At 49.2% G+C, this 55,095-nt stretch carries 72 protein-coding genes and 1 other annotated feature (1 of these 73 cut by a window edge); of the genes, 5 read left to right on the top strand and 67 right to left on the bottom strand.

What is annotated here, in order from left to right; all coding sequences use genetic code 11:
• Positions 1-107: 107 nt before the first annotated feature.
• Complete coding sequence (locus NSU18_RS23295; protein WP_341150164.1) at positions 108-506, top strand: helix-turn-helix domain-containing protein; 399 nt, start codon at positions 108-110, stop codon at positions 504-506.
• An 87-nt stretch (positions 507-593) separates the two neighbouring features.
• Positions 594-1,487 carry an ImmA/IrrE family metallo-endopeptidase gene (locus tag NSU18_RS23290; protein WP_341150163.1) on the top strand — a complete coding sequence of 298 codons (894 nt, stop codon included), beginning with the start codon at positions 594-596 and terminating at the stop codon, positions 1,485-1,487.
• Between the two features lie 214 nt (positions 1,488-1,701).
• Here NSU18_RS23290 and rpsI read toward each other — a convergent pair whose 3' ends face one another.
• The 35 genes from rpsI to NSU18_RS23115 all read right to left on the bottom strand — a co-directional run bounded on the left by rpsI (position 1,702) and on the right by NSU18_RS23115 (position 19,854).
• Complete coding sequence (gene rpsI, locus NSU18_RS23285) at positions 1,702-2,094, bottom strand: 30S ribosomal protein S9 (RefSeq protein ID WP_036692433.1); 393 nt, start codon at positions 2,092-2,094, stop codon at positions 1,702-1,704.
• Between the two features lie 20 nt (positions 2,095-2,114).
• Positions 2,115-2,552, bottom strand: a complete 438-nt coding sequence (gene rplM / locus NSU18_RS23280; protein WP_036692430.1) for a 50S ribosomal protein L13 — start codon at positions 2,550-2,552, stop codon at positions 2,115-2,117.
• A 232-nt stretch (positions 2,553-2,784) separates the two neighbouring features.
• On the bottom strand, positions 2,785-3,564 hold the full coding sequence (gene truA, locus NSU18_RS23275; protein WP_341016398.1) for a tRNA pseudouridine(38-40) synthase TruA: 780 nt from the start codon (positions 3,562-3,564) through the stop codon (positions 2,785-2,787).
• Positions 3,565-3,721: 157 nt separating this feature from the next.
• A complete protein-coding gene (gene rplQ, locus NSU18_RS23270; protein ID WP_019908254.1) occupies positions 3,722-4,087 on the bottom strand; it encodes a 50S ribosomal protein L17 in 366 nt (121 codons plus the stop codon).
• Positions 4,088-4,129: 42 nt separating this feature from the next.
• Complete coding sequence (locus NSU18_RS23265; protein ID WP_036692422.1) at positions 4,130-5,074, bottom strand: DNA-directed RNA polymerase subunit alpha; 945 nt, start codon at positions 5,072-5,074, stop codon at positions 4,130-4,132.
• Positions 5,075-5,205: 131 nt separating this feature from the next.
• Positions 5,206-5,601, bottom strand: coding sequence for a 30S ribosomal protein S11 (rpsK, locus tag NSU18_RS23260; RefSeq protein WP_020427052.1), 396 nt, complete (start codon positions 5,599-5,601; stop codon positions 5,206-5,208).
• A gap of 19 nt (positions 5,602-5,620) precedes the next feature.
• Positions 5,621-5,989, bottom strand: a complete 369-nt coding sequence (rpsM, locus tag NSU18_RS23255) for a 30S ribosomal protein S13 (RefSeq protein ID WP_036721817.1) — start codon at positions 5,987-5,989, stop codon at positions 5,621-5,623.
• Positions 5,990-6,008: 19 nt separating this feature from the next.
• Complete coding sequence (gene rpmJ / locus NSU18_RS23250; RefSeq protein WP_003322638.1) at positions 6,009-6,122, bottom strand: 50S ribosomal protein L36; 114 nt, start codon at positions 6,120-6,122, stop codon at positions 6,009-6,011.
• A 53-nt stretch (positions 6,123-6,175) separates the two neighbouring features.
• Positions 6,176-6,391, bottom strand: a complete 216-nt coding sequence (gene infA, locus NSU18_RS23245) for a translation initiation factor IF-1 (RefSeq protein ID WP_018753971.1) — start codon at positions 6,389-6,391, stop codon at positions 6,176-6,178.
• 2 nt (positions 6,392-6,393) lie between these two features.
• Positions 6,394-6,702 (bottom strand): KOW domain-containing RNA-binding protein, encoded by a 309-nt coding sequence (locus NSU18_RS23240; protein ID WP_341150162.1) that lies wholly within the window; start codon positions 6,700-6,702, stop codon positions 6,394-6,396.
• 11 nt (positions 6,703-6,713) lie between these two features.
• Positions 6,714-7,466, bottom strand: coding sequence for a type I methionyl aminopeptidase (gene map, locus NSU18_RS23235; protein WP_340751509.1), 753 nt, complete (start codon positions 7,464-7,466; stop codon positions 6,714-6,716).
• A 4-nt stretch (positions 7,467-7,470) separates the two neighbouring features.
• Positions 7,471-8,115, bottom strand: coding sequence for an adenylate kinase (locus NSU18_RS23230; protein WP_341016393.1), 645 nt, complete (start codon positions 8,113-8,115; stop codon positions 7,471-7,473).
• 98 nt (positions 8,116-8,213) lie between these two features.
• Positions 8,214-9,512 carry a preprotein translocase subunit SecY gene (secY, locus tag NSU18_RS23225; RefSeq protein WP_036721825.1) on the bottom strand — a complete coding sequence of 433 codons (1,299 nt, stop codon included), beginning with the start codon at positions 9,510-9,512 and terminating at the stop codon, positions 8,214-8,216.
• Positions 9,512-9,952 carry a 50S ribosomal protein L15 gene (gene rplO / locus NSU18_RS23220; RefSeq protein WP_036692409.1) on the bottom strand — a complete coding sequence of 147 codons (441 nt, stop codon included), beginning with the start codon at positions 9,950-9,952 and terminating at the stop codon, positions 9,512-9,514. The genes secY and rplO overlap by 1 nt, the downstream gene beginning before the upstream one ends.
• Positions 9,953-9,992: 40 nt before the next feature.
• On the bottom strand, positions 9,993-10,178 hold the full coding sequence (gene rpmD / locus NSU18_RS23215; RefSeq protein WP_019908243.1) for a 50S ribosomal protein L30: 186 nt from the start codon (positions 10,176-10,178) through the stop codon (positions 9,993-9,995).
• A gap of 14 nt (positions 10,179-10,192) precedes the next feature.
• The gene (rpsE, locus tag NSU18_RS23210; RefSeq protein WP_036652980.1) at positions 10,193-10,690 is read right to left on the bottom strand and encodes a 30S ribosomal protein S5; all 498 of its coding nucleotides are present in this window, start codon (positions 10,688-10,690) and stop codon (positions 10,193-10,195) included.
• 26 nt (positions 10,691-10,716) lie between these two features.
• Positions 10,717-11,085, bottom strand: a complete 369-nt coding sequence (gene rplR / locus NSU18_RS23205; RefSeq protein WP_341016391.1) for a 50S ribosomal protein L18 — start codon at positions 11,083-11,085, stop codon at positions 10,717-10,719.
• Between the two features lie 84 nt (positions 11,086-11,169).
• The gene (rplF, locus tag NSU18_RS23200; RefSeq protein ID WP_341016390.1) at positions 11,170-11,712 is read right to left on the bottom strand and encodes a 50S ribosomal protein L6; all 543 of its coding nucleotides are present in this window, start codon (positions 11,710-11,712) and stop codon (positions 11,170-11,172) included.
• Between the two features lie 30 nt (positions 11,713-11,742).
• The gene (rpsH, locus tag NSU18_RS23195; protein ID WP_036692403.1) at positions 11,743-12,141 is read right to left on the bottom strand and encodes a 30S ribosomal protein S8; all 399 of its coding nucleotides are present in this window, start codon (positions 12,139-12,141) and stop codon (positions 11,743-11,745) included.
• A 32-nt stretch (positions 12,142-12,173) separates the two neighbouring features.
• Positions 12,174-12,359, bottom strand: a complete 186-nt coding sequence (locus NSU18_RS23190; protein WP_036589425.1) for a type Z 30S ribosomal protein S14 — start codon at positions 12,357-12,359, stop codon at positions 12,174-12,176.
• 44 nt (positions 12,360-12,403) lie between these two features.
• Entirely contained in the window at positions 12,404-12,946 is a 543-nt protein-coding gene (gene rplE, locus NSU18_RS23185) for a 50S ribosomal protein L5 (protein ID WP_209878863.1), read from the bottom strand.
• Between the two features lie 30 nt (positions 12,947-12,976).
• The gene (gene rplX, locus NSU18_RS23180) at positions 12,977-13,330 is read right to left on the bottom strand and encodes a 50S ribosomal protein L24 (protein WP_019908235.1); all 354 of its coding nucleotides are present in this window, start codon (positions 13,328-13,330) and stop codon (positions 12,977-12,979) included.
• Between the two features lie 55 nt (positions 13,331-13,385).
• Entirely contained in the window at positions 13,386-13,754 is a 369-nt protein-coding gene (gene rplN, locus NSU18_RS23175) for a 50S ribosomal protein L14 (protein ID WP_036680556.1), read from the bottom strand.
• Between the two features lie 40 nt (positions 13,755-13,794).
• On the bottom strand, positions 13,795-14,061 hold the full coding sequence (gene rpsQ, locus NSU18_RS23170; RefSeq protein WP_036692400.1) for a 30S ribosomal protein S17: 267 nt from the start codon (positions 14,059-14,061) through the stop codon (positions 13,795-13,797).
• A 43-nt stretch (positions 14,062-14,104) separates the two neighbouring features.
• Positions 14,105-14,302: a 50S ribosomal protein L29 gene (gene rpmC / locus NSU18_RS23165; RefSeq protein WP_019908232.1), complete on the bottom strand. Its 198-nt coding sequence runs from the start codon at positions 14,300-14,302 to the stop codon at positions 14,105-14,107.
• Entirely contained in the window at positions 14,292-14,726 is a 435-nt protein-coding gene (rplP, locus tag NSU18_RS23160) for a 50S ribosomal protein L16 (RefSeq protein ID WP_020427064.1), read from the bottom strand. The genes rpmC and rplP overlap by 11 nt, the downstream gene beginning before the upstream one ends.
• A gap of 2 nt (positions 14,727-14,728) precedes the next feature.
• Positions 14,729-15,394: a 30S ribosomal protein S3 gene (gene rpsC / locus NSU18_RS23155; RefSeq protein ID WP_341016387.1), complete on the bottom strand. Its 666-nt coding sequence runs from the start codon at positions 15,392-15,394 to the stop codon at positions 14,729-14,731.
• 13 nt (positions 15,395-15,407) lie between these two features.
• Positions 15,408-15,740, bottom strand: coding sequence for a 50S ribosomal protein L22 (gene rplV / locus NSU18_RS23150; RefSeq protein WP_019908228.1), 333 nt, complete (start codon positions 15,738-15,740; stop codon positions 15,408-15,410).
• A 31-nt stretch (positions 15,741-15,771) separates the two neighbouring features.
• Entirely contained in the window at positions 15,772-16,050 is a 279-nt protein-coding gene (rpsS, locus tag NSU18_RS23145; protein ID WP_036692395.1) for a 30S ribosomal protein S19, read from the bottom strand.
• A 77-nt stretch (positions 16,051-16,127) separates the two neighbouring features.
• Positions 16,128-16,958 (bottom strand): 50S ribosomal protein L2, encoded by an 831-nt coding sequence (rplB, locus tag NSU18_RS23140; protein WP_341016385.1) that lies wholly within the window; start codon positions 16,956-16,958, stop codon positions 16,128-16,130.
• 27 nt (positions 16,959-16,985) lie between these two features.
• Entirely contained in the window at positions 16,986-17,279 is a 294-nt protein-coding gene (rplW, locus tag NSU18_RS23135) for a 50S ribosomal protein L23 (protein ID WP_019908225.1), read from the bottom strand.
• Positions 17,279-17,902, bottom strand: coding sequence for a 50S ribosomal protein L4 (gene rplD, locus NSU18_RS23130; protein WP_036721837.1), 624 nt, complete (start codon positions 17,900-17,902; stop codon positions 17,279-17,281). The genes rplW and rplD overlap by 1 nt, the downstream gene beginning before the upstream one ends.
• 25 nt (positions 17,903-17,927) lie before the next feature.
• Positions 17,928-18,551, bottom strand: a complete 624-nt coding sequence (gene rplC / locus NSU18_RS23125; protein ID WP_341016383.1) for a 50S ribosomal protein L3 — start codon at positions 18,549-18,551, stop codon at positions 17,928-17,930.
• A gap of 38 nt (positions 18,552-18,589) precedes the next feature.
• Positions 18,590-18,898 (bottom strand): 30S ribosomal protein S10, encoded by a 309-nt coding sequence (rpsJ, locus tag NSU18_RS23120; RefSeq protein WP_017692074.1) that lies wholly within the window; start codon positions 18,896-18,898, stop codon positions 18,590-18,592.
• A 236-nt stretch (positions 18,899-19,134) separates the two neighbouring features.
• The gene (locus NSU18_RS23115) at positions 19,135-19,854 is read right to left on the bottom strand and encodes a Crp/Fnr family transcriptional regulator (RefSeq protein ID WP_341016382.1); all 720 of its coding nucleotides are present in this window, start codon (positions 19,852-19,854) and stop codon (positions 19,135-19,137) included.
• Between the two features lie 194 nt (positions 19,855-20,048).
• Between NSU18_RS23115 and NSU18_RS23110 the strand changes: the two genes are divergently transcribed.
• Both NSU18_RS23110 and NSU18_RS23105 read left to right on the top strand, forming a co-directional pair.
• Complete coding sequence (locus tag NSU18_RS23110) at positions 20,049-20,465, top strand: V4R domain-containing protein (protein WP_341150161.1); 417 nt, start codon at positions 20,049-20,051, stop codon at positions 20,463-20,465.
• A gap of 32 nt (positions 20,466-20,497) precedes the next feature.
• Positions 20,498-20,839 carry a cupin domain-containing protein gene (locus NSU18_RS23105; RefSeq protein WP_341016380.1) on the top strand — a complete coding sequence of 114 codons (342 nt, stop codon included), beginning with the start codon at positions 20,498-20,500 and terminating at the stop codon, positions 20,837-20,839.
• Positions 20,840-20,928: 89 nt separating this feature from the next.
• On the opposite strand, the gene tuf is transcribed toward NSU18_RS23105, so the two are convergent.
• The 25 genes from tuf to NSU18_RS22980 form a co-directional block, all read right to left on the bottom strand.
• Positions 20,929-22,119, bottom strand: coding sequence for an elongation factor Tu (gene tuf, locus NSU18_RS23100; protein ID WP_341016379.1), 1,191 nt, complete (start codon positions 22,117-22,119; stop codon positions 20,929-20,931).
• Between the two features lie 108 nt (positions 22,120-22,227).
• Positions 22,228-24,306, bottom strand: a complete 2,079-nt coding sequence (fusA, locus tag NSU18_RS23095) for an elongation factor G (RefSeq protein WP_341016378.1) — start codon at positions 24,304-24,306, stop codon at positions 22,228-22,230.
• A gap of 47 nt (positions 24,307-24,353) precedes the next feature.
• Complete coding sequence (gene rpsG, locus NSU18_RS23090) at positions 24,354-24,824, bottom strand: 30S ribosomal protein S7 (protein ID WP_020427074.1); 471 nt, start codon at positions 24,822-24,824, stop codon at positions 24,354-24,356.
• A gap of 45 nt (positions 24,825-24,869) precedes the next feature.
• Positions 24,870-25,289, bottom strand: coding sequence for a 30S ribosomal protein S12 (rpsL, locus tag NSU18_RS23085; RefSeq protein ID WP_036721853.1), 420 nt, complete (start codon positions 25,287-25,289; stop codon positions 24,870-24,872).
• Between the two features lie 134 nt (positions 25,290-25,423).
• Complete coding sequence (locus tag NSU18_RS23080) at positions 25,424-25,675, bottom strand: ribosomal L7Ae/L30e/S12e/Gadd45 family protein (RefSeq protein WP_036692367.1); 252 nt, start codon at positions 25,673-25,675, stop codon at positions 25,424-25,426.
• Between the two features lie 179 nt (positions 25,676-25,854).
• Entirely contained in the window at positions 25,855-29,466 is a 3,612-nt protein-coding gene (gene rpoC / locus NSU18_RS23075; protein WP_341016377.1) for a DNA-directed RNA polymerase subunit beta', read from the bottom strand.
• Between the two features lie 114 nt (positions 29,467-29,580).
• On the bottom strand, positions 29,581-33,126 hold the full coding sequence (gene rpoB, locus NSU18_RS23070) for a DNA-directed RNA polymerase subunit beta (protein ID WP_036721858.1): 3,546 nt from the start codon (positions 33,124-33,126) through the stop codon (positions 29,581-29,583).
• Between the two features lie 425 nt (positions 33,127-33,551).
• Positions 33,552-34,148 carry a class I SAM-dependent methyltransferase gene (locus NSU18_RS23065; protein WP_341016376.1) on the bottom strand — a complete coding sequence of 199 codons (597 nt, stop codon included), beginning with the start codon at positions 34,146-34,148 and terminating at the stop codon, positions 33,552-33,554.
• Between the two features lie 136 nt (positions 34,149-34,284).
• A complete protein-coding gene (gene rplL / locus NSU18_RS23060; protein ID WP_036721862.1) occupies positions 34,285-34,644 on the bottom strand; it encodes a 50S ribosomal protein L7/L12 in 360 nt (119 codons plus the stop codon).
• Positions 34,645-34,707: 63 nt separating this feature from the next.
• Positions 34,708-35,211: a 50S ribosomal protein L10 gene (gene rplJ, locus NSU18_RS23055; protein WP_341016375.1), complete on the bottom strand. Its 504-nt coding sequence runs from the start codon at positions 35,209-35,211 to the stop codon at positions 34,708-34,710.
• A 64-nt stretch (positions 35,212-35,275) separates the two neighbouring features.
• Positions 35,276-35,429: a sequence feature (ribosomal protein L10 leader region), on the bottom strand.
• 68 nt (positions 35,430-35,497) lie between these two features.
• A complete protein-coding gene (gene rplA, locus NSU18_RS23050; protein WP_036692357.1) occupies positions 35,498-36,190 on the bottom strand; it encodes a 50S ribosomal protein L1 in 693 nt (230 codons plus the stop codon).
• 80 nt (positions 36,191-36,270) lie between these two features.
• Positions 36,271-36,696 carry a 50S ribosomal protein L11 gene (gene rplK / locus NSU18_RS23045; protein WP_019908208.1) on the bottom strand — a complete coding sequence of 142 codons (426 nt, stop codon included), beginning with the start codon at positions 36,694-36,696 and terminating at the stop codon, positions 36,271-36,273.
• Positions 36,697-36,771: 75 nt separating this feature from the next.
• Positions 36,772-37,305 (bottom strand): transcription termination/antitermination protein NusG, encoded by a 534-nt coding sequence (nusG, locus tag NSU18_RS23040; RefSeq protein ID WP_020427084.1) that lies wholly within the window; start codon positions 37,303-37,305, stop codon positions 36,772-36,774.
• A gap of 21 nt (positions 37,306-37,326) precedes the next feature.
• Positions 37,327-37,518 (bottom strand): preprotein translocase subunit SecE, encoded by a 192-nt coding sequence (gene secE, locus NSU18_RS23035; protein WP_036692354.1) that lies wholly within the window; start codon positions 37,516-37,518, stop codon positions 37,327-37,329.
• A 21-nt stretch (positions 37,519-37,539) separates the two neighbouring features.
• Entirely contained in the window at positions 37,540-37,689 is a 150-nt protein-coding gene (gene rpmG, locus NSU18_RS23030) for a 50S ribosomal protein L33 (RefSeq protein ID WP_074086515.1), read from the bottom strand.
• Between the two features lie 362 nt (positions 37,690-38,051).
• Positions 38,052-38,696, bottom strand: coding sequence for an RNA polymerase sporulation sigma factor SigH (sigH, locus tag NSU18_RS23025; RefSeq protein WP_341016374.1), 645 nt, complete (start codon positions 38,694-38,696; stop codon positions 38,052-38,054).
• Between the two features lie 161 nt (positions 38,697-38,857).
• Positions 38,858-39,379, bottom strand: coding sequence for an NYN domain-containing protein (locus tag NSU18_RS23020; protein WP_341150160.1), 522 nt, complete (start codon positions 39,377-39,379; stop codon positions 38,858-38,860).
• Positions 39,380-39,381: 2 nt separating this feature from the next.
• Entirely contained in the window at positions 39,382-40,143 is a 762-nt protein-coding gene (gene rlmB / locus NSU18_RS23015; RefSeq protein ID WP_341150159.1) for a 23S rRNA (guanosine(2251)-2'-O)-methyltransferase RlmB, read from the bottom strand.
• Between the two features lie 24 nt (positions 40,144-40,167).
• A complete protein-coding gene (locus NSU18_RS23010) occupies positions 40,168-40,605 on the bottom strand; it encodes a Mini-ribonuclease 3 (protein WP_341150158.1) in 438 nt (145 codons plus the stop codon).
• Positions 40,602-42,008: a cysteine--tRNA ligase gene (gene cysS / locus NSU18_RS23005; protein ID WP_341150157.1), complete on the bottom strand. Its 1,407-nt coding sequence runs from the start codon at positions 42,006-42,008 to the stop codon at positions 40,602-40,604. The genes NSU18_RS23010 and cysS overlap by 4 nt, the downstream gene beginning before the upstream one ends.
• 51 nt (positions 42,009-42,059) lie before the next feature.
• Positions 42,060-42,752, bottom strand: coding sequence for a serine O-acetyltransferase (cysE, locus tag NSU18_RS23000; protein WP_341150156.1), 693 nt, complete (start codon positions 42,750-42,752; stop codon positions 42,060-42,062).
• 420 nt (positions 42,753-43,172) lie between these two features.
• A complete protein-coding gene (gltX, locus tag NSU18_RS22995; protein WP_341016366.1) occupies positions 43,173-44,636 on the bottom strand; it encodes a glutamate--tRNA ligase in 1,464 nt (487 codons plus the stop codon).
• 66 nt (positions 44,637-44,702) lie between these two features.
• The gene (gene ispF / locus NSU18_RS22990; RefSeq protein ID WP_341150155.1) at positions 44,703-45,179 is read right to left on the bottom strand and encodes a 2-C-methyl-D-erythritol 2,4-cyclodiphosphate synthase; all 477 of its coding nucleotides are present in this window, start codon (positions 45,177-45,179) and stop codon (positions 44,703-44,705) included.
• Positions 45,176-45,874, bottom strand: coding sequence for a 2-C-methyl-D-erythritol 4-phosphate cytidylyltransferase (gene ispD / locus NSU18_RS22985; RefSeq protein ID WP_341016363.1), 699 nt, complete (start codon positions 45,872-45,874; stop codon positions 45,176-45,178). The genes ispF and ispD overlap by 4 nt, the downstream gene beginning before the upstream one ends.
• 100 nt (positions 45,875-45,974) lie before the next feature.
• Complete coding sequence (locus NSU18_RS22980; protein WP_341150154.1) at positions 45,975-47,063, bottom strand: PIN/TRAM domain-containing protein; 1,089 nt, start codon at positions 47,061-47,063, stop codon at positions 45,975-45,977.
• A 210-nt stretch (positions 47,064-47,273) separates the two neighbouring features.
• Between NSU18_RS22980 and NSU18_RS22975 the strand changes: the two genes are divergently transcribed.
• On the top strand, positions 47,274-47,669 hold the full coding sequence (locus NSU18_RS22975) for a hypothetical protein (RefSeq protein ID WP_036692322.1): 396 nt from the start codon (positions 47,274-47,276) through the stop codon (positions 47,667-47,669).
• Here the strand turns inward: NSU18_RS22975 and NSU18_RS22970 are convergent.
• From NSU18_RS22970 to NSU18_RS22940, 7 genes are all read right to left on the bottom strand, one after another.
• Entirely contained in the window at positions 47,656-47,808 is a 153-nt protein-coding gene (locus tag NSU18_RS22970; RefSeq protein WP_341016361.1) for a hypothetical protein, read from the bottom strand. The genes NSU18_RS22975 and NSU18_RS22970 overlap by 14 nt on opposite strands.
• The gene (gene pssA, locus NSU18_RS22965; protein ID WP_076081725.1) at positions 47,801-48,538 is read right to left on the bottom strand and encodes a CDP-diacylglycerol--serine O-phosphatidyltransferase; all 738 of its coding nucleotides are present in this window, start codon (positions 48,536-48,538) and stop codon (positions 47,801-47,803) included. The genes NSU18_RS22970 and pssA overlap by 8 nt, the downstream gene beginning before the upstream one ends.
• 64 nt (positions 48,539-48,602) lie before the next feature.
• On the bottom strand, positions 48,603-49,679 hold the full coding sequence (disA, locus tag NSU18_RS22960; RefSeq protein ID WP_076161525.1) for a DNA integrity scanning diadenylate cyclase DisA: 1,077 nt from the start codon (positions 49,677-49,679) through the stop codon (positions 48,603-48,605).
• 13 nt (positions 49,680-49,692) lie between these two features.
• Positions 49,693-51,060: a DNA repair protein RadA gene (gene radA, locus NSU18_RS22955; protein ID WP_036692317.1), complete on the bottom strand. Its 1,368-nt coding sequence runs from the start codon at positions 51,058-51,060 to the stop codon at positions 49,693-49,695.
• A 217-nt stretch (positions 51,061-51,277) separates the two neighbouring features.
• Positions 51,278-53,746: an ATP-dependent protease ATP-binding subunit ClpC gene (clpC, locus tag NSU18_RS22950; RefSeq protein WP_341016360.1), complete on the bottom strand. Its 2,469-nt coding sequence runs from the start codon at positions 53,744-53,746 to the stop codon at positions 51,278-51,280.
• A 36-nt stretch (positions 53,747-53,782) separates the two neighbouring features.
• A complete protein-coding gene (locus NSU18_RS22945) occupies positions 53,783-54,847 on the bottom strand; it encodes a protein arginine kinase (protein ID WP_341016358.1) in 1,065 nt (354 codons plus the stop codon).
• A 34-nt stretch (positions 54,848-54,881) separates the two neighbouring features.
• Positions 54,882-55,095: the 3' end of a UvrB/UvrC motif-containing protein gene (locus NSU18_RS22940; RefSeq protein WP_341150153.1), read on the bottom strand. 305 nt of this gene lie beyond the right edge of the window; the window shows 214 of its 519 coding nt (coding positions 306-519); its start codon lies beyond the right edge, outside the window — the gene reads right to left on this strand; the stop codon is at positions 54,882-54,884.

The following is a 55,095-nucleotide window of genomic DNA, read 5'->3' as shown; positions in this document are numbered from 1 at the left end:
AACCGATAAAATACGATAATGCATATTTACTTTTTAATTTAATGTCTTTAAAATAGAAGCAGATAGTACGAATTATCGTATATCCATCATTATGAGGAGGACTGCGTGTGCAACGGGCTGAAGTCTTAAAGCGATTAATTGAGGAAACCGGCCTGAACACCAAGGCTTTTTCAGAGAAGGCAGGAATTCCTTATACTACGCTGAGGTCCATTCTAATGCGGGGTGTTGGAGGAGCTTCTGTTGATAATGTTCTTAAGGTTTGCCGTACTTTAGGGATCACTACCGAAGAAATGGACCGTCTGGCCTATGGAGGCACAGAAGACAGTTCGTCTTCATCACTATCGGAGCTGTCTGAGTTTGAAGCCTTTTTAAACAATCCGGAGCACGGACTGTTTTTCAAGGATTATCTGGATGCACCGGATGAGCGCAAGCGGGAAATGTTAACCTTCTGGCAATTTATCAAAGACCAAGAAAAGAAAAAGGCCGACTCTTCAGACACCAAATAAAAAGTAGAACAAATCGTGGTTTCAGCCAGCGGGCTGATTCCGCATACCCATATATACGAACATACATTCTACTCCGGAGGTTAATAAATGTTTAAACACTATAAAAAAACTCATTTGGAACATTTCGTCGAGGAAATTTACATCACCCATTCCATTTTACAGCCAGAGGACATTACGATTTCGAAGCTTTCAGAGGAGTTAAATGTGCTTGTTAACTATGCACCGATGACAAGCCGTGCTTACGAATCTGCATTAGGCATACGTTATGTAATGATAGATAACCGTATTTCTCCTATGAAACAGCGGTTTGACTTCCTGCATGAGCTTTGTCATATCCTGAGACATGCCGGCAATCAAACGGTACTACCTATTTCATTCATTAAAGCGCAGGAAGAAGATGCTGAGAAATTCGTCCTTTATGCCACTATGCCCTTTTTTATGCTTCAATCGTACAAGCTGTCCGATGATTATTACATAGCGGTTCAACAGATTTCAGAGCTCTTTGGAGTATCCGTCAATATGGCCAAAATGCGATTCGATCAGATTTTACGCCGGGAGTATGAAGGGGAACTGTGGCCTTCAAGGGGAGTGAAAAATTCGTATACCTTCTATCATGCGGGGGATTCTCGGGGCCATTCTTCAGAACATCCGGTAATCTTTGCGTATTATGATCCTCATAGTACACTGGATGGTCCAGACCAGCTGATTGTTTGTCTTGACCCGCATACATTGTCTACGCAGTCTGAATGGATGATTCCCCTGGAGGAGAGATTTCAGGAAATGGAGCTGGAGACAATTGGGAATCTGGAATATGCACCTGCTGAGAGAAGGGACCTGATCTGCTTCGATGGGGAGCTTACCTTGCAGCTTCACCAGCTTGTACTTCGGTATGGCTTATCTGTAAGAAATTTTGTACTCCAAATGAAAGATGTTGAAAAAATCCTTGAGGCAGATCAAGGCACTGTACGAAGATTTCTGTGAGCGGATCAGCGGTAAGCTATACCTCCCACACCCTAATCACCCCCTGGGCAGATGTGCATATACGATGTTTCGCTATCTGCTCCTTCAAAACCTGGCTGCCCTGTCAAATAAATAGTGAGTGTACGACACCCTGATGCGCCTTTTGTGATGCAGAACATAAACAAAGCTCCCGGCCATAGGCCAGGAGCTTCTTTTCCTTGATAACAAGGGAATATTAACGTTTCGAGAACTGTGGAGCGCGACGAGCAGCTTTGAGGCCGTATTTCTTACGTTCCTTCATACGTGGGTCACGTGTCAGGAAGCCGGCTTTCTTCAGCGTACCGCGATATTCAGGGTCAACTTTGAGCAATGCACGGGAGATCCCGTGGCGGATTGCGCCAGCTTGACCAGAAATGCCGCCACCATGTGCAAGCACGATTACATCGTAGCTGCCCAGAGTTTCAGTCAGGTTCAAAGGTTGTCTTACGATCATTTTCAGTGTTTCAACACCGAAATATTCGTCCATCTCACGTTTGTTAATGACAATGCGTCCTTCACCCGGTACAAGGCGAACACGTGCTACCGAATGTTTACGACGACCTGTCCCATAGTATTGTACTTGTGCCATGAAACTGTCCTCCTTTATTCTTATCCGCGAAGTTCGTAAACTTCAGGTTTTTGTGCTGCATGTGGATGTTCAGCGCCTGCATATACTTTGAGTCTCAGCTTCATGTGATTACCTTGACGAGTCTTAGGAATCATGCCATGAACTGCGAATTCAATCATACGCTCAGGTTTGGTCTTGATCAGGTCTTCTGCAACAGTAACCTTCAAGCCGCCTGGGTGCATCGAGTGACGGTAGTATTTCTTGTTTTGCATTTTCTTACCTGTGAGGTGAATCTTCTCAGCGTTGATAACAATTACGAAATCACCAGTATCAACGTGTGGAGTGAATTGCGGTTTGTGTTTGCCGCGGATTAGGGCAGCGGCTTCGCTTGCCAAACGGCCAAGTGTTTTGCCTTCGGCATCAATGATGTGCCAATTGCGTTCAACTTCGTTCGGCTTCGCCATGTAGGTGGTACGCATGAATGTTTCCTCCTTGTTCTCGTACGAAAATCATCTGTTTCGTATATCTTGTTTCGCGATTGAATTACAATTTAGTGAGTTGAAAAAACTTATTTGTTGGCATTTTCTTGATCGGGGCTGTGGGATAGCCATCAAGAAAACACAACTTTTATATTACAGTATAAACATGACAAGCGCAAGCGATTTTTAAACATTCAGTACTAATTTTTATAAAAAATATAGTACCGGCCATTTAATCCTCCATCTCGTCATATTCCACACTCCAGAGTGCCAGCCCCTTAGACACAGCCGTAGGTCCGGCCGCTGCACGATCACAAGCCGCAAGTATTAAAGGCATTCTATCTGCGCTGATTTTCCCTTGGCCCACCTGCATCAGCGTCCCCATAATAATGCGTACCATATGCTGCAAAAAGCCGCTGCCTGTAATATAGGTATGGATCACTCCCTGGTCAGAAGAGCCCGGGCGGCACATGCTGCGGTCTACTTCAAGATAAGCCTCATAAATGGTCCGCACATGTGAAGTCTTAGTGGACTTCCTGGAGGCAAACGAGGTGTAATCATGGGTACCCAGCAGCGCGCTTAGCCCCATCTCCATCGCAGGAACATTCAGCTTCATCGGATGATGATGCTGCCAGCGCCGCTGGAACGGGTCCGGGAACCGGTTGCCGTTAATCGTGTACCGGTAGGTTTTACGCTTCGCCCCTCTACGGGAGTGGAACGAGAGCGGAACCTCAGCGGCCTCTGTAACCACGATGTCCTGCGGCAGCCTGGCATTCAGAGCCAGACACCAGCGTTCCAGCGGAATCTGGGAGGAGGTTATGAAGTTAAAAGGTTGGCCATAAGCGTGCACCCCCGCATCAGTCCGTCCTGAGCCCGTGATTTTGAGCGTCTCACCGGTCAGATGCTGAATTGCATGCTCCAGCTTGTCCTGAATCGTATTGCCCTGAGGCTGGGTCTGAAAGCCATCATAGTGGGTGCCGTCATAATTGACTTTCATCAATAGATTGCGCATTTCATTCTCCTCTTTCAAAAAAAAGAGCCCCGGCGGGAGCTCCTTCTACTCTATACAAGGTGATTCCCGCGGTTATTTGCACGGCAGGGTAATATGCCCTGCAGTACAATAACGTTAAATACGTAAAGCGTACATCCGGAAATCATAGCTTGTGAAACTACGCGCGGTCTACCAGTTCAAGATAAACCATAGGCGCAGCATCGCCACGGCGAGGTCCCAGCTTCAGGATACGAGTGTATCCGCCTGGACGCTCTGTGTAACGTGGAGCAATGTCAGAGAACAATTTTTGGATTGCATCTTGTTCACCATCTACAGTCTCACGACGAACAAATGCAGCTACTTGACGGCGAGCATGAAGATCGCCCTTTTTCGCTTTAGTGATCAGTTTCTCAGCGATGGAACGAACTTCCTTCGCTTTGGCTTCTGTTGTCTGAATACGTTCGTATAGGAACAGATCCGTTACCATATCGCGGAACAAAGCTTTACGCGCGCTGGAATCACGGCCCAATTTTTGGTATGCCATTTGTTTTCCCTCCTTCACTCAAGTCTCAAGAACTCCTGAGTCCTATTCTTCTGTACGAAGTCCCAAACCAAGTTCCTCAAGCTTCTCTTGAACCTCTTCCAAAGATTTGCGGCCCAAGTTACGAACCTTCATCATATCTTCTTCAGTTTTCGTAGTCAGCTCTTGCACGGTATTAATACCGGCACGTTTGAGGCAGTTGTAGGAACGGACAGAAAGATCAAGCTCCTCGATCGTCATCTCAAGTACTTTTTCTTTTTTGTCTTCTTCTTTTTCAACCATAATTTCGGCGTCTTTCGCTTCATCCGTAAGACCTACGAACAGAACGAGGTGCTCGTTCAAAATTTTGGCTCCAAGGCTAACGGCTTCTTCCGGTCGGATACTGCCATCTGTCCAAATTTCCAGCGTCAACTTGTCGTAGTTAGTCACTTGACCAACACGGGTATTATCAATACCGTAATTCACACGTGAAATAGGAGTGTAGATAGAGTCAACTGGAATTACACCAATTGGCTGATCGTCGCGTTTGTTCCGGTCCGCTTGGACGTAGCCGCGACCACGGCCTGCAAAAATGCGCATGTGCAGTCTCGCGCCAGGTCCCAGCGTTGCAATATGAAGATCCGGGTTCAGGATCTCAACATCGCTGTCCGCACGGATATCACCCGCGGTAACGATGCCTTCTCCTTCAGCATCAATCTCGAACACTTTCTCTTCATCCGAATGAATCTTCAGAGAAAGAGCTTTAAGGTTCAGGATGATTTCCGTCACATCTTCCATTACGCCGGGAACGGTCGAGAACTCATGCAGAACGCCGTCAATTTGGACCGAAGTCACTGCGGCTCCCGGAAGGGAGGAAAGCAGGATCCGGCGAAGCGAGTTCCCCAGAGTCGTGCCATATCCACGTTCCAGCGGTTCAACTACGAATTTCCCATAGGTCCCATCATCATTGGCTTCTACGGTCTCAATCTTCGGCTTTTCGATTTCTATCACGAGTGTACCCCTCCTTCAAACGTCGCTCCTATATGAAACAGTCACCCCATCAGGTGTATCATGTAGTATGCCTAAACACCTATTATTAGCAGATGCGTCAGAATTATACCACAATCACAATTCTGATTATACTAAACGCGGCGACGCTTCGGCGGACGGCATCCATTGTGAGGAACTGGAGTAACGTCTTTAATGAGGTTTACTTCAAGACCAGCGGCCTGAAGGGAACGGATGGCTGCTTCGCGGCCCGCGCCCGGTCCTTTAACCATAACTTCAACGGACTTCATGCCGTGTTCCATAGCTGCCTTAGCAGCTGTTTCGGCTGCCATTTGCGCTGCAAATGGAGTCGATTTACGGGAACCTTTGAATCCTTGACCGCCGGAGCTTGCCCAGGAAATTGCATTTCCGTGGGGATCCGTGATCGTAACGATAGTGTTATTGAACGTGGAACGGATATGTGCCACGCCAGACTCGATATTTTTCCGGTCGCGACGTTTCGTACGTACGACTTTTTTCGGTTTAGCCATTGTCTCTTATCACCTCTTCTTATTTCTTTTTGTTTGCTACAGTACGACGCGGGCCTTTACGGGTACGAGCATTGGTTTTGGTACGTTGACCGCGAACAGGCAATCCACGACGGTGACGAACACCGCGGTAACAGCCGATCTCAGTAAGACGCTTAATATTCAAGGAAATTTCACGACGAAGGTCACCTTCAACCTTAACCTCTTTGTCGATCGTTTCACGCAGTTTGCTGACTTCATCTTCCGTCAAATCACGGACACGTGTGTTAACGTCAATGCCTGTTTCATTAAGAATTTTCTGGGAAGTCGTTTTACCGATTCCGAAAATATAAGTCAAGGCGATCTCAACGCGCTTATCACGTGGCAAATCCACTCCAGCTATACGAGCCATTTTACGCTACACCCCCTTCTTAACCTTGTTTTTGTTTGTGTTTCGGATTTTCGCAAATTACCATAACAGTCCCTTTGCGGCGGATGACTTTGCATTTTTCGCAAATGGGCTTTACAGAAGGTCTTACCTTCATGTTAATTACCTCCTCAAAGTTTTGCGAAGCAAAACTTTTGTTGTAGTTCCCATCTATTTACGGTAAGTTATACGGCCTTTTGATAAATCATAAGGCGATAACTGCACGACCACTTTGTCTCCGGTTAGGATACGGATAAAGTGCATCCGCAATTTCCCGGACACATGGGCAAGTATTTGATGACCGTTTTCAAGCTCAACCTTAAAAGTTGCGTTAGGCAACGGCTCAATGACCGTTCCTTCTACCTCAATGACGTCTTCCTTAGCCACAGTCAGTCTCCTTTCTCATTAGCACTTTGTCCAGCGGGCAGGCCATACTTCATCACTGCAAACCGCAGCTTTCCGTTGGTGACCCGGCCGGTTTCTTCCAAACTGTCTACAATCTCACTGCTGATGAAGGGTATGAGCTCCAAGTGCTGAATATTCTTCTTCTTTGGGCTGTCAAACTTACGTTTGTCCCCATCAGCAATATATACAAATCTGCTATCTACAACTGCGATAACAACGGCAGCCTCTCCGGCATCCTTGCCTTTGAGAATTCTCACGATTTGACCAACCTGCGGGCTGCTCCCAGTATTCACGTGAAGATCACCTACGCATTCAGTTTTGTGAAAATCTCCATGCCGTCCGGTGTAACTGCTACTGTATGCTCGAAGTGAGCGCACAGTGAACCGTCTACCGTAACGACCGTCCAGTTATCATCCAGTGTTCTGACATAACGTTCTCCAGCGTTAACCATCGGCTCAATGGCGAGTACCATACCCGGCTTCAAACGTGGTCCGCGGTCCGCTATGCCATAGTTCGGAATTTGCGGTTCTTCATGCAGTTCTGCCCCAATGCCATGACCAACATACTCGCGGACAACGGAGAACCCGGCGTCTTCAATGTATGCTTGAATTGCATGGGAGATTGTAAACAAGCGCACATCCGGTTTGACTAACGCCAGTCCAGCGTAGAGAGAGCCCTCCGTGACATCCAGCAGACGCTGAGCCTCTTCGGAAATGCTGCCCACCCCGTAGGTCCAGGCGGAATCACCATGATAACCACGGTACTCTGCACCGATATCCAGCGTAACGATGTCGCCTTCTACCAGTTTGCGTTTCCCTGGAAATCCGTGCACTAATTGTTCGTTGACTGAAGCGCAAATGCTGGCAGGAAAACCGTTGTAGCCTTTGAAAGACGGCACAGCACCCTGACTGCGGATGTACCCATCGGCGATTCTGTCGAGCTCACCGGTAGTAATGCCTGGCTGGATAGCTTCAGCAATAAGACGGTGACTCTCGGCAACAATTCGACCAGCTTCCCTCATAAAGACAAGTTCCTGTTCGGATTTGCAAATGATCATTACATTAACCCCGCAGCATAGAGACGATTTCAGAAGAAACGACATTGATTTCGTTTTCTCCGTTTACCTGACGCACAAGACCTTTATCGTCATAAAATGCAAGCAGCGGCGCTGTCTTGTTATCATACTCATCCAGACGCTTGCCTACACTTTCTTCGTTGTCATCCGGACGCTGATACAATTCTCCGCCATCAATGTCGCAGATGCCATCTTGCTTCGGCGGGTTGAAAATTAAATGGTAGGATGTTCCGCATACCGAGCAGATCCGGCGTCCGGTAAGACGCGCCATCAGCAGTCCGCGGTCCACATTCAAGTTAACAACGTGATCTAGTGAAGTTCCAAGCCGGCTGAGGATTTCTCCCAGCGCTTCCGCTTGCGAAAGGGTTCTTGGAAAGCCATCCAATAAAAAACCTTTTTCGCAATCGGACTGCTGCAGCCGTTCTTCGACGATTCCAATAGTCACATCATCCGGTACAAGCAAACCTTGATCGATGTAAGATTTAGCCTTCAGCCCGATCGGCGTTCCCTGCTTGATTGCCAAGCGGAAAGCATCACCGGTCGAAATATGCGGAATACCAAGTTCTTTAACAACCACTGCGGCTTGTGTTCCCTTGCCTGCCCCAGGAGGGCCCATGAATAAAATGTTCACGATTCTCTTCTCCCCCCAAAAGTTCGCCACCAAGCAAGAAACAGCACAATAGGTACCGGGAAGTTTAAAACATTAGGTACTTCACCGGAACCTATCGCCTATTTATTGATGAAGCCTTTGTAATGGCGTTTGATCAATTGGCTCTCGATCTGCTTCATGGTATCCAGTGCAACACCGATAACGATCAGCAGTGCCGTACCACCAATCTGCACTTGCTTCGGTAACCCGGATAACGATCCAAATAATACTGGCAGTACAGAGATTAATGACAGGAACAGCGCACCGGACATCGTCAGACGCGACATTACTCTAGTCAGGTATTTCTCAGTAGCCTTACCTGGACGTATACCTGGAATGTATCCGCCATTCTTTTTCATATTGTCAGCCATTTGCTGCGGGTTCATCTGGACGAACGTATAGAAGAACGTAAATCCGATGATCATGACTACATACAGCAGCATGCCGAGCGGCTTGGTATGATCCAGATTGGCCGAGACCCATTTAGCCCAAGCATGGGTGGACCAGAAGCTCGATAAAACGACCGGGAATTGAAGCAGCGAAACGGCGAAGATAACAGGAATTACACCAGCCGCATTAATTTTAAGCGGAATGTGCGTATTCTGTCCACCGTACATTTTGTTACCGACTACGCGTTTGGCATATTGTACAGGGATTTTACGGATACCTTGTTGAACAAAGATCACCCCGACAATAATCGCAACAACCACGATCAGTACAATAACGACTTTAAGAATATTCAGGAACATCTGACCCGGCTGGATAAAGCTTGATTGCGCCGTAGTGGTGATATATCCCGGAAAGGCGGCGACGATTCCCGCAAAAATCAGGATCGAAATCCCGTTTCCTATACCCTTTTCAGTGATCTGCTCACCTAACCACATCAAGAACGATGTACCCGCCGTCAATATGATCGCAATAAGCAGGTAATCCGCAAAGGTTGCATTTGGAATCATCTCAGTGCCATAAATCCGGTTAAACCCGATAGATGTGGCAAACGCTTGAATCAAACCTAGCACTACTGTGCCGTAACGCGTAATTTGCGCCAGCTGCTTTTTCCCGTGTTCCCCTTGCTTAGCCCATTCGGCAAACTTAGGAACAACATCCATCGAAAGCAATTGAACGATGATGGATGCTGTAATATACGGGTAAATGCTGATCGCAAAAATCGAGAAGTTTTTGAGCGCTCCGCCCGAGAAGGTGTTCAAAAGACCCATCAAAGCGTCTCCGCCCTGATTTGTTGATTCCAGTACTTCTTTGTTCACACCGGGAACCGGTACAAACGAACCGATGCGGTAAATGATCAGAACGAACAGGGTAAACAGGATCTTTTTGCGCAAATCTTCAACATGCCATATATTCTTAAGCGTCTTGAACATTAGATCACCTCGGTTTTACCGCCGGCAGCTTCGATTTTCTCTACCGCAGATTGAGAGAACTTATTTGCTTTGACAGTCAATTTAACAGCCAGTTCACCGTTGCCGAGAATCTTGATGCCGCTCTTAGTGTTGCTGACAACACCAGTTTCAAGCAAAAGCTCAGGAGTTACTTCTGTTCCTTCTGCAAAGCTATTCAGATCTTCCAGGTTCACAATCGCGTACTCTTTACGGGTAGGATTGACGAAACCACGTTTAGGCAGACGACGATAGAGTGGGTTTTGTCCACCCTCGAAGCCTGGACGTACACCACCGCCGGAACGGGAGTTTTGACCTTTATGACCACGGCCCGAAGTTTTACCGTTACCGCTACTTGGTCCACGACCAACGCGGTTGCGTTCTTTCCGTGATCCAGGAGCTGGAGCAAGTTCATGTAACTTCATCGTTTGCACCTCCTTATGTTTGTTAATTTATTCGAGGCTATTAGCCTTCAATTTCAGTAACGGACAGCAAGTGGCTCACTTTGTTGATCATTCCGCGAATTGCAGGAGTGTCGTTGTGAACCACGGACGAGTTGGTTTTGCGCAGGCCGAGCGTCTTAACAGTAACACGTTGTGTTTCTGGACGTCCAATTACACTGCGTACGAGGGTAATTTGCAATTTAGCCATTGACGTTCCCCTCCTTAACCGCGTAATTCTTCGACAGATTTGCCGCGAAGCTTCGCGACCTCTTCAATGCGCTTCAGACGGGAAAGACCCTCTAAAGTAGCATTGACCATATTCATGGAATTCGAAGAACCCAAAGATTTTGTCAAGATATCGCCAACGCCTGCCAATTCAAGCACCGCACGAACCGGTCCACCAGCGATAACGCCGGTACCTTCGGATGCTGGTTTCAGCAGAACGCGTCCTGCGCCGAAATGTCCAGTAACCAGGTGAGGAATCGATGTTCCTACGATTGGAATGTGGATCAGGTTTTTCTTGGCGTCTTCAATGCCTTTACGGATGGCATCCGGAACTTCGCCGGCTTTACCGATACCAGCACCAACGTAGCCGTTGCCGTCGCCCACAACAACAAGTGCACTAAAGCTGAAACGGCGTCCGCCTTTTACAACTTTTGCAACACGGTTGATGTGTACAACTCTTTCTGTCAGTTCTAAACTGTTCGGATCTACACGCAAGTCGTTAACCTCCTTTTAGAAATATTCTAGAATTCAAGACCAGCTTCGCGAGCTGCGCTAGCCAGAGCCTGAATCCGTCCATGGTACAAGTATCCACCGCGGTCAAATACAACCACTGCATGACCCTTTTCTTTAGCGCGCTCAGCGATCAATTGACCTACTTTGCTTGCAGCTTCAACGCTGCCGCCATTTCCGATTGTAGCACTCAATTCCTTATCAAGTGTGGAGGCAGATACGATAGTAACGCCGTTCACATCATCAATCAGTTGAGCGTAGATGTGTTTCGCAGAACGGAACACATTCAAACGTGGACGCTCAGTAGTACCCTGGATCTTCTTACGAACACGCAGGTGTCTTTTGAGACGTGCCTTGTTTTTATCCTCTTTTGTAATCATGACTTCCCTTTCACTCCCTTCAGTTTGCCGTAAACAGCTTCACTTTAAGATGCACGGGGTATCTTACAATTAAGGTAGAGCTGGTTATTTCTTCTTACCAGCTTTACCTTCCTTGCGGATGATACGCTCGCCTTCATATTTGATACCTTTACCTTTGTATGGCTCAGGTTCACGTACGGAACGGATTTTGGCAGCGTAAGCGCCAACGCGTTCTTTGTCAATCCCTTTAACGATGATCTTCGTGTTCGCAGGAACATCGAACTCGATACCCGCTTCCGGTGTAATTTCAACCGGGTGGGAGTAACCAACGTTCAATACGATTTTATCTCCGGATTTGCTTGCACGATATCCGACCCCAACCAGTTCCAGAGATTTCGAGAAACCTTCAGTCACACCACTCACCATGTTGTTGACAACGGAGCGGGTTGTGCCGTGAAGTGAACGATGCAATTTGTTGTCCGACGGGCGAACAACAGTGATTTCGTTATTTTCAACTGTAATCTTCATGTCTTTATGAAGCTCACGAGTCAAAGTGCCTTTAGGACCTTTTACTGTAATAACGGTGTTGTCCAAAGTGACATCTACACCGCTAGGTACTGCGATTGGTTTGCGACCAATACGAGACATGTGTTGCACCTCCTTATCTTGTGACGTTTATTACCAAATGTAGCAGACAACTTCTCCGCCGGATTTAGATTGACGAGCTTCTTTGTCGGTCATAACTCCCTTAGATGTGGAGATAATCGCGATTCCAAGGCCACCGAGTACACGAGGAACTTCATTGCTCTTCGTGTATACGCGAAGACCTGGTTTACTGATTCTTTTCAGACCAGTGATAACACGTTCCTGGCTTGGGCCGTATTTCAGGAAAATACGGATAATCCCTTGTTTGCTATCTTCAACGAATTCAGCATCACGGATGAAGCCCTCACGCTTCAAGATGTCCGCGATTTGTTTTTTCATAGTAGAAGCAGGCATTTCTACTGTCTCGTGACGCACAGTGTTGGCGTTACGAATACGAGTAAGCATATCTGCAATAGGATCAGACATAGTCATGTGTGTAAACCTCCTTCCCGTTTATAAACTTCTTACCAACTTGCTTTTTTCACGCCAGGGATCTGGCCTTTATAAGCTAATTCACGGAAACAAATTCTGCAAATTTTGAACTTTTGCAGTACCGAATGTGGACGACCGCAACGCTCGCAACGTGTATATGCACGTACTTTGAACTTAGGCTCGCGTTGTTGTTTAACTTTCATTGAAGTCTTTGCCACTTAGCCTGACACCTCCTAAACATTTTCGGAGAAATGGATGATTCTTATTTTGTGAAAGGCATTCCCAGCTGATTCAGCAGCTCACGGGATTCCTCGTCCGTCTTAGCAGTCGTTACAATAACGATGTCCATACCGCGAACCTTATCCACTTTGTCATACTCAATTTCAGGGAAGATCAATTGTTCTTTAAGACCCAGTGTGTAGTTACCGCGGCCATCGAAGGCTTTGCTGGAAACACCACGGAAGTCACGAACGCGTGGAAGCGTTACGTTGATCAATTTATCCAGGAAGTAATACATACGCTCGCCGCGCAGTGTTACTTTAACCCCGATCGGCATATTTTCGCGCAGTTTGAAACCGGCGATGGATTTCTTTGCTTTGGTGATAACCGGCTTTTGACCAGAAATCAGTTGCATATCGTTAACTGCAGCGTCAAGTACTTTGGAGTTTTGAACAGCGTCACCTACACCCATGTTGATGACGATCTTCTCGATCTTAGGCACTTGCATAACTGTTGTGTAGTTAAACTTCTGCATCAAAGATGGTGTGATTTCATTCAGATAACGTTCTTTCATTCTTGCTGCCATGAAGATTTACCTCCTTTCATTAGGACTGTATTAGTCGATAATCTCTCCGGATCTTTTTGCTACCCGAACCTTCTTACCGTTATCTAGTACTTTATAGCCGATGCGCGTAACTTTCCCGCTCTTCGGATCAATGTGCATTACGTTGGACACATGGATCGAAGCTTCCTGCTCGATGATTCCGCCTTGCGGATTCAACTGGTTAGGCTTCTGGTGTTTCTTCACCATGTTCACGCCTTCTACCAGGACGCGGTTTTCACGAGGATAAGCAGCGATGACACGGCCTTTTTTACCTTTGTCTTTCCCGCTGATCACAAGCACCACATCATCTTTTTTCACGTGCAGTTTATTGTTATGGGATTCCAGAACTTTTTTAACTCTAGGCATTGATTACACCTCCTATAACTACCTTTTCAAGTACAACCGAGTATCACTCGGATTTTTAGATTACTTCCGGTGCCAAGGAAACGATCTTCATGTAGTCCTTGTCGCGAAGTTCGCGAGCAACTGGTCCGAAGATACGTGTTCCGCGCGGGCTTCTGTCGTCTTTAACAACAACAGCTGCATTTTCGTCGAATGCGATGTAAGATCCATCTTTACGGCGTACCGAACGTTTTGTACGAACAACTACCGCTCTAACAACATCACCTTTTTTGACAACGCCGCCTGGTGTTGCTTGTTTAACGGAACAAACGATCAGATCGCCGATTGCTGCTGTACGGCGTCCAGTACCACCCAGTACGCGGATACACATCAGTTCCTTCGCACCAGAGTTGTCAGCCACATGCAAACGTGTAAATGGTTGAATCATTATTTTTTTCCTCCTTCCGGAAAGGGATTTGCTTCATGTCTTAGATGATTACCGCTTTTTCAACCACTTCAACCAGTCTCCAGCGTTTGTCCTTCGACAATGGACGTGTTTCCATGACTTTCACGACATCACCAATTTTAGCTACATTCTCTTCATCATGTGCCTTGAATTTCTTCGTGGACTTGATGCGTTTGTGATACAGATTGTGCTTTTTATAGGTTTCAACAGCAATTACGATGGTTTTATCCATTTTGTCGCTGACTACTTTACCGATCAGCACTTTACGTGCATTACGTTCTTCGCTCATAATTAGCCTCCTTCCTGATTACGGATTATGCATCCGCCGTCACTTAACTAATCCCAAGTACTCTTTGATGGATAACGGTTTTAGCACGAGCTATTTCCTTACGCACATCACGAATCCGAGTCGGGTTATCCAGTTGGCCTGTTGCCAATTGGAAACGGAGATTGAAAAGTTCTTCCTTGAAACCGGCGATTTTCTGTTCAATCTCAGCAGTGGTTAAGTTGCGAAGTTCATTAGCTTTCATTTGCTTCACCACCCAATTCTTCACGTTTCACAAACTTAGTCTTTACAGGCAGCTTGTGAGCGGCAAGACGCATCGCTTCACGAGCGATTTCTTCCGACACGCCTCCGAGTTCGAACATAATCTTACCCGGTTTAACTACAGCTACCCATTTCTCAACGTTACCTTTACCACTACCCATACGAACCTCGAGAGGCTTCTGAGTGATTGGCTTATCCGGGAAAATCTTGATCCAAACCTGACCGCCACGTTTGATGTAACGTGTCATTGCGATACGTGCAGCTTCGATCTGACGGTTAGTGATCCAAGATGGCTCCAGTGCCTGCAAACCGAATTCCCCGAAGTTAAGTTCGGTTCCGCCTTTTGCCATACCCTTCATGTGACCGCGTTGTTGCTTGCGGTGTTTAACGCGCTTTGGTACCAACATGATTAGTTGCCTCCTTCCTGAGCAGCTTGTTTCTTAGCTGGGGGAAGAACTTCTCCACGATAAATCCATACTTTTACGCCGATACGGCCGTAAGTTGTATGTGCTTCAGCTGTTCCGTAATCGATATCAGCACGAAGCGTATGAAGTGGAACTGTTCCTTCGCTATAACCTTCTGAACGGGCAATCTCAGCGCCGCCAAGACGTCCGCCAACCTGAGTTTTAATACCCTTTGCGCCGGAACGCATAGTTCTTTGAATCGCTTGTTTCAGAGCACGACGGAACGATACGCGACGTTCCAGCTGTTGTGCAATGCTTTCAGCAACAAGAATAGCATCCAGTTCAGGGTGTTTGATTTCATTGATGTTGATGTGCACTTTCTTACCGCCGGCGATAGCTGTAACTGCGCTGCGAAGTACTTCTACTTCTGCTCCGCCTTTACCAATTACCATACCTGGCTTGGCAGTGTGAATTGTAACGTTCACTCGGCTTGCCGCTCTTTCGATCTCGATGCGGGAAACAGAGGAATCTTTCAACTTGCCTTTAAGGTATTCCCGGATTTTGACGTCTTCCATTAAAAGAGTACCGAAATCTTTGCCTGCATACCATTTTGATTCCCAATCGCGAATAATACCGACTCGGAGTCCGACTGGATTTACCTTTTGACCCACGTGTTATCCCTCCTTATTTCTCAGATACCACCAAAGTAATGTGGCTGGTACGTTTATTGATCCGGCTTGCGCGGCCCATGGCGCGCGGACGGAAACGTTTCATTGTAGGACCCTGGTTAACGAAAACTTCGCTTACGAATAAGCTGTTCACGTCCATAGAGTAGTTATGCTCAGCGTTCGCAATCGCCGAGTTCAGTAGCTTCTCAACAACCGGAGAAGCGGACTTCGGAGTGTGGCGAAGAATTGCAATTGCTTCCCCCACTTGCTTGCCGCGAATCAAGTCAACAACCAGTTTCGCTTTACGAGCGGAAATCCGCACCGATCTTGCATGTGCTTTTGCTTCCATTGTTTTCCCTCCTCTCAAACGAAGACGTTAATTATCTTCTGGTTTTCTTATCGTCACCCGCGTGGCCTTTGTAAGTACGTGTTGGCGCGAACTCGCCCAACTTGTGACCTACCATATCTTCTGTTACGTATACAGGCACGTGTTTGCGGCCGTCATATACACCAAACGTATGTCCGATAAACTGAGGGAAAATGGTTGAGCGACGGGACCAGGTTTTTACTACGACTTTCTTGTCTGTCTCGTTCAAATCCTCAACTTTTTTCAGCAGGTAGCCATCGATGAACGGCCCCTTCTTTAAACTGCGACCCATGTGTGAATCCTCCCTTCATCCGGTTCTTCAAAACCGCGAATCGACGCTTCGCGCTTAATTAACTTGCCTGAAGCGTCTTATTTTGTGCGGCGACGAACGATATATTTATCAGATGCTTTGTTTTTCTTACGCGTTTTGTAGCCGAGGGTTGGTTTGCCCCAAGGTGACATTGGCGATTTCCGTCCGATTGGAGCGCGGCCTTCACCACCACCGTGCGGGTGATCGTTAGGGTTCATGACAACACCGCGTACTTCAGGACGACGTCCGAGCCAGCGGCTGCGTCCGGCTTTACCAATCTTGATCAGCTCGTGATCTCCGTTACCTACGGCTCCGATAGTCGCACGGCAAACGCTGAGGATTCTGCGAACCTCACCAGAGTTCAATCGAACAGATACGTATTTATCTTCTTTACCCAGCAACTGAGCTTCAGTACCGGCAGCACGAACCAATTGTCCGCCTTTGCCTGGTTTCAACTCGATATTGTGGATAACTGTACCTACCGGGATGTTGATCAACGGAAGGCTGTTACCAATTTTGATATCCGCAGTAGGACCGGACTCAACTTTGTCCCCAACTTTAAGGCCTTTAGGAGCGATGATATAACGTTTCTCTCCATCAGCATAGTGGATCAAAGCAATATTGGAAGTACGGTTCGGGTCATACTCGATTGTAGCAACGCTACCTGGTATGCCGTCTTTAGTCCGTTTGAAGTCGATGATACGGTATTTACGTTTGTGTCCGCCGCCATGGTGACGAACCGTAATTTTACCTTGGTTGTTGCGTCCGGCATGCTTGAACAGCGGGGACAGCAACGATTTCTCTGGCTGGTTTGTTGTGATTTCTTCAAACGTAGACACAGACATGTTGCGTCTTGCCGGAGAGGTCGGTTTGTACTTTTTGATTGGCACTATAGTTTCCTCCTTACTTTAAGAGTATTATTCTACCGCTTCAAAGAACTCAAGCGGCTTGCTGTCCGGGCTAAGCTTCACGATGGCTTTTTTCCACTCCGGAGTATAACCGGAATATTTGCCGTAACGTTTCAGTTTACCAGGTACGCGCATTGTGTTCACACTAACGACTTTTACTTTAAAAATAGCCTCGACAGCTTTTTTGATTTCGGTCTTGTTAGCACGGATATCCACTTCAAAAGCGTACTTCAGTTCGCTCATGTATTCGGATGTGCGTTCCGTAATCACTGGACGCTTAATTATATCACGAGGATCTTTCATTACGCGAACACCTCCTCTACCTTCAGAACTGCTTCTTTAGTGATGATCAGTTTGTCGTACGTCAGTACGTCAAGAACATTGATGCCGTCAGCCGCTACGAATTTCACCCCAGGGATGTTACGAGCGGAAAGTGCTACATTGTCATCATAGCTAGGAGCTACGATCAGGGCTTTGCTGCCCACTTTAAGATTGTTCAGAATCGCTGCGAATTCTTTCGTCTTCGGAGCATTCAGAGTCAAGCTATCCAATACGATAATGTCATTCTCAAGTACTTTTGAGGACAACGCGGATTTGATGGCCAACCGGCGAACCTTCTTAGGCAATTTCCAGGAATAGCTGCGTGGTGTTGGTCCGAAGACTACGCCGCCGCCTTTCCATTGTGGAGAACGAATGGAGCCTTGACGAGCACGACCTGTACCTTTTTGTTTCCAAGGCTTACGTCCGCCGCCACGTACTTCAGAGCGTCCTTTTACTTTGTGTGTACCGCGACGAAGGGAAGCTCTTTGCATAAGTGCAGCTTCATGCAGCACATGTACATTCGGTTCGATACCGAAAACTGAATCACTCAGTTCAACTTCGCCAACTTCGTTACCACTAGTATTGAAAAGTGTTACTTTTGGCATTTCATGTTCCTCCTTTCTTCAGTAATTATTTCTTAACGGTTTCTTTAACTTTCACGAAGCTGTTTTTAGGGCCCGGAATAGCGCCTTTAACCAGCAGTACATTACGTTCTACGTCAACCCGGATGATTTCAAGCTTTTGAACCGTTACGGTTGTGTGACCCATATGTCCTGGCAGGCGTTTGCCCTTAGGAACACGGTTAGCCTGGATGGAACCCATCGAGCCCGGTCTTCTGTGGTAGCGCGATCCGTGTGCCATTGGTCCGCGGCTTTGTCCCCAGCGTTTGATGTTACCCTGGAAGCCTTTACCCTTCGAAGTACCTGTTACGTCAACAAACTCGCCTTCAGCGAAGATGTCAGCCTTAAGCTCTTGTCCAACCTCGAGTGACCCGAGGTCAACACCGCGAATTTCGCGAACGTAGCGCTTAGGTGTTGCATTTGCCTTTTTGGCGTGACCCTGTTCAGGCTTGTTAGAGCGACTTTCCTTTTTATCGGAAAAACCTAACTGCACTGCTTCATATCCGTCGATATTCAGGTCTTTCTTTTGCAGTACCACACAAGGTCCAGCTTCGATAACAGAAACCGCGATTACGTTACCTTCTGGAGTAAACACTTGAGTCATACCGAGTTTTTTTCCTAAGATACCTTTCAATGTTGACACCTCTTTTCTTTTCCTGGTTACTTAATGAATTACAATTTGATTTCGATATCTACACCGGACGGTAGATCCAAGCGCATCAAGGCATCCACAGTTTGTGGTGTTGGGTTCACAATATCGATCAAACGTTTGTGAGTCCGTTGCTCAAACTGTTCACGGGAATCCTTGTACTTGTGTACCGCACGGAGAATGGTAATGATTTGCTTCTCAGTTGGCAGCGGAATCGGCCCGGATACACCAGCACCCGAACGTTTTGCTGTTTCAACGATTTTCTCTGCGGATTGATCAAGAATTCTGTGGTCGTATGCTTTCAAGCGAATACGAATTTTTTGCTTTGCCATTTTAGTCCCTCCTTCTATCGCCCAATTTATTATCGGACATACTCCGCGAAAATTTTCTGACGTCGACCTCATGGCAAAGGGGCCGGGTGTGTCAGTAACCTCTCACATCATCGCAACGTCTCAGAACAACATTTATTATTATATCTAATAGGCGGCTATATTGCAAGAGCCTTTGCAAAACAAATCACCTTTTCCAGAAAAAAAGTTAAAAAACTAAAGGTTTTATCTGAAAATTATTAATTACTGATTTCAGCGAGCTGAATTAGAGCCTCCATCTCCAGAATATTCACAGTTCTTTTATGCATAGCAATGATCTTCAGCGCTTCCAGCTTGTTCAGCTTACGGCTTAGGGTCTCGGCAGTAGTGCCGATCATCGCTGCCACTTCTTTTTGCGCCGAAGGGAGATCAACCGAGTATCTCAAGTCTTGCATGGTCACTGCTGGCTCTGGCAGATTTCTCGTATACAAGTAGACCAGAAGCCGGGCTAACCGTTTTTCCACTTCCAACATATGTAGCGCCCCTGCTGTTTCTTCCGCCAGATGCAACTGCTCACTGACTGACATCAGAAAACTAAACGCCAGGCCCGCATTCTGCTCCAGCAGGGGAATGAAATCCTTCCGGTGCATCCGGCAGACCACTCCGCTCTCTATAATCTCTGCCGTTACATCATTATTTTTATTATGAAGCAGGGCAAACTGCCCGAAATAATCTCCCGGGAAAAGAAAGCGGACAATGTGCTGCTTGCCTTCTTTACTGTTCTTCGTCAGTTTGATAAGACCGCTCTTCACTACGTACAAGGCTTCAGACGGCTCTCCTTCTCTGCAGACCTGGCTGCCCTTTTTATATGAATGAGATTCTGTGATTGATTCTATGATAACCAATTCTTCATCAGATAAGCTCCTGAATACCGGAACCTGGCGCACACAGGCATGAGAGCTGCACGTATTACAATCCATACATCATTCCTCCTTTACTGTCGCTTATCCCACCATATCAATGATCGAAGCCCTACCGGGTGACTGGACGCACAGATTTTCATTAAACTTGATCTATATCAAGGATTAACGTACCGGCTGGCTATACAATAAGTTCATAGAGAGAAAAGGAGTTGATGGGCTTGCAGCAATACACTTTTGAGGATATGCGCCAGATGGATAGAACAACTCTGGGCAACATGGTACCCCTTGAACTATTCCGGACGATCCGTCTAATTGGAATGAACCAGGGATTGCCGTTAGGCGGAAAGGGAACGACTGTTACCATTGGCAGAAAGATCGGCGAGAGCCTGCCTGTCCATTCCGTGGAAGAGCTGCTGCAGATCTTTGAGGAGCTTAAAATCGGGATTACACGTATAGTTCATTCCGATGAACGCAGAATTAATATTGCTGTTGACGATTGTTTCTGCAAAGGACTGCCTTCCCTTGAAGATGAAAAAATGGTCTGTGATCTGCAGGGAGCCATCATTGAAGGTGCGCTGTGCCGGATTCTCGGCCGCAAGGTTTCAGTTAAAGAGATCAAATGTAATGTCACCGGTCATGAGCATTGCGAGTATGAAGTTAAGCTTTAAATAATACAATATAATGAAAGCAGGGATTTATAATGGAAAAGAAAACATTAGCTGAGGCAGTACAGTATCAGGAGGAGCGCTTTACCAAAAAGATCATTTTCCAAAAAGGGGATAGTGTTGTATTCGTGCTCAACTTCATGCCTGGGCAGAAGCTACCTCTTCATAAACACCCCGGAGCAGATGTATATATCCTCGCCTTACACGGAGACGGTGCAATCCATGTTAATGAGGAAGAGTTCTCCTTCATCCAAGGAGAGACTATCTACATTGCCGGTGACGAGTCCTTCGCTTATACAAATAATAGTTCTTCCCCTTCTAGCCTATATGTCGTACTGTCCAAGCTGCCTAGTGCGGAGTATGCGAAAGAAATCTAATTCATAAACTTTATCATAACAAAACAGGCCCCCTTCTAATGAAGGGGGCCTGACTTATATTCAGTCTATCCTAATGGATATAGCCTGAATTACTTCTGGATGGAAGCTACGGAACCGGCACCAACTGTACGTCCGCCTTCGCGAATGGAGAATTTAGTACCTTCTTCAATAGCGATTGGGGAGATCAGTTGAACAGTTACGGTGATGTTGTCACCAGGCATAACCATTTCAGTACCTTCTGGCAGGTTGATGATGCCAGTTACGTCTGTTGTACGGAAGTAGAACTGTGGACGGTAACCAGTGAAGAATGGTTTGTGACGTCCGCCTTCTTCTTTTGTCAGAACGTAGATCTGAGCAGTGAACTCAGTGTGCGGGTTAACGGAGTTTGGCTTAGCCAATACTTGACCGCGCTCGATGTTGTTACGGTCTACACCACGCAGCAGTGCGCCGATGTTGTCGCCCGCTTGTGCGGAATCGAGCAATTTACGGAACATTTCTACGCCGGTAACAACGGATTTTTTCTTCTCTTCGTGAATACCAACGATTTCGATTTCTTCTCCGACTTTAACTGTTCCGCGTTCTACGCGACCAGTTGCCACAGTACCGCGGCCAGTGATGGAGAATACATCTTCGACAGGCATCAAGAAAGGCTTGTCAGTCTGACGTTCTGGAAGCGGGATGTATGTGTCGATCGTTTCGAACATTTCAACGATCTTCTGTGCATACTCGCCATCAGGGTTCTGCAGAGCTTCACGAGCTGAACCGCGAACGATTGGAGTGTCATCGCCTGGGAAGTCGTATTCGCTAAGCAGATCGCGAACTTCCATTTCAACCAATTCAAGCAACTCTTCGTCCTCAACCATGTCGCATTTGTTCAGGAATACAACGATGTAAGGAACGCCTACTTGACGGGACAGCAGGATGTGCTCGCGAGTCTGTGGCATAGGGCCGTCAGCTGCGGATACAACCAGGATCGCTCCGTCCATTTGCGCTGCGCCAGTGATCATGTTTTTAACATAGTCGGCGTGTCCAGGGCAGTCTACGTGAGCGTAGTGACGGTTAGGAGTTTCATATTCAACGTGAGCGGTGGAGATAGTGATACCGCGTTCGCGTTCTTCAGGAGCCTTATCGATTTGGTCGAATGCTACAGCAGCACCACCGTATTTTTTGGACAATACAGTTGTGATTGCAGCAGTCAGAGTTGTTTTACCATGGTCGACGTGACCAATAGTACCAATGTTAACGTGCGGTTTGTTACGTTCAAACTTTGCCTTTGCCATTTGAACAGTTCCTCCTTATTGTGGGGTCCATATATTTGAGCCGTCCGCCTATTTGCAATTCTAAGGTGACTTAAGTGTTATACCCGGACGGCAAGTTAAAAATTAAGCTTATTCTCCGCCTTTGTTCTTGGCTACGATTTCTTCAGCAATGGATTTAGGCACTTCTTCATAGTGAGAAAGTTCCATTGAGAATACGCCGCGTCCCTGAGTACCGGAACGGAGTGTTGTGGAGTATCCGAACATTTCGGAAAGAGGCACCTTTGCACGGATAATCTGCGCACCACCACGGGAATCCATACCTTCGATCCGACCGCGACGGGAGTTCAGCATACCCATTACATCGCCCATGTATTCCTCAGGAACAGTTACTTCCACTTTCATGATTGGCTCAAGCAGGACAGGCTTACACTTGTCTTTAGCTGCTTTGAGTGCCATCGAGCCGGCAATTTTGAATGCCATTTCGTTGGAGTCAACATCATGATAGGAACCATCTACGATGGTAGCTTTAACGTCTACAAGCGGGAAGCCTGCAATAACGCCGTTTTTCATTTGCTCTTCAATACCGGCAAGTGCAGGAGCGATGTATTCTCTAGGTACAGAACCACCGACAACTTTACTTTCGAACTGGCTGCCAGTACCCGGTTCGAGAGGTTCAAACTCAACCCACACGTGACCATACTGACCGCGACCGCCGGATTGGCGAACGAATTTACCTTCAACGCGTGCTGGTGCTTTGAATGTCTCACGGTAAGCAACCTGTGGTTTACCCACGTTGGTTTCTACCTTGAATTCGCGGCGCATACGGTCGATGATAATATCCAGGTGAAGCTCACCCATACCTGCCAGGATCGTTTGGCCTGTTTCTTCATCAGTATGAGCACGAAGAGTAGGATCCTCTTCAGTCAACTTTCCGAGAGCAACACCCAATTTATCTTGGTCAGCTTTGGTTTTTGGTTCAACTGCGATTTCGATAACCGGATCAGGGAAGTTCATGGACTCCAGGATAACCGGATGTTTCTCATCACAGAGTGTATCGCCTGTACTTGTATCTTTCAGACCAACGGCTGCCGCGATATCACCAGCGTATACGATGGAGATTTCTTGGCGGCTGTTCGCATGCATCTGCAGAATACGGCCGATACGCTCACGCTTGTTCTTAGTAGCGTTAACTACATAAGAACCGGATTCCAGGATACCGGAGTATACACGGAAGAACGTGAGTTTACCCACATAAGGGTCTGTCATGATTTTAAATGCCAGTGCAGCAAATGGTTCTTCGTCCGAAGAGTGACGAACCGCTTCTGTACCGTCCTCCAGATGACCTTGAATAGCCGGTACATCCAGTGGGGATGGCAAGTAATCAACAACAGCATCCATCATGAGCTGAACGCCTTTGTTACGGTAGGAGGATCCGACAATTACAGGGAAGACCTTAACTTCACATACGCCTTTGCGCAGTGCAGCTTTGATCTCGGCCACAGTGATTTCTTCGCCTTCCAGATACTTCATAGTCAGATCTTCGTCAAGTTCTGCAACCTTCTCAATCAGTTCAGTACGCAGAGTCTCAACTTGCTCCAAGAATTCAGCAGGAATATCAGTAACTTCGATGTTCTGACCCAGGTCATCCTTGAAGATGTGAGCTTTCTGCTCAACAAGGTCAATGATTCCTGTGAAGTCGTTCTCGGCACCAATCGGCAATTGAATGGCAACTGCATTGGCTTGCAGGCGGTCACGCATGCTGTCGATAACGTTCAGGAAGTCTGCACCGATGATATCCATTTTGTTCACATATGCGATCCGGGGAACGCCGTAACGGTCAGCCTGTCTCCATACGGTTTCGGACTGAGGCTCAACGCCCTCTTTCGCACTAAATACACCAACTGCCCCATCCAATACACGAAGGGAACGTTCAACTTCAACAGTGAAGTCAACGTGCCCTGGGGTATCAATGATATTGATGCGGTGACCCTTCCAAGCAGCGGTTGTAGCAGCGGAAGTAATCGTGATTCCGCGCTCTTGCTCCTGTTCCATCCAGTCCATTGTAGCAGCACCCTCGTGAACTTCACCGATTTTGTGCGTACGGCCTGTGTAGAAAAGAATCCGCTCTGTGGTAGTAGTCTTACCAGCATCAATATGTGCCATGATCCCGATATTACGTGTATTTTTTAAGGAGAACTCTCTTGACATGAAATGGATCTCCTTCCAAAATAGAAGTTATTTGAACGACTGCAATCCTACCAGCGGTAGTGAGCAAACGCTTTGTTCGCTTCAGCCATTTTGTGTGTATCTTCACGTTTCTTAACGGAAGCGCCTGTGTTGTTGGAAGCATCGATAATCTCAGCCGCCAAACGCTCTTCCATAGTCTTCTCACCACGGTTGCGTGAGTAGTTTACAAGCCAACGTAATCCCAAAGCAGTACGTCTTTCAGGTTTAACCTCAATAGGTACTTGGTAGTTAGCACCGCCGACACGACGAGCTTTAACTTCCAATACAGGCATGATATTCTTGATGGCTGCTTCGAAAACTTCCATCGGCTCTTTACCTGTACGTTCTTGAATCAACTTGAACGAATTGTACAAAATGCTTTGAGCGACACCTCTTTTACCACCCAGCATAATACGGTTGATCAAACGAGTAACCAACTTGCTATTATACAATGGATCTGGCAATACATCTCTTTTAGTAACTGGACCTTTGCGTGGCATGGATATCCCCCTTTCTTATATGGTTATTATTCTGATAAGCTCATCTTATTTCTTGACTTTAGGACGTTTCGCACCGTACTTGGAGCGAGCCTGCATCCGGTTAGCAACACCTGCAGTATCCAGTGCACCACGAACGATGTGGTAACGAACTCCTGCAAGGTCCTTAACTTTACCTCCGCGCAGCAATACTACACTGTGCTCTTGAAGGTTATGTCCGATCCCCGGAATATAAGCAGTCACCTCAAGACGGTTCGTCAGACGAACACGGGCATACTTACGAAGTGCTGAGTTCGGTTTACGTGGAGTCATTGTGCCTACACGAGTGCATACACCGCGTTTCTGCGGAGCGCTCAAATTTGTAGCCTCACGCTTGAGGGCGTTGAACCCTTTTTGAAGAGCGGGAGATTTGGATTTTTCGATTTTGGCTTGACGGCCTTTACGAACCAATTGATTGATAGTTGGCATGTTGTGCCACCCCCTTCCTGAAATGATAGTCAATTTACAAACATTAAGTCCACAGACCCAGGTGGTTCATAAAAAGACAAATGAAAAGTCCTTGCTGCCGAAGTGTACCCCGGTACAAAAACGTTCTCTTGCTGCTATTGTTTTAAGACGGCTGCCATCGCAGCACCAACTTCTATACCGCAGGCCTTGCCCAAATTCAGCATTGTGTCCACATACGTGACCTTCACACCTTGTTTGTTGCAAAGCATTACAATTCTGGAAGTAAGCCGTTGATCTCCGTCCTCTGCCACATAGACTTCTGCGGCTTGGCCCAACTCCACCGCCTTGACGGTTTGCTTGGAACCGATCTTGACCTGAGCATCCTGTAACCCTCTGTCATCAGTCATGAAAACCATTACCTCCACTGAATAAGAATGACAAGACTACTCACGCACCTTAGACATATTAGCATCCTCAGCACATGATGTCAAGAAAAACGACAATAAATTTATTAATAATCACAGCAGACAGCCGCGTCACGCCAAAACACTGCGTGACGCTGATACTGCTTGCCATGAGTATTCAATTATTCAGCGGGTACCGGCTCTAAAGCTTCTTCACTGCTTTCAGCATTCGGGTCGCTCAACTTCACATTACGGTAACGATTCATGCCTGTACCTGCAGGAATCAGCTTACCGATGATTACATTCTCTTTCAGACCGAGCAGTTTATCCACTTTACCCTTAATAGCTGCATCTGTTAAGACGCGGGTAGTTTCCTGGAAGGATGCCGCAGACAGGAATGAATCAGTTTCCAGGGATGCCTTGGTGATCCCGAGCAGAACCGGTTTGGCGACTGCGGGTTCATTTCCGGAAAGAATAGCTTCCTTGTTGGCTGCTTCATATTCATGAATATCCGCAAATGCACCCGGCAGGAGACTGGTATCTCCGGCATCGATAATGCGGATTTTGCGCAGCATCTGCTTGATCATAACTTCAATGTGCTTATCATTGATTTCAACGCCCTGGTTACGATATACACGCTGTACTTCTTGCAGAATGTAGTTCTGTACCCCGCGGATCCCTTTGATACGCAGCATTTCTTTAGGGTCAATTGAACCGTCTGTCAATTCATCGCCGGCCTCAATCTCCTGGCCTTCGCTGACACGCAGACGGGAGCCGTAAGTGATGGAATACGTCTTGGACTCTGCTTCACCCTGGACCTCGATTTCGCGGCGGTCCTTGGTTTCACGGATTTCCTTAACTACCCCGTCAATCTCACTGATTGTAGCCTGACCTTTAGGGTTACGGGCTTCAAATAGCTCCTGGATACGCGGCAAACCTTGCGTGATATCGTCTCCGGCTACACCACCGGTATGGAATGTACGCATGGTAAGCTGTGTTCCCGGTTCACCGATGGATTGTGCGGCAATAATACCGACAGCTTCCCCGATTTCCACGAATTTACCTGTTGCCAGGTTACGTCCGTAGCACTTCTTGCAGACACCGTGACGGGCACGGCAGCTGAGTACAGAGCGGATCTGCAGCTTGGTAACACCAGCATTCACGATCTCTTCAGCCTTATCTGAATCAATCAGATCATTACGGTGAACGATGATTTCCTTCGTCTCCGGATGACGGACGGTCTCGAAGGAATAACGGCCTTCAATACGGTCGTAGAGATCCTCAATGACTTCTTTACCATCCTGAATCCGGCTAACCATGAAGCCTTTATCAGTACCGCAATCTTCTTCACGGACAATAACATCCTGCGCTACGTCAACCAGACGGCGTGTCAGGTACCCAGAATCCGCTGTACGCAGCGCTGTATCGGCCAGACCTTTACGCGCTCCGTGAGTGGAGATAAAGTACTCGAGGACGGTTAGGCCTTCACGGAAATTCGCTTTGATTGGCAATTCAAAGATTCGGCCCGAAGGTGTTGCCATCAGACCACGCATACCACCGAGCTGGGTGATCTGCGATTTGTTACCACGCGCCTTAGAATCGACCATGAGCATGATGGAGTTGAAGCGGTCCATCGATTTAAGCAATACGTTAGTCAAATCATCCTTGGTCTTCGACCAAATCTCGATAACGCGGTCATACCGCTCATCATTGGTAATCAGACCGCGGCGGTATTGATTCGCAACCACATCAACCTTAGCTTCGGATTCCTTAAGGATGGTAGCTTTTTCCTCAGGCACGATAACATCCGATACGGCAACCGTAACACCGGAACGTGTAGAGTACGTAAAGCCTAGTTGCTTAATTTTATCCAGAATCACTGAAGTCTTGGTAGTGTGATACGTCTCAAAGCAGCGGGCGATAATGAGGCCCAGATATTCTTTACCTACAGCACTGGCCTCCGGAGCAGCCATGATCAGTTCGCGGACATCCGCACCCTTTTCATAGATGAAGTACTTCTCAGGAGTTCCCTGCAGCAGGTTAGTTTTGGTAGCTTCGTTGATATACGGGAAGCTGCTTGGATAGATCTCGTTGAAGATAATCTTACCCACAGTTGTGATCAGCAGTGCATTCTGCTGCGCTTCTGTGAAGCTGGTTTTACCCAGAGCCTTAGCAGGGATGGCCACACGTGCATGCAGACCCGCCGTTCCGCGCTGATATGCAGAGACTGCTTCGTTCACATTGCGCAGAATCATTCCGGTACCCTTCTCTTCCTTGTTGTCCATGGTCAGGTAGAAGGTACCAAGGACCATATCCTGGGAAGGAGTAACGACAGGTTTGCCGTCTTTAGGGTTGAGAATGTTACCGGATGCCAGCATGAGAATACGTGCTTCAGCTTGAGCCTCAGCAGACAGAGGAACGTGTACCGCCATCTGGTCACCGTCAAAGTCGGCATTGTAAGCCGTACATACGAGCGGGTGAAGACGGATTGCGTGACCTTCTACCAGAATCGGTTCGAATGCCTGGATACCCAGTCTGTGCAGCGTAGGGGCACGGTTCAGCAGAACCGGATGCTCTCTGATTACCTCTTCAAGCACATCCCATACTTCAGGACTTACGCGCTCAACCTTGCGCTTCGCGCTCTTTATGTTGTGGGCAAGCCCTTTGTTAACCAGTTCTTTCATTACGAACGGTTTGAACAGCTCCAGTGCCATCTTCTTAGGAAGACCGCATTGGTACATCTTCAGGTAAGGTCCTACAACGATAACCGAACGGCCGGAATAGTCAACACGTTTACCGAGCAAGTTCTGGCGGAAACGCCCCTGTTTACCCTTAAGCATATGACTGAGCGATTTGAGCGGACGGTTACCTGGTCCTGTTACAGGACGGCCGCGGCGGCCGTTGTCAATCAGGGCATCTACAGCTTCCTGAAGCATCCGTTTCTCATTCTGAACGATAATGTCAGGTGCGCCGAGGTCCAGCAGTCTTTTCAGACGGTTGTTCCGGTTAATTACACGGCGGTACAAGTCATTAAGGTCAGACGTAGCAAAACGGCCGCCATCGAGCTGAACCATTGGACGAAGCTCCGGAGGGATAACCGGGAGAACATCCATGATCATCCAGTCAGGCTTGTTGCCGGAATTGCGGAAGGCCTCAATGACTTCCAGACGTTTAATCGCCCGGTTGCGGCGCTGTCCTTGAGCGGTACGCAGCTCTTCTTTGAGGAATTCCAGTTCTTTATCGATGTCGATATCCTGAAGCAGCTTTTTGACAGCTTCTGCACCCATGCCGGCCTGGAATCCGTAACCGTATTTCTCACGGTAGCTGCGGTATTCTTTCTCGGACAACAGTTGCTTCTTCTCCAGCGGAGTTTCCCCTGGATCAGTTACAACATAAGATGCAAAGTAGATAATCTCTTCGAGCGATCTAGGAGACATATCAAGCGCCAGACCCATACGGCTTGGAATACCTTTGAAATACCAGATATGAGATACAGGAGCAGCCAGTTCAATGTGGCCCATACGTTCGCGGCGGACTTTAGCGCGGGTAACTTCCACGCCGCAGCGGTCGCACACTACGCCCTTATAACGGACGCGTTTGTATTTACCACAGTGACATTCCCAGTCCTTTTGCGGTCCAAAAATACGTTCGCAAAAGAGACCCTCTTTTTCCGGTTTCAATGTACGATAGTTAATGGTTTCCGGTTTTTTAACTTCTCCGCGGGACCAAGAACGAATTTTTTCCGGGGAAGCGAGCCCGATTTTCATAAATTCAAAATTGTTAACGTCCAACAAGGAGCAACCCTCCTTAACCTATATCCTGATTTAGTACCACAGCCCTCTCTTGACGCTTAAGGTCAACAGAGGGCATGGTCCTTTGTGTAATGAAATTAGTGGCTTGCTGGTGAACTACTCTATGCCGACTTCTGCGCCTTCCAAGTTGAGGCTCAGCTTATCGCCTGACGTCTCGTCCTCATCGTCCAGTTCCTTCATCTCGATCTCCTGCTCGTCACCACTGAGGATTTTGACATCCATACCGAGCGACTGCAGTTCCTTGATCAATACCTTGAACGATTCCGGTACACCCGGTTCTGGAACATTTTCACCTTTGACAATGGATTCGTACGTTTTCACACGGCCGACCACATCATCGGATTTCACGGTCAAAATCTCTTGCAGTGTATACGCCGCGCCGTAAGCTTCAAGCGCCCACACTTCCATCTCCCCGAAACGCTGTCCGCCGAATTGAGCTTTACCGCCCAGTGGCTGTTGTGTAACGAGTGAGTAAGGACCTGTAGAACGGGCATGAATCTTATCGTCAACCATGTGCGCGAGCTTGATCATGTGCATGACACCGACAGTAACCTCACGCTCGAAGCGCTCACCTGTACGTCCGTCATACAGCACTGTCTTACCATTACGCTGCATACCGGCTTCTTCCATCGTATCGAACACGTCATACTCACGGGCTCCATCGAATACCGGAGTAGCCACGTGGATACCCAGACGCAGTGCAGCCATACCAATATGGACTTCAAGCACCTGTCCGATGTTCATACGGGAAGGAACGCCCAGCGGGTTCAGGACAACCTGTACCGGCGTACCGTCCGGAAGGAACGGCATATCTTCTTCTGGCAGGATACGGGCAACGACACCCTTGTTACCGTGACGTCCGGCCATCTTGTCACCTTCAGAAATCTTACGCTTCTGGGCGATGTAGACACGAACCAGTTGATTCACACCAGGAGGCAGCTCATCGCCGTTCTCGCGTGTGAATACTTTGACGTCAACGATAATACCATCACTACCATGCGGAACGCGCAGGGAGGTATCACGAACTTCACGGGCTTTCTCACCGAAGATCGCATGCAGCAGGCGTTCCTCAGCAGTCAGCTCAGTTACACCCTTCGGAGTAACCTTACCTACCAGAATATCACCGGCATTGATTTCCGCACCGATACGGATAATTCCGCGCTCATCCAAGTTGCGGAGCGCCTCTTCACCGACGTTAGGAATATCACGTGTGATCTCTTCAGGTCCGAGCTTCGTATCACGGGCTTCAGATTCGTATTCCTCGATATGAATCGAAGTGTATACATCTTCCTTCACCAGCTTCTCACTCAGCAGGATCGCATCCTCGTAGTTATAACCTTCCCAAGTCATGAACGCAACGACTACGTTGCGGCCAAGCGCAAGTTCGCCCATTTCTGTGGAAGGTCCATCAGCCAGGATGTCACCTTTTTTAACGATATCCCCGCGTTTCGCCAGTGGACGCTGGTTAATACAGGTACCCTGGTTCGAACGCATGAATTTGTGTAATTTATATTTAACGATATCGCCTTTGACTTCCTTGCCCTCAACTGCCTCCACACGGCGCAGCCAGATTTCATTGGCAGAGGAGCGTTCGATAATACCGTCATATTTGGAGACAATACATACGCCGGAGTCTTTAGCAGACTTATGTTCCATCCCTGTTCCTACAAGCGGAGCCTTAGGGATAAGAAGCGGAACGGCCTGACGCTGCATGTTCGATCCCATCAGTGCGCGGTTGGAGTCATCGTTCTCAAGGAACGGAATGAGCGCCGTCGCGACGGATACAACCTGTTTTGGCGAAACGTCCATGTAGTCTACACGATTGCTAGGCATGGTAGTGATGTTGTCTGAATCCTTGTTGTAACGAACGATAACCTGGTCTTCCTTGAAGGAGCCGTCCTCATCGATCAGTACATTCGCCTGTGCAACTACATAGTTATCTTCTTCATCGGCAGTCAGATAATCGATTTGCTCAGTTACCTTACCTGTCTTCGGATCTACCCAACGATACGGGGCTTCGATAAAGCCGTATTCATTGATGCGGGCGAAGGTGGACAAGGAGTTGATCAGACCGATATTCGGACCTTCCGGAGTCTCGATAGGACACATACGGCCATAGTGACTGTGATGGACGTCGCGGACTTCAAAGCCTGCGCGTTCACGAGTCAGACCGCCGGGTCCGAGTGCAGACAGACGGCGCTTATGCGTAAGCTCGGCAAGCGGATTCGTCTGGTCCATGAACTGGGACAGCTGCGAGCTGCCGAAGAACTCTTTGATAGACGCGATCACTGGACGGATATTGATCAGTGCCTGCGGTGTAATCGCATTGGCATCCTGAATCGACATTCTCTCGCGGACCACGCGTTCCATACGGGACAGACCGATACGGAACTGATTCTGCAGAAGCTCACCTACAGAACGCAGACGTCGGTTACCCAAATGGTCAATATCATCCGTGTTGCCGATACCATGCAGCAAATTAATAAAGTAGCTGATTGAGGATATAATATCAGCCTGAGTAATATGCTTAACTGATTTATCAATGTTGCCATTGGCAATCAGTTTGATGATACGACCTTCTTCGATTGGCGAGAATACGTCAATGGTCTGAAGCGGAATATCTTCACTGTCCATTACACCACCGGTTACACGGTAGTTTTTGGCAGCCATACTTTTCTCGAAATAAGGAATCAACTCATCAAGCAGGCGGCGGTCCACCATTTGGCCGGATTCTGCCAGAATTTCTCCGGTAGACTCATCAACCAAAGGCTGTGCCAAACGCTGATTGAACAGACGATTCTTAATATGCAGCTTTTTATTGATTTTGTAACGGCCTACATTGGCCAAATCATAACGTTTCGGGTCAAAGAAACGTGCGACGAGCAAGCTCTTGGCATTATCAAGTGTAGGTGGTTCGCCCGGACGCAGACGCTCGTAGATTTCAATAAGCGCCTTCTCCGTGGAATCCGTGTTGTCTTTATCCAGCGTGTTGCGAATATATTCATCATTGCCAAGCAGTTCCAGAATTTCAGCATCACTGCCGAAGCCCAGAGCACGCAAGAGGACTGTTACCGGGATCTTACGAGTCCGGTCGATACGGACATACATGATGTCCTTAGCGTCGGTCTCAAGCTCCAGCCAGGCTCCGCGATTCGGAATTACTGTGGCGGTGTAAGTTTTTTTGCCGTTCTTATCCACTTTTGTGCTGAAATAGACGCTTGGAGAGCGAACCAACTGGCTGACAATAACCCGTTCCGCACCATTGATAATAAAAGTGCCGGTTTCCGTCATCAGAGGGAAATCTCCCATGAACACTTCCTGCTCTTTTACCTCACCGGTCTCCTTATTGATGAGACGCACCTTCACACGCAGAGGAGCTGCATATGTTACGTCCCGCTCTTTAGCGTCGTCAACCGTGTACTTCGGTTCACCCAGGCTGTAATCAATGAACTCTAGCACCAAATTCCCCGTGAAATCCTGGATCGGCGAGATGTCCTGGAACATTTCCCGCAATCCTTCCTCCAAAAACCAATCATAAGATTTTTGTTGGATCTCGATCAGGTTCGGGACCTCGAGTACCTCGTTAATTCTCGCATAGCTCCGCCGAGTGCGTCGACCATACTGAACAAGATGTCCTGCCAACTTTACTCACCCCTCATGTCTACTCACTTAAAAATTGATTGCGAACCCTTGTTTGGACCCGTATAATGGAACCATATCACAAGGATTCAGCCATAAATACAGAAAAGCCCCTTATCGAAATCTTTCGAAAAAAGAGCACATCTATCCACGGCCAAAATACTCCTTATCCAGTAGATTTGCCCAAAACGTGCGTATTATACGTCACCAGGCTACAGTTCATGCGCTATTATCTATTGCCCCGGCGACCTTCGCCGTGACAGGAACATAGAGAACGGAATTCGCAAAAACCTGCCGTGCGGCATGCGCTTACCGGGCGACAATATATCACTTGACATTTCAGCAAACTAAAGACATGGAGCCTAGCTTAATACTGACATTTTATAATAATACCACTACGGACATCGCATGTCAATGAGTATTATTATTTATTTCTGAGCTTTTAAGATTCTATAGCCCTTGTCTTTCCCCACTTCTTCTACCACCGGAAACATACTCTCCAGCTTGGCAACCGCCGACGGCGCACCCTGCTTCTTCTGAATGACAACCCACAGACAACCGCCCTCATTCAAATGCTCATACGCCTGTTCAAAAATCGCATGCACTACGGCCTTGCCGGCGCGAATCGGCGGGTTGGTTAGAATCACATCGAAGGTCTGCCCCTCTACTGCCGATAGCACATCACTTTCCATCACCGTAACATTGCGGATTCCATTATGCTGCGCATTCTCGCGGGCAAGCTCTACCGCACGGCTGTTGATATCAATCATCGTCACATGTCCCTTGGAAGCGAGATGCGCCGCACTTATCCCTATAGGCCCGTAACCACAGCCCACGTCCAGTACCTTCGCATCCTCCGGAATCTCCATCGCCCCAATCAGAACACGGCTGCCATGATCAATATCTCCTTTAGAAAAAACACCGGCGTCGCTGGTAAAGCGGAGGCGTTTGCCTCTCAGCTCCGTATCGATGCTCCGTCTATCATGACGCGCTTCCGGCTGCTGCGAGTAATAATGCTGCGACATACCATCCTCCCTTTCACATTGAACTACGTATACCTGCAAGGCTCCCTTATAGAGCAACCCCCTTGAACAAGTTCAAGGGGGTTGCGGGAACCGGAGAGAATGACTTCTGCTCCGGGGCAGTACCTAGTGAATCAACTTATTTTACTTCTACAGCTGCGCCTGCTTCTTCCAATTTTGCTTTGGTAGCTTCGGCTTCTTCTTTGCTTACTTTTTCTTTGATTGCTTTTGGAGCGTTATCTACAACTTCTTTAGCTTCTTTCAAGCCAAGACCTGTGATTTCGCGAACGATTTTGATAACGTTGATTTTGGAAGCGCCAGCGCTTGTCAAAATTACGTCGAATTCGGACTGTTCAGCTTCAACAGCTGCTACAGCGCCGCCAGCTGCTACTGGAGCTGCTGCAGTTACGCCGAATTCTTCTTCGATTGCTTTTACCAGGTCGTTCAGTTCCAGTACGCTCATGCCTTTAATTTCTTCTAAGATTGTTTCTTTGCTCATGATTGAACCTCCATTATATTTGAATTGGTTTGTGGTCTTGATTATGAAACCAGAAGCAAAGGCTTACGCGCTTTGTTCTTCTTTCTCAGCAACAGCTTTAACTGCAAGCGCGAAGTTGCGCATTGGAGCTTGAAGCACGCTAAGCAGCATGGACAGCAAACCATCGCGGGATGGCAGTTCAGCCAGTGCTTTCAGTTGGTCCACATCGATAACTTTACCTTCTACAACGCCGCCTTTCAGTTTCAAAGCGTCGTTCTTCTTAGCGAAGTCATTTAGAATCTTAGCTGCTACTACCGCATCAGTCTCACTGAAAGCGATCGCTGTAGGACCCGTCAGGACAGCGTCCAGATCAGTCAGCTCAGCTGCCGCAGTTGCACGGCGAAGCAATGTGTTCTTCAGGACCTGGAACTCAACGCCAGCTTCACGAAGCTGCTTACGCAGTTCGGTCACTTGCGATACGTTCAGACCGCGGTAGTCTGCAACAACAGTAGAGACACTGTTTTGCAGTTTGCTGGTAACAACATCAACCGCATCCTGTTTTGCTTGGATTACTTTTGCATTTGCCAATTGTATACACCTCCTGAAAATTTATGTCACGGCGATTCTTCCGGAGAAACCGCGCCGTTCCTACGCAGGCATTAGAAAAGCCTCCGCAGATTCACGAAGGCTTGATAAAACGGAAAGTTAATCAGGCGAGCCTGGCACTTTTTGTTTCTATCACAACACCTCGGTAGGAAATTAAGCCCTACGGCACCTACTGTCTACGGTAAGCATATTCACATTTAAGATTGATCACCTTAATGTTCACAACTGTTATAGATTATCAAAGATTACTCTAGGAGTCAACCTTTAATTATCTGAAAGCAGCTGCGTTTACACGAGCGCTAGGTCCCATTGTGGACGAAATAGCGATGCCTTTAAGGTATACACCCTTGGCAGCAGCCGGTTTCGCACGGTTCAGAGCGTCCATAAGAGCTTTAAGGTTCTCGTTCAATTGTTCAGCGTTGAAAGACACTTTGCCGATTGGCGCATGAATTTGGCCCGCTTTGTCAAGACGGTATTCGATCTTACCGGCTTTGATTTCTTGAACAGCCTTGGTAACGTCGAAAGTAACTGTACCTGCTTTAGGGTTAGGCATGAGACCTTTACCACCGAGCAGACGACCCAGTTTACCGACTTCACTCATCATGTCAGGTGTAGCTACGCAGACGTCGAATTCGAACCAGCCCTGTTGAATCTTGTTGATCATGTCAGCATCACCAACAAAATCAGCGCCAGCAGCTTCCGCTTCCTTCGCTTTTTCACCTTTTGCAAATACAAGCACGCGTTGTGTTTTGCCTGTGCCGTGAGGCAGGACAACAACACCACGAACTGCCTGGTCTTGTTTACGCGGGTCTACACCCAGACGAACTGCTGCTTCAACGGTTTCGTCGAATTTGGCAGTTGCCGCCTTTTTCACAAGCTCTACAGCTTCTGAAGGCTCGTAAGTCGCTTCGCTGTTGATCAGCTTCGCGGATTCTTGGTACTTCTTACCATGTTTAGCCATGAAATGTTCCTCCTTTGTGGTATTAGCGGAAATTCCTCCCACATATTGCGGTCATGAATGACCGGTTCATCGAATACTTATTAGTCTTCGATTGTGATTCCCATACTGCGGGCAGTACCTTCAACCATACGCATTGCAGCTTCAACAGATGCAGCGTTCAGATCGGGCATTTTGGTTTCAGCGATTTCACGAACCGCTGCGCGGCCCAGCTTCGCTACTTTTTTCTTGTTTGGTTCGCCGGAGCCTTTTTCTACTTTTGCAGCGATGCGAAGCAGAACAGCAGCCGGAGGAGTTTTGGTGATGAAGGTAAACGAACGGTCTTCAAATACTGTAATTTCAACCGGGATGATCAGGCCAGCCTGGTCGGCAGTACGAGCGTTGAATTCCTTACAGAATGCCATGATGTTGACACCCGCTTGACCTAACGCCGGACCTACTGGAGGCGCTGGATTCGCTTTCCCTGCAGGAATCTGCAGTTTCACCATTTTAATAACTTTTTTAGCCATGAGTGACACCTCCTTGCGTAAATAGTGGTATTCGAATGCTAAACAGCATTCTCCCACAAGAAACCCTTGTGCTTGTTATATCTTCTCCACTTGAGTGAAATCCAACTCCAGCGGGGTTTCCCGTCCAAACATGTTGACATGTACCTTAATCTTGCTTTTGTCTGCCAAAATCTCTTCCACGGAGCCCACAAAATTCGCAAATGGACCGACCATAATACGTACGGATTCCTTAATTTCGAAATCAATCTTCGCTTTAGGTTCAACCATGCCCATATGCTTCAGAATCTGTTCAACCTCTTCGGGTAGCAGAGCGGTAGGCTTAGAGCCCGAACCAGTTGAACCGACAAATCCGGTAACGCCCGGCGTATTGCGGACAACATACCATGAATCATCAGTCTGAACCATTTCGACCAAAACGTAACCAGGGTAAACTTTGCGCATGACAGTTTTTTTCTTGCCATCCTTGTTTACCAGTTCTTCTTCCATAGGAACAAGAACGCGGAATATTTTGTCTTCCATGCCCATGGACTCAACGCGTTTTTCCAAATTGGCCTTGACCTTATTCTCATACCCGGAATAGGTATGAACAACGTACCATCTTTTTTCCATATCAAGCCACCTGGGACCTCTCTAAATAATCGCTTCAATCACAGCGGAAATACCGATGTCCAGAACCCAGAAGTAAAGAGAAATAACTACAATTGTACCGAGAACGATCAATGTATAGTTCTTCAGTTCTTTACGGCTAGGCCAGCGAACCTTTTTGAGTTCACTCCAGCTCTCAGTGAAAAAGGAAAACAAAGACTTGAAACTACGTTTCACGCCGACTACACCTCCAAAAGACTATCTGGTTTCGCGATGAGGAGTTTGCTCGTTACAGAACTTGCAAAATTTCTTCATCTCCAAGCGGTCGGGGTGATTTCGCTTGTTTTTGGTTGTTGCATAGTTTCTTTGTTTGCAACTTGTACAAGCCAAAGTGATAATTACCCGCATGATGTGCACCTCCCGAAGACGTACTTCTAATCATAAAATTAGAAGACGTAGATATTGATTCAAAAAAAAGCCGCGAATTTAGGCCTACCTAAAACACTTTAGCATAATATCAATGTCTGTGTCAACGAAAGTTTCCCCCATCGCACTGGGTAATTCCGGGTGCTGTAGCCTTATGCCATAAGTCATCTTTGATCCTGCTTTTTCATTTACCGCTAGCTGTCTTCCATACTCATTATGCTGCAATTCGCTTGTGTATAAACCTGCCATCCACCAACGCTTAACCCGTTGCAAATTCGCCGTATCCAAATCTAGCGGACACTAAAAAAAGACTCGAGTCCCGAGCCTTCCTAGTCATTATATCATTAATTGTCACGCACTTCCAGATATCTTTCCAATTTGCGTTTCACTCGCTGCAAAGCATTGTCAATGGACTTCACATGCCGCTTCAAATCCTCGGCAATCTCCTGATAGGACCTTCCGTCCAGATAGAGCATCAGAACCTTACGTTCCAAGTCACTCAGAATTTCAGCCATCTTATCTTCCAGTCCGATGAACTCCTCCTGGTTGATAATCAGCTCTTCCGGGTCCAGCACCTGACTTCCGCATATCACATCCATCAATGTCCGGTCGGAGTCCTCATCATAGATGGGCTTGTCTAACGAGACGTATGAATTAAGCGGAATATGCTTCTGGCGGGTAGCGGTCTTAATGGCGGTAATAATCTGACGGGTAATGCACAGCTCGGCAAAGGCCTTGAACGATGACAGCTTGTCACCCTTAAAGTCACGGATGGCCTTGTATAAGCCAATCATGCCTTCCTGCACAATATCTTCACGATCTGCCCCGATCAAAAAATAGGAACGGGCCTTGGCACGCACAAAATTACGGTACTTGTTAATTAAATGCTCCAATGCGCCACTGTCGCCACTACGGAAGATCTCGACAATTTCTTCATCACTTATGAAATCATACTCGGACAGCATTAATTCCTTGAGGTCGACACTCACCAAGAATCCCCCCGGCTGCAACGCAAGACACATCGTTACTTCTCGAAATATAGGAACAGTATATATTATGTTACCTTACACCGTCAACCGGATTTGTCCAAAAACAATCTTCAATAACATATTATGTCATTTCCTTGCGAGGGGCAACTGCTATTCCCGTCCTATTGTCTGCGCCAGTCCTCCAGCCGTTTACGTGTCTCCGGCGGCAGCTTGTCTTCCAGCGAGTGACGGGTCCCGCTCACGCTTCCCGGCTCAATGGCCTTCTTCACCTGCTTCTGGCTCTCCTCAATCTCAAGCCTCAGTTCCCTGGCCGAAATCCGGAGTGCGCCCTGGGCAAAAACGACATGCTGCTCCACAAAGTCGCTGGTAGCTACCGAGATCTGTCTGCGGCGGTGCGTGAATTCCCCAACCAGCCGTTCAATGCATTCATCTGCCGTTTCCTTCTCCTTGGTGAAGAAGACCTGGATCTTGCCTTGTACGAACGACCGCCCCAGTCCCGGCACACGGTAAGCATCGAATACAGCAATGACGCGCAGCCCGGAGAATGCCTGATAATCGGCCAGCATATCAAGCAGCCGGTCGCGTGCCCCCTGCATACCGGTCTCGGACAATGCCGCAAGCTCCGGCCAGCCGCCGATCATGTTGTATCCGTCCACGAGCAGGATATCGCGCCAGTCTGCCATAGTTATCCCTGTTCTTGGCGGCGGCGGAGTACCTCGTACATGATTACACCCGCTGCCACCGAAGCATTCAGAGAGTTGATTTTCCCGGCCATCGGCAGCTTAAGCAGCACATCGCATTTCTCACGGATCAGGCGGCCCATCCCTTTATTCTCATTGCCGATCACCACGGCTACCGGTCCGGTAACAATATCCGATCCGAACAGATTCTGATCGGTATCCACATCCGTGCCGACTACCCAGACTCCCAGCTCCTTCAGCCGGTCAATGGTCTGTCCAAGATTCGTTACGCGGGCCACGGGCACATATTCGACTGCACCAGCCGAGGTCTTGGATACGGTGGCTGTAATCTGCGCGGAGCGGCGCTTCGGCACGATGACTCCGTGCACCCCTGTGCAGTCAGCCGTACGCAGGATAGACCCGAGGTTATGCGGATCTTCAATTTCGTCCAGCAGGAGCAGAAACGGCGGTTCTCCCTTGGCTTCAGCTATGGCCAGAATATCAGCAACCTCCGTGTAGGCAAAAGGCGCCGCTTGCGCCACCACTCCCTGATGCTGAACGCCCGGTGCGAGCTGATCCAGCTTGCGCTTGTCCACATGCTGAATGACAATGCCCGCCTTGCGCGCTTCCGCAACGATAGGTGCGGTCAGATGCTTTTGCGCAGTCTCGGCGATCCAGACTTTGTTGAGTGTCCGTCCCGCTCTAAGGGCTTCGAGCACCGAATGCTTGCCTGCCAGAATTTCCTCTTCAGTTCTCAATTCTTCCATTGTTTTATCTCCTGTTCTATATACTCACTTGGGGCGGTGCATCATATATTCGATACTGCTGTGAACAAGCTCCTGGATTCTCGCCTGCTGTCCTGTGTAATATAAATAGCCGATCAGGCATTCAAAAGCGGTGGCGTGGCGGTATTCCAGCACATCCGCATTTTTGGGAATGCTGCCGGATTTGGCGTTGCGTCCCCGCCGTACCACATCCTTCTCCTCCCCGGTGAGCACCGGGTCCAGAAAAGCAAGAATGGTGCTCTGCGCTTTGGCGGAGACAAGCCCGGTCGCTGACCGGTGCAGATGCTGGGGGCGCAGATTAGGCAGCGAGATCAGATACTGCCGGACTGCAACTTCGTAGATGGCATCCCCAGCATACGCAAGCACGACAGGCGGCAGCAAATGGGCCGGCTTGGAGGGTTCATACGGAAACCAGGCGCGGTTCAGATCAAACAGCCCGTTCATTTACGCCGCCACCGCATTCCCTGTGGAGTGTCTTCCAGCAGAATCCCGAGCGCGTTCAGTTCATCGCGGATTTCATCCGACCGGCTCCAGTTCTTGTTCTTGCGCGCTTCCGCACGCTCCGCAATCAGACGTTCCACCTCTTCGCTTGCCACTTCTTCCTCAGCCTCTACCGTTAAGCGAAGTACAGCATTCATCTCGGCAAAAGCCTTCAGCAATGCGGAGAAGTCAGCCGGATTCGCCTCAGGATCAGCAAGCGTAAGGTTCGCCAGGCTCACCCAGTCGAACACCGCCGTAATGGCATCCGGTGTATTAAAATCATCCTGCATCCGGGCGTGAAAATTGCTAAGGATAGCGGTCAGCCGCTCCGTAACCTGCAGACTGGCCTCCCCTTCTGCCCCCTCCGCCGCCAGCTCAAGGCGGTGCTTCACATTGCCTTCTGCCAGAGCGATCCGCTCTACGCTTTTCTCAGCAGACAGCAGTGCTTCCTCGGTGAAGTTCAGCGGATTGCGGTAATGGCTGGATAACATGAAGTAACGGATAGCCCCCTGCTTGAAGCGCGCACGGATATCCTTCACGAGCAGACCATTCCCGAGCGATTTTGACATTTTCTCATCGCCGATATTCAGAAAAGCATTATGCATCCAGTAATTCGACAGCGGTTCACCCGTCAGCGCTTCAGTCTGGGCACATTCGCATTCATGATGCGGGAATTTCAGATCCTCTCCGCCGCCGTGAATGTCGATCGTCGTTCCCAAATATTCGCGCACCATCGCCGAGCATTCAATATGCCAGCCGGGACGGCCCTCTCCCCATGGACTGGACCAGTGTACTTCGCCCGGCTTAGCTGCCTTCCAGAGTACAAAATCCTCCTGGTTCTCCTTGCGTGAATCTACCTCGACACGGATACCGAAGCGCAGCTCCTCCAGATTCTGGCGGGACAGCTTGCCGTAATTGGCAAATTTGCCGGTACGGTAATACACGTCTCCACCGTTCTCATACGCGTAGCCTTTATCTTCAAGCTCCTTAATGAACTCGATAATCGTATCCATGCTCTCCGTAACGCGCGGATTCATCGTCGCCGGCTTCACGCCCAGCCCCGCCAAATCCTCCTGGTAGGCGGCAATGAACATTTCGGCAACCTCGGCTACGGTAATGTTCAGCTCCTCCGCCTTGCGGATCATTTTATCATCCACATCGGTGAAGTTTGTCAGATAGCGGACCTCATTCCCAAGCGCCTCCAGGTAGTTGCGCACCATGTCAAAAACGATGACCGGTCTTGCATTCCCGATATGCATATAGCCGTAGACCGTGGGTCCGCAGACGTACATCTTCACCTTATCCGGCTCCTGCGGTACAAATTCTTCCTTCGTGCGCGTCATTGTGTTGTAAATATGCAAAGCCATTCTTGTCCCAACCCTTTCTATAGTCCCCGGATTCCTGAAATGCCGGTGCTTTTAAATTTCGTAATCACCGATATATTGCTGGCTTTCGAGCCGCCGCTGTTCCTTCTTCTGCTTATCTTCAGCACCCATCTGTTCTCTTAGCTCCTCGATTTCCTTCTGCAGGAACTTGAGGGAATCAATCAGCGGGTCTGGCATCTTGGTATGATCCAGCCGGTCGGATACACGTTCCCCGTTACGCTTGACCACACGCCCGGGATTGCCGACTACTGTACTGTTGTTAGGCACTTCACGCAGCACAACTGCGTTAGAGCCGATGTTAGAATTATCGCCGATCCGGAAGGAACCCAGTACTTTGGCACCAGAGCCGATGACTACATTGTTGCCGACGGTAGGGTGGCGCTTGCCCTTCTCTTTACCGGTTCCCCCAAGTGTAACGCCCTGATAGATAATGACATCATCGCCAATCTCACAGGTCTCACCAATGACAATACCCATTCCGTGGTCAATAAACAACCGACTGCCGATGACCGCGCCCGGATGAATCTCCACTCCCGTCATGAACCGGCTGATCTGCGAGACTATGCGTGCCAGGGTAAACCAGCGGCGTTTGTAAAAAGAGTGGGCCGTCCGGTGTGCCCATATCGCGTGAAGCCCGGCGTAAGTGAAGACGACCTCGAACCTGCTGCGGGCGGCGGGATCATTGTCGAATACTGCCCGTATGTCCGACTTGATATGCTTAAACATCACGGTTCCCCTCTTCTTTGAGATGCATTCTTATATTTCAACAAAAAACGCCCCTGCAGCATGATAGCTGCAGAGACGTTTAACCGCGGTCCCACTCTGCTTGAACATTCGAATACGTGAGAGCTGTTAAACTTCGCAGCCCCTATACCCGGTGTTCCTCTTGGTGTCTGTAACGGCGACAGCCCGGCACAATCTACAGCCCCGCACAGGGACGTTCAACCATGCAGCTCACAGGTGCATCTTCAGCGGCAGACAAATGAATAACTCCCAGCCTGCAAGGGCGTTCACCCTTAAGCGGTTATTCTCTCTGGTAATTGTCCGGATACGCCTACTTTTCCTGATCCCAGCTATTCGTATATTCTTCTATCTTAGCGAAAAGACGCAGAACTGACAAGGGTCTCTCCCCTTGCATGTCCCTGCCTAAGCGCCTTTGATTTGTGATTTCAGGCGTTCAATCACCCGGCTGCGGCCGAGCAGCGCAATCGTTGCATTCAAGTCACGGCCATGCATCTGTCCGGTAAGAGCGACACGAATCGGCATAAACAGCGCTTTGCCCTTGTGTCCGGTCTCCTTCTGCACTTCCTTGATCAGAACAGCCATATGCGGAGCGCTGAAGTCTTCGGCAGCCTCCACTTTGGCCAGAAATACAGACAGCACTTCAGGAACCTGAGCTTCGGCAAGCACCCCTGCCGCTTCGGTCTCCAGCTCCAGATGGCCTCGGAAGAATAGCTCGGAGAGCGCGACAATATCCGATGCGGCTGTCATTTGCTCCTGGTACAGCGCAACCAGGCTCTCCGCCCAGCTCTGCTGCTCCTCATTAAGTACCTCAGGCAGACGGCCCGCCTTCTGCAAATGAGGAATGGCGAGTGCCGCAATCCGCTTAGGATCGGCATGCTTGATATAGTGATTGTTCAAATGCGCCAGCTTGTTCGTGTCGAACACTGCCGGGCTTTTCGACAAGCGGTCTGCCGTAAAGATCGAGATCAGCTCTTCCCTGGTGAAGATCTCCTCTTCCCCCTCAGGCGACCAGCCCAGCAGGGTGATGAAGTTGAACAGAGCTTCCGGCAGGTAGCCCAGCTGATCGTACTGTTCGATAAACTGAATGATCGATTCATTCCGTTTACTCAGCTTCTTATGATCATCGCCGACAATCAGCGTCATATGGCCAAAGAGCGGAGCTTCCCAGCCCAGTGCCTCATAAATCATAAGCTGGCGCGGGGTATTGGAAATATGATCTTCTCCGCGCAGCACATGGGAGATAGCCATCAGATGGTCGTCCACCGCTACGGCGAAGTTATAGGTCGGAATACCGTCCTTCTTCACGATGACGAAGTCGCCCATTTCTTTGCTGTTGAACGAAATGCTGCCTTTTACAATATCATTGAAGGTATAAGTGCGGTCTTCCGGCACAAGGAACCGGATGCTGGCCACGCGTCCTTCCGCCTCAAAGGCCAGGCGCTGCTCCTCGGTCAGATTACGGTGTTTGCCGGAATAACGCGGGGTTTCGCCGCGTGCCGTCTGCTCCTCGCGTTCGGCCTCCAGCTCTTCCTCCGTACAATAGCAGCGGTAAGCCAAGCCGCGGTCCAGCATATCCTGCCAGTAGACACGGTACAGATCCAGACGCTCAGTCTGGCGGTAAGGCCCGTATTCGCCCCCTACATCCACACTTTCATCCCAATCGATTCCCAGCCACTTCAAATACTTCAGCTGGCTCTCTTCACCCTCTGCAATGTTGCGCTTAAGATCCGTATCTTCGATCCGGATAATGAATTTGCCGCCCAGATTGCGGGCGAACAGATAGTTAAACAAGGCTGTTCTGGCATTTCCGATATGTAAATGTCCCGTAGGGCTCGGTGCGTAACGCACCCGAACTTGATCCGCCATGGGTTTCCCTCCGCTTCATATTGGTTAAAATAAGGCCTTTACTTACGCTAAAGCCATCTCATGATATCACTCTTGCAGCAGACAAACAATAGATTGAGCGGCAATTCCCTCTCCGCGCCCTGCGAAGCCAAGCTGCTCGGTCGTTGTTGCTTTTACATTCACCTTCGCTGCGTCAGCACCCAGCGTACGGGCAATAATCTCCGTCATCTGGGGAATATAAGGTGCCATCTTCGGTTTTTGCGCAATGATGGTTGAATCAATATTCCCCAGCCGGTATCCGCGCTCACGCGCAAGTGCCCATACCTGCTCCAGCAGCTTCAGGCTGTCAGCATCCTTGAAGGCCGGGTCTGTATCCGGAAAATGTCTGCCGATATCCCCAAGGCCCAGCGCTCCCAGTATAGCGTCGCTTACAGCATGCAGCAGCACATCCGCATCGGAATGCCCCAGCAGCCCCTTTTCATAAGGAATACTAACTCCGCCGATAATACACGGCCTTCCCTCGACCAGCTGGTGTACATCAAATCCTTGTCCTACAGCAATCATCTGTGTTCCTCTCCCCTGCTTCTTACTGTGAATTCAGCGAAATCCAGGTCCTCCGGCGTCGTGATCTTAATATTCATATAGCTTCCTTCTACAACTGACACGGTAATCCCGCTGCGTTCCGCCAGACTGGAATCATCGGTTCCGAGAAAACCGTCCCGCTCTGCCTGCTCATAGGCCGACAGCAGATCGGACAAACGAAAAGTCTGCGGGGTCTGAATCGCCCACAGACTTCGCCGGTCCGGCGTTGACAGCACCTTGCCTTCACTGTCTACCTGCTTAATCGTATCCTTAACCGGTACTGCAAGCACCGACGCTCCGGCGGACTGCGCCCGCTCGTAGCAAGCCTCTATCTCGCTGTCCTGCACGAATGGCCGTACCCCGTCATGAACCATGACCCAATGGGTCTTAAGTTCCTCCAGTCCGCGGCGAACCGAATGCTGGCGCTCCGTCCCCCCGGGAATGACCGCAACCACCTTGTCCAGCTTGAAGGCTTGTACCCATTGCTTACAGCGCTGCACATCCTCTTCCCCGGTGACAAGCACAATCTCGGAGATCAGCTTATTCCGCTGGAACACCTCCAGGGTATGCACAATAATCGGCTTGCCCTGCAGCAGCAAATATTGCTTACTCTCTGCCGTTCCCATCCGGGTTCCTCTGCCTGCCGCTACGATAACGACGCCAACACTGTTTGACATGCTTTCGGCTCCTGTCTTTCTTTCACGTATACTCCCATCATAACGTGTTTGACTGGCATTTCCAAGCCCGAAAGGGTGCTGCCGGAGACCAGGGCTGAACTTATTGTGCTTTTTCCAGAAGCTTCGGTTTGGCAAAAATCATCCGTCCTGCCGATGTCTGCAGCACGCTCGTCACCAGAACCTCCATCGTAGTGCCGATATAATCCCGGCCGCCCTCCACCACAATCATCGTGCCATCGTCCAGATAAGCTACGCCTTGTCCATGTTCTTTGCCGTCCTTAATCACCTGAACAATGATCTCTTCGCCCGGCAGAACCACCGGCTTCACTGCATTTGCCAGGTCATTAATGTTCAGCACCGACACACCCTGCAGCTCACACACCTTGTTAAGGTTGAAGTCGTTGGTAACGACCTTGCCGTGCAGTACTTTCGCCAGCTTGACCAGCTTGCTGTCCACTTCCGAGATCTCCTCGAAATCCCCTTCATAGATTAGCACCTTGACGTCCAGCTCTTTCTGAATCTTATTTAGAATATCGAGCCCTCTGCGCCCGCGGTTACGCTTCAGCAGATCCGATGAATCCGCAATGTGCTGCAGCTCCTCCAGTACGAACTCAGGAATAACAATCGTCCCTTCGATGAAGCCCGTTTTACAGATGTCAGCAATCCGCCCGTCAATAATCACACTGGTATCAAGGATTTTATGCTCCTGAGTTCCACGCTCCTCAGGTTCAGCAGCACGTGCCCAGCGTCCGGTGTTCCAGAGCGAAGCCAGCTCCTCCTTCTTTTCCAGCCCGATCCGCAGGCCCATATAACCCAGAGTAAGCGTAGCAGCTACCTGCAGCAGCTCCCCTGCTTTGCCCAGCCAGGACATAGCGGGATACAGCAGCAGAGACAGCAGCAGACCTCCCGTAAGCCCTGCTGCGCCTGCAGCAAGCTCATTCATCGGGATACGCGAGCAATACGCAACCATCTCCCGCAGCTTTGAACTTGCCCATTCCGCGCATAAAGTCCCCGCAATCAGAAAAATAATGGCACCCAGCACCGCAAACAAAATGCTTCCTTCCATAGGCAAGCTATTCTCCAGTTTCCCAAGGCCTGCCGGGAATCCTCTTTCTGCCGCGTGATATAGCGAATAACCGGACCAGGCTCCACATAACCCGGCAAGTATCAAAACAAACTTTTTCCACATAACCTCGCACCTCCTTTTATTCATCCATCAATCCTCTATACCTCACCAGTATGTTCCAATTTTTAGAACAATAATCCGAGGAAACGTTATTTTTTCTGCAAGCCCGGAATTTCCAGTCGCCTCTATTGCCGTAAACTGCTATTCTTGGTTGAAAATGAGGGAGGCCCTGGCATATAATGAACTCAATTCGAACCCAGGGGTGAATGGAAAATGAGCGCACCAAGTTTACAGGCCTTTCAGGATCAAGTCTCCGAACTGCTGCTCCGTCACCGTAGTCTTCTGGATGTAATGTCCAAGAACGGACAGAGCAGTGCTTCCGTCAACCGGGCTGTCGTCAAAGCCATTACCGAATGCGGCTGCATTCAGCTGCATGCCACCAAGCAGGTCTTCGAGCCGACTCTGGGACTTGAGCAAGCCAAAGAGCTTGCCGGGACTCATCTGGCAGGAGAGCTGTGTGAGAACTGCCGCGAGGTCATTGGCTCCGAGTTGGGCCGCGAGCTGTTCTACATGTCTGCACTCTGCAATTTGCTTGCTATCAATATGGACGAGGTTGTCGCCAAGGAATCGCAGAAATGCGCAACACTCGGGTTGTTCAACTTGTCCTGAGCAGACCGTCCGTGCTCTCCTTCATCCATTCCGCCAGCTCCGAAGGGCCGTATTCCGTATACTTCCCTTCCCGCAGGCAGCAAAAAGGCATTGCACTCTCCTGATATTCAGGAAAGGCAATGCCTTTTGTACTAACCATTCTTGGAATGATATACCTTATCTTCCGCGCGTCTTCTGCGGCGGCGTTGCCGCCGTACCTTAAATAGTCCTAAGCTCTGTCTAAAGCCATACAAAGCATACAGCGCCAGCAGTCCAAAGATCAGCTTGGCAATCTGTTCAGGGAAGACCACCGCAACAGCTACAGCGATCACGATAACTACAGGTGCGCCAATAACTGCTTTTTTGGGAAAACCGATCTTCTTGAAATTGGGATACTTCACTGTGCTGACCATCAGATACGACAGCAGCAGGGTAGCGACAATCATGAATGGTGCAGATACATCCTTATGGAAAAGTGCAAGCGTGGCCAGAACCCCGCCTGCAGCAGGAATCGGCAATCCTACGAAATATCCGGGAATCCCCGGACGGACATTGAACCGGGCCAGACGCAAGGCTCCGAATACAGGGAAGATCGCTGTGACCGTCCACCCCAGTGCAGGATTCAGCTCCTGCAGACTTGTTAAATACATAATCAGCGCCGGTGCGACTCCGAACGAAACGACATCGGATAAAGAATCCAGCTCCTTGCCGAATTCACTCTCGCATTTCAGCGCACGGGCCATACGGCCATCCAGCCCATCGAGCAGCATCGCGATAATCACCATGATAGCGGCCATGCTCAGCTTACCGTCAAACGCCATCATGATACCAAACATTCCAAGCATCAGATTACCTATCGTAAAAAGACTTGGAATTGATTTTTGTATCATTTCTTCACCTCAATTTTCCTACTTGTACTGCATGGGACTGCAACATTACGTGATTGTATGGTATTTACATTTGTCTGTCAATAAGAACTTGTTTCTGGAGCCGCTTCAGCCCGTCCTGAATATTACGTGCCCGAACCTCGCCAATGCCGTCTACTTCATCAAGCTCAGCTATGCTTGCCGTCATCAGGTTAGGCAGCATTTCGAAGCGTTCCACCAAGTTGTGGATGATTACATTCGGCAGCCTTGGGATCTTGTTCAGCAGGCGGTAACCGCGCGGAGTCACAGCTTCTTCGGAGGAAATGGCTGTTGAGGAATAGCCCAGCAGGCGGGCAATGTGGTTGTCATCCATCAGTTCATCATCGCTGCTGCGCTTCAGCCCGGCAATGATCTCACGGATCTTCTCCTCCTGCTCTTCTCTGGCATAGTCTCTGTACAGCAACCATGCTTCTTCCTCTGTATTTCCAACCAATTCTTCCATCTGCATACTGATCAGCCGGCCTTCATTGCCAAGCTCGTTGATGTAACGCTTAATTTCCATTTTGATTCTCAGCACCATCTCCACGCGCTGGATTACACCGACGACCTCGGCCACAGTCACAATCCCTTCGTATTCGGAAGCGGACAGGTTGGTCAGCCCTTGGGTCAGAACGGCTTTGTACTTCTCCAGAGTCTGAATCGCCTGGTTGGCCTTGGCCAGAATGGCGCCAATTTCCTTGAGCGCGTAACGGATGGAACCCTGATACAGGGTAATAATATTCCGGCGCTGGGAAATGGAAACGACGAGCTTGCCGGTCTGCTTCGCTACACGTTCAGCCGTCCGGTGCCGGATTCCTGTCTCGATCGAAGAGATGGAGGAATCGGGAATCAGCTGCGTATTGGCGTACAGAATCCGCTTCAGATCCTCGCTTAGAATAATCGCTCCATCCATTTTGGCCAGCTCGTATAAATAGTTTGGCGAAAAATCGCAGTTAATGGAGAAGCCGCCATCGACAACCTCCATAACCTCCGGACTATATCCGACAACAATCAGTGCTCCGGTCTTCGCGCGAAGCACATTCTCCAGCCCTTCCCGGAAGGGTGTTCCGGGTGCAGCCATTCTAAGCAGATCATTCATATTATCTGATGGATTATATTCTTTCATGTCCCTGTGCCCCCTAATCTAACGCGACCGCTAGTGCCTGTGCTACTGTGCTGACGCCTATAATCTGAATATCCTGCGGATGCTTCCAGCCCTTCAGACTCTTCTCGGGCATAATGACCCGCCGGAAGCCAAGCTTGGCCGCCTCTTTCACCCGCATCTCTGCGCGTGATACCCCTCTCACCTCACCGGTAAGCCCTACCTCCCCGAAAAACACATCATACGGCTTGGTCGGAAAATCACGGAAGCTGGAGGCAATGCTGATGGCGACAGCCAAATCCACCGCCGGCTCATCCAGCTTCACCCCTCCCGCAACGTTGAGGTAAGCGTCCTGATTCTGCAGGAACATGCCCATCCGCTTCTCCAGTACAGCAATGATCAGCGCCATCCGTTGATGATCCATACCTGTGCACATTCTGCGGGGCGAAGGGAAATGTGTCGAAGCAACCAGCGCCTGCAATTCAACAAGAACCGGTCTTGTACCCTCCATGCTGGCGACCACCGCTGACCCGGCCACTCCAAGCGGGCGCTCGGACAAGAACAGCTCCGACGGGTTCTCCACCTCAGTCAGCCCGATTTCTCCCATTTCAAAGATCCCGATCTCGTTGGTGGAGCCGAAGCGGTTCTTCACTGCCCGCAGCAGACGGTAGGTATGATGGCGTTCCCCTTCAAAATAAAGGACACAATCCACCATATGCTCCAGCATACGCGGGCCGGCAATCGCACCTTCCTTGGTTACATGCCCTACAAGCACCGTAGCAATTCCCCGGATCTTAGCAATCCGCATGAATCTTGTTGTACATTCCCGCACCTGTGCTACACTGCCCGGCGCACTGGTTACTTCCGGCATAAATACAGTCTGAATCGAGTCAATGACCAGAAATTGAGGCTGAATCTGCTCAATGGCTTCCTCAATGCTCTCCATGTTGGTCTCGCACAGAACATACAATTCCGCAGACAGCGCTCCGAGGCGGTCGGCCCGCAGCTTGGTCTGCCGCACAGATTCTTCCCCCGAGATATACAGCACGCGCAGCCCTTGTGTAGTCAAGGCATGCGAGGTCTGCAGCAGCAGGGTCGATTTCCCGATTCCGGGGTCGCCTCCAACCAGTACCAGCGAGCCGGGTACGATCCCGCCGCCAAGCACGCGGTTAAGTTCGCCGATGCCCGTCAGAATACGCGGCTCCTTGTCACTTTCTATATTTATGATCGATTGCGCCTTTTCTTTACTCTGAAAAATAGGTGCATTCATGCCTTGTGTTTTGACGACGCTTTCCGTTTCCTCTACCATCGAGTTCCATTCCTGGCACCCCGGGCACTTCCCGAACCATTTCGGTGATTCATAGCCGCATTCGGTACAGAAAAATTTTGTTTTAGGTTTAGCCATGTGCACTCCTTACCGTCCGAACTTGCTAAAATTGCGGATATTTTACTCTTATTCAAAGTTTACCATTTCTGCACACTGAACGGAAGGACACTTAAGATCTAGTTTTCATTTGCGTCTTTTTTTAGGCATGGTTAGGCATGCCTGGGGAGAGGAAACAAATAAAGCTCCCGCCCCTCTATACGGAGGAGCGAGAGCTTTGTTTCATTTTCCGGAACAATTATTCAGTTTCGACTGTTTTCTCCAGGGAGACTTCGGCCGGTGCTTCAACGGTGGTTACGACCAGTTCGCCGTTCACCTCATCAATGTTAAGGGAATCCCCTTTCTTGATGTTGCCTTTGAGCAGCTCTTCGGAGAGGCGGTCTTCGATATGCTTCTGAATCGCCCGGCGGAGCGGACGGGCACCAAAGGCCGGATCATAACCCTCTTTGGCCAGGAACGCTTTGGCCCCGTCGGTAAGCAGGAAGTCTACATCATACTCACGCAGACGCTTGCGCAGCTCGTCGGACATCAAGGTAACGATCTCTGCGATATGCTTCTCCTCCAAAGAGTGGAAGACGATGATCTCATCGATCCGGTTCAGGAACTCAGGCCGGAAGCTCTTCTTCAGCTCTTCCATAACCTTGCCCTTCATATTGGTGTAATCGGCGCCTGCATCTTGAACGGCCGTGAAGCCAAGCGTCGAATTCTTCTTGATTGCCTGTGCCCCGACGTTCGAGGTCAGGATGATCAGGGTATTGCGGAAATCGACCACGCGGCCTTTGGAATCGGTCAGACGGCCGTCTTCCAGCACCTGCAGCAGAATATTGAATACTTCAGGGTGGGCTTTCTCGATCTCATCCAGCAGGACAACCGAGTACGGCTTGCGGCGCACCTTCTCTGTCAATTGTCCGCCTTCTTCATACCCGACATACCCCGGAGGCGCTCCGACCAGACGGGAGGTAGAATGCTTCTCCATGTACTCCGACATGTCGATGCGGATGACCGCATTCTCGTCGCCGAACATTGCTTCGGCAAGCGCCCGCGCCAGCTCGGTTTTACCAACCCCGGTAGGTCCGAGGAAGATGAAGGAGCCCATCGGACGTTTCGGGTCCTTCAGCCCCGCACGCGCCCGGCGGAGTGCCCGGCTTACCGCCTTAACGGCCTCATCCTGGCCGATAACACGTTCATGCAGCAGAGCTTCCATATTCAGCAGACGGTCCGTTTCCTCTTCCTTCAGCTTACTGACCGGAATGCCGGTCCAGCTGGCAACCACCTGCGCGATATCCTCAGGTGTAACCTGGGAATCGGTGCGGCCCTGCTTTTCTTTCCACTGATTCTTCGTAGTATCCAGCTCTTCACGAATCTTCTGCTCGGTATCGCGCAGTGCAGCAGCCTTCTCGAACTCCTGGCTCTGTACTGCGGAATCCTTCTCCTTGCGGATGTCATCCAGACGCATTTCGAGTTCCTTCAGATTCGGCGGAATCGTGTAAGAATTCAGTCTTACCTTGGAGCCTGCTTCATCAATCAGGTCAATCGCCTTGTCCGGCAGGAACCGGTCTGGAATATAGCGGTCCGACAGCTTGACAGCTTCCACAATGGCTTCATCCGTAATTTTCACCCGGTGATGGGCTTCATAGCGGTCACGCAGGCCGAACAGGATCTGAACAGCTTCTGCAGGCGAAGGCTGATCCACCGTGATCGGTTGGAAGCGGCGTTCCAGGGCAGCGTCCTTCTCAATATATTTGCGGTATTCATCAAGCGTTGTAGCACCGATGCACTGCAGCTCACCACGGGCCAGGGCAGGCTTCAGGATGTTGGAGGCATCAATTGCGCCTTCCGCCCCCCCCGCTCCGATCAGCGTATGCAATTCATCGATGAAGAGCACGATATTGCCTGCTTGGCGAATCTCATCCATGATTTTTTTGAGGCGGTCTTCGAACTCACCGCGATATTTCGTACCGGCCACTACAGAACCCATATCAAGGGTCATGACACGTTTGTCGCGCAGTGTCTCCGGAATTTCATTGTTGATGATCTTTTGGGCCAGACCTTCGGCAATCGCCGTTTTACCAACCCCGGGCTCACCGATCAGTACCGGATTATTCTTGGTCCGGCGGCTGAGCACCTGAATAACACGTTCAATTTCCTTGCTGCGGCCAATCACAGGATCGAGGTTACCATCCTTGGCATAAGCCGTCAGATCACGGGCCAGACCGTCCAATGTTGGCGTGCTGACGTTAGCCGGAGCTCCGCTGTGGCTGGAGGTGGCTTCACTGCTGCCAAGGAGCTGCAATACCTGCTGGCGGGCCTTGTTCAGACTAATGCCGAGATTGTTTAGCACACGGGCTGCTACGCCTTCTCCCTCACGGATCAGACCGAGCAGGATATGCTCTGTTCCCACATACGTGTGACCCAGCTTGCGGGCTTCGTCCATGGACAGCTCGATTACCTTCTTGGCACGAGGAGTATAAGCGATGTTGGTCGGTTGTTCCTGACCTCTGCCAATCAGCGTTTCCACTTCATCCTGTATCTTCTCCAGACCCAGACCAAGTCCGATCAATGCCTTAGCGGCAATGCCGTCTCCTTCACGAATCAGTCCGAGTAAAATATGCTCTGTCCCAATGTTGTTGTGTCCCAAACGTACGGCTTCTTCCTGCGCCAGCGCCAGCACCTTTTGTGCGCGTTCCGTAAATCTTCCAAACATCATATCTCCTGCACCTCCACGGATAATAAATATCTATAATTAATGTTGTGATCCCAGTGTCTCCCGGAGCAGCTTCGCCCGGTACATATCGCGTTCAGTAGGCGACAGCTCGTCACCGAACAGCTTCTGCAGAAAGCCCGGCTGAGTCTTGACATTCAGCTCATTGAGCACTGAAATCGAAGGCCCTTCCAGAATCCCCAGATCTACACCAAGCCGCAGATCGGAGAGCCGCTGTGCCGATTCTTTCAGTTCCATCACAGCAGCATAGGCCAGAATTCCGTAGGAGCGCTTGATACGGTCCGTAATCCGCAATGCGGAATCCGCCAGCAGGCGTTCACGCGCATTTCGCTCATGCTCTATAATCTGGGTGACTACACTGTGAAGATTCTCAATAATCTCACCTTCGGTCTGTCCCAGCGTAATCTGGTTCGAAATCTGAAAGATATTCCCTACTGCTTCGCTGCCTTCACCATAAATTCCTCTAACGGTAAGCCCCACCTGATTAACTGCAGATAAAATGCGGTTGATCTGATGAGTCATCACCAAGGCCGGCAGATGGACCATAACCGATGCTCTTAGCCCTGTTCCCACATTGGTGGGACAGCTTGTTAAGTATCCTCTGCGGTCATCGAAGGCGTAATTGACAGCAGCCTCGAAAATATCATCGATGGCAGTCGCCCTCACCCATGCTTCTCTGACCTGCAGTCCAGGGAACAGACATTGAATACGGAGATGATCCTCCTCATTAATCATAATGCTGACCGACTCGTCCTCATTAAGAATGACTGCCCCGCCTTTGGAATCATCCGCCAGATTAGGACTGATAAGGTGCTTTTCCACCAGCACTTTTTTGTCCAACTCACCCAGCTCATCCAGCCTCAGCAGTTCAAAGCTGCCGAAATCTGCAGAGGCATCGCCCTGAAATACAGGGGCAAGCTGCTCCAGCACCTCCTCCGACTGCTCTGTTGAAGCGAGCAGCGGGAACGGAAGATGCTCCAGATTACGGGCGATACGCATACGGCTGCTGATGACAATCTCCGAATGACTGCCGCCGCAGCGCATCCATTCACTAAGTGCTTGTTCGGTATACCGGAGACTTGACATGCCTGATCCCCCCTATATATCAAAGACTTTACTCTTATGGCATTTCTTTTTCAAGCTTGCGGATTCTGTCCCTCAGCTCAGCTGCGGTCTCGAATTCCTCCTGCACAATACTCTGCTGTAATTCCTGCTTCAGCTCATCAATCTGGCGCTTGCACATAATCTGTGCTCCAGCCCGCTTAGGAAGCTTGCCGACATGTGCTGTACTGCCATGCACCCGTCTGAAGAGCGGGTCAAGCGTACTGTCGAAA

The sequence above is a fragment of the Paenibacillus sp. FSL H8-0048 genome (assembly GCF_038002825.1).
GTDB lineage: Bacteria > Bacillota > Bacilli > Paenibacillales > Paenibacillaceae > Paenibacillus_AQ.
The sequence above is the reverse complement of the archived record's forward strand: the minus strand, read 5'-3'. Positions and strand labels throughout refer to the sequence as shown.

What these genes read in the sequence shown, in the direction of transcription:
- NSU18_RS23290 (WP_341150163.1), top strand. Translation starts at nt 594, where the DNA reads ATGTTTAAACACTATAAAAAAACTCATTTGGAACATTTCGTCGAGGAA.
- rpsI (WP_036692433.1), bottom strand. Translation starts at nt 2,094, where the DNA reads ATGGCACAAGTACAATACTATGGGACAGGTCGTCGTAAACATTCGGTA.
- rplM (WP_036692430.1), bottom strand. Translation starts at nt 2,552, where the DNA reads ATGCGTACCACCTACATGGCGAAGCCGAACGAAGTTGAACGCAATTGG.
- truA (WP_341016398.1), bottom strand. Translation starts at nt 3,564, where the DNA reads ATGCGCAATCTATTGATGAAAGTCAATTATGACGGCACCCACTATGAT.
- rplQ (WP_019908254.1), bottom strand. Translation starts at nt 4,087, where the DNA reads ATGGCATACCAAAAATTGGGCCGTGATTCCAGCGCGCGTAAAGCTTTG.
- rpsK (WP_020427052.1), bottom strand. Translation starts at nt 5,601, where the DNA reads ATGGCTAAACCGAAAAAAGTCGTACGTACGAAACGTCGCGACCGGAAA.
- rpsM (WP_036721817.1), bottom strand. Translation starts at nt 5,989, where the DNA reads ATGGCTCGTATAGCTGGAGTGGATTTGCCACGTGATAAGCGCGTTGAG.
- rpmJ (WP_003322638.1), bottom strand. Translation starts at nt 6,122, where the DNA reads ATGAAGGTAAGACCTTCTGTAAAGCCCATTTGCGAAAAATGCAAAGTC.
- map (WP_340751509.1), bottom strand. Translation starts at nt 7,466, where the DNA reads ATGATCATTTGCAAATCCGAACAGGAACTTGTCTTTATGAGGGAAGCT.
- secY (WP_036721825.1), bottom strand. Translation starts at nt 9,512, where the DNA reads ATGTTCAAGACGCTTAAGAATATATGGCATGTTGAAGATTTGCGCAAA.
- rplO (WP_036692409.1), bottom strand. Translation starts at nt 9,952, where the DNA reads ATGAAGTTACATGAACTTGCTCCAGCTCCTGGATCACGGAAAGAACGC.
- rpmD (WP_019908243.1), bottom strand. Translation starts at nt 10,178, where the DNA reads ATGGCTAAATTGCAAATTACCCTCGTACGCAGTGTAATTGGACGTCCA.
- rplR (WP_341016391.1), bottom strand. Translation starts at nt 11,085, where the DNA reads ATGATTACAAAAGAGGATAAAAACAAGGCACGTCTCAAAAGACACCTG.
- rplF (WP_341016390.1), bottom strand. Translation starts at nt 11,712, where the DNA reads ATGTCTCGTATTGGTCGCAAACCAATCGCAGTACCTAGCGGTGTAGAT.
- rpsH (WP_036692403.1), bottom strand. Translation starts at nt 12,141, where the DNA reads ATGACTATGTCTGATCCTATTGCAGATATGCTTACTCGTATTCGTAAC.
- rplE (WP_209878863.1), bottom strand. Translation starts at nt 12,946, where the DNA reads ATGGCAGCAAGAATGAAAGAACGTTATCTGAATGAAATCACACCATCT.
- rplX (WP_019908235.1), bottom strand. Translation starts at nt 13,330, where the DNA reads ATGCCTAGAGTTAAAAAAGTTCTGGAATCCCATAACAATAAACTGCAC.
- rplN (WP_036680556.1), bottom strand. Translation starts at nt 13,754, where the DNA reads ATGATTCAACCATTTACACGTTTGCATGTGGCTGACAACTCTGGTGCG.
- rpsQ (WP_036692400.1), bottom strand. Translation starts at nt 14,061, where the DNA reads ATGAGCGAAGAACGTAATGCACGTAAAGTGCTGATCGGTAAAGTAGTC.
- rpmC (WP_019908232.1), bottom strand. Translation starts at nt 14,302, where the DNA reads ATGAAAGCTAATGAACTTCGCAACTTAACCACTGCTGAGATTGAACAG.
- rplP (WP_020427064.1), bottom strand. Translation starts at nt 14,726, where the DNA reads ATGTTGGTACCAAAGCGCGTTAAACACCGCAAGCAACAACGCGGTCAC.
- rplV (WP_019908228.1), bottom strand. Translation starts at nt 15,740, where the DNA reads ATGGAAGCAAAAGCACATGCAAGATCGGTGCGGATTTCCGCTCGTAAA.
- rpsS (WP_036692395.1), bottom strand. Translation starts at nt 16,050, where the DNA reads ATGGGTCGCAGTTTAAAGAAGGGGCCGTTCATCGATGGCTACCTGCTG.
- rplW (WP_019908225.1), bottom strand. Translation starts at nt 17,279, where the DNA reads ATGAAAGATCCTCGTGATATAATTAAGCGTCCAGTGATTACGGAACGC.
- rplD (WP_036721837.1), bottom strand. Translation starts at nt 17,902, where the DNA reads ATGCCAAAAGTAACACTTTTCAATACTAGTGGTAACGAAGTTGGCGAA.
- rpsJ (WP_017692074.1), bottom strand. Translation starts at nt 18,898, where the DNA reads ATGGCAAAGCAAAAAATTCGTATTCGCTTGAAAGCATACGACCACAGA.
- NSU18_RS23115 (WP_341016382.1), bottom strand. Translation starts at nt 19,854, where the DNA reads ATGGATTGTAATACGTGCAGCTCTCATGCCTGTGTGCGCCAGGTTCCG.
- NSU18_RS23110 (WP_341150161.1), top strand. Translation starts at nt 20,049, where the DNA reads ATGGATAGAACAACTCTGGGCAACATGGTACCCCTTGAACTATTCCGG.
- NSU18_RS23105 (WP_341016380.1), top strand. Translation starts at nt 20,498, where the DNA reads ATGGAAAAGAAAACATTAGCTGAGGCAGTACAGTATCAGGAGGAGCGC.
- tuf (WP_341016379.1), bottom strand. Translation starts at nt 22,119, where the DNA reads ATGGCAAAGGCAAAGTTTGAACGTAACAAACCGCACGTTAACATTGGT.
- fusA (WP_341016378.1), bottom strand. Translation starts at nt 24,306, where the DNA reads ATGTCAAGAGAGTTCTCCTTAAAAAATACACGTAATATCGGGATCATG.
- rpsG (WP_020427074.1), bottom strand. Translation starts at nt 24,824, where the DNA reads ATGCCACGCAAAGGTCCAGTTACTAAAAGAGATGTATTGCCAGATCCA.
- rpsL (WP_036721853.1), bottom strand. Translation starts at nt 25,289, where the DNA reads ATGCCAACTATCAATCAATTGGTTCGTAAAGGCCGTCAAGCCAAAATC.
- NSU18_RS23080 (WP_036692367.1), bottom strand. Translation starts at nt 25,675, where the DNA reads ATGACTGATGACAGAGGGTTACAGGATGCTCAGGTCAAGATCGGTTCC.
- NSU18_RS23065 (WP_341016376.1), bottom strand. Translation starts at nt 34,148, where the DNA reads ATGTCGCAGCATTATTACTCGCAGCAGCCGGAAGCGCGTCATGATAGA.
- rplL (WP_036721862.1), bottom strand. Translation starts at nt 34,644, where the DNA reads ATGAGCAAAGAAACAATCTTAGAAGAAATTAAAGGCATGAGCGTACTG.
- rplA (WP_036692357.1), bottom strand. Translation starts at nt 36,190, where the DNA reads ATGGCTAAACATGGTAAGAAGTACCAAGAATCCGCGAAGCTGATCAAC.
- rplK (WP_019908208.1), bottom strand. Translation starts at nt 36,696, where the DNA reads ATGGCTAAAAAAGTTATTAAAATGGTGAAACTGCAGATTCCTGCAGGG.
- nusG (WP_020427084.1), bottom strand. Translation starts at nt 37,305, where the DNA reads ATGGAAAAAAGATGGTACGTTGTTCATACCTATTCCGGGTATGAGAAT.
- rpmG (WP_074086515.1), bottom strand. Translation starts at nt 37,689, where the DNA reads ATGCGGGTAATTATCACTTTGGCTTGTACAAGTTGCAAACAAAGAAAC.
- NSU18_RS23020 (WP_341150160.1), bottom strand. Translation starts at nt 39,379, where the DNA reads ATGGCAGACTGGCGCGATATCCTGCTCGTGGACGGATACAACATGATC.
- rlmB (WP_341150159.1), bottom strand. Translation starts at nt 40,143, where the DNA reads ATGGAAGAATTGAGAACTGAAGAGGAAATTCTGGCAGGCAAGCATTCG.
- NSU18_RS23010 (WP_341150158.1), bottom strand. Translation starts at nt 40,605, where the DNA reads ATGAACGGGCTGTTTGATCTGAACCGCGCCTGGTTTCCGTATGAACCC.
- cysS (WP_341150157.1), bottom strand. Translation starts at nt 42,008, where the DNA reads ATGGCTTTGCATATTTACAACACAATGACGCGCACGAAGGAAGAATTT.
- cysE (WP_341150156.1), bottom strand. Translation starts at nt 42,752, where the DNA reads ATGTTTAAGCATATCAAGTCGGACATACGGGCAGTATTCGACAATGAT.
- gltX (WP_341016366.1), bottom strand. Translation starts at nt 44,636, where the DNA reads ATGGCGGATCAAGTTCGGGTGCGTTACGCACCGAGCCCTACGGGACAT.
- ispF (WP_341150155.1), bottom strand. Translation starts at nt 45,179, where the DNA reads ATGATTGCTGTAGGACAAGGATTTGATGTACACCAGCTGGTCGAGGGA.
- ispD (WP_341016363.1), bottom strand. Translation starts at nt 45,874, where the DNA reads ATGTCAAACAGTGTTGGCGTCGTTATCGTAGCGGCAGGCAGAGGAACC.
- NSU18_RS22980 (WP_341150154.1), bottom strand. Translation starts at nt 47,063, where the DNA reads ATGTGGAAAAAGTTTGTTTTGATACTTGCCGGGTTATGTGGAGCCTGG.
- NSU18_RS22975 (WP_036692322.1), top strand. Translation starts at nt 47,274, where the DNA reads ATGAGCGCACCAAGTTTACAGGCCTTTCAGGATCAAGTCTCCGAACTG.
- NSU18_RS22970 (WP_341016361.1), bottom strand. Translation starts at nt 47,808, where the DNA reads ATGGTTAGTACAAAAGGCATTGCCTTTCCTGAATATCAGGAGAGTGCA.
- pssA (WP_076081725.1), bottom strand. Translation starts at nt 48,538, where the DNA reads ATGATACAAAAATCAATTCCAAGTCTTTTTACGATAGGTAATCTGATG.
- disA (WP_076161525.1), bottom strand. Translation starts at nt 49,679, where the DNA reads ATGAAAGAATATAATCCATCAGATAATATGAATGATCTGCTTAGAATG.
- radA (WP_036692317.1), bottom strand. Translation starts at nt 51,060, where the DNA reads ATGGCTAAACCTAAAACAAAATTTTTCTGTACCGAATGCGGCTATGAA.
- clpC (WP_341016360.1), bottom strand. Translation starts at nt 53,746, where the DNA reads ATGATGTTTGGAAGATTTACGGAACGCGCACAAAAGGTGCTGGCGCTG.
- NSU18_RS22945 (WP_341016358.1), bottom strand. Translation starts at nt 54,847, where the DNA reads ATGTCAAGTCTCCGGTATACCGAACAAGCACTTAGTGAATGGATGCGC.